Annotated in this window: 52 protein-coding genes; 23 read left to right on the top strand and 29 right to left on the bottom strand. The window is 70.3% G+C overall.

Annotation, left to right across the window (positions count from 1 at the left end; all coding sequences use genetic code 11):
* Positions 1-641: HNH endonuclease signature motif containing protein (locus tag CQ044_RS17270; RefSeq protein WP_146116822.1), on the top strand; the 641-nt coding region annotated here is incomplete at its 5' end.
* 105 nt (positions 642-746) lie between these two features.
* On the opposite strand, the gene CQ044_RS17265 is transcribed toward CQ044_RS17270, so the two are convergent.
* Together CQ044_RS17265 and recO are read right to left on the bottom strand one after the other, a co-directional pair.
* Positions 747-1,556 (bottom strand): isoprenyl transferase, encoded by an 810-nt coding sequence (locus CQ044_RS17265; RefSeq protein WP_105689613.1) that lies wholly within the window; start codon positions 1,554-1,556, stop codon positions 747-749.
* Positions 1,553-2,281: a DNA repair protein RecO gene (gene recO, locus CQ044_RS17260; RefSeq protein WP_105689612.1), complete on the bottom strand. Its 729-nt coding sequence runs from the start codon at positions 2,279-2,281 to the stop codon at positions 1,553-1,555. Before recO ends, CQ044_RS17265 begins: the two co-directional genes overlap by 4 nt.
* Before the next feature lie 35 nt (positions 2,282-2,316).
* On the opposite strand from recO, the gene CQ044_RS17255 reads away from it, so the two are divergent.
* Positions 2,317-3,003 (top strand): trimeric intracellular cation channel family protein, encoded by a 687-nt coding sequence (locus CQ044_RS17255; RefSeq protein ID WP_105689611.1) that lies wholly within the window; start codon positions 2,317-2,319, stop codon positions 3,001-3,003.
* 146 nt (positions 3,004-3,149) lie between these two features.
* Here CQ044_RS17255 and leuA read toward each other — a convergent pair whose 3' ends face one another.
* The gene (gene leuA / locus CQ044_RS17250) at positions 3,150-4,913 is read right to left on the bottom strand and encodes a 2-isopropylmalate synthase (RefSeq protein WP_105689610.1); all 1,764 of its coding nucleotides are present in this window, start codon (positions 4,911-4,913) and stop codon (positions 3,150-3,152) included.
* 245 nt (positions 4,914-5,158) lie between these two features.
* Here leuA and thrC point away from each other — a divergent pair, with 245 nt between their 5' ends.
* Together thrC and CQ044_RS17240 are read left to right on the top strand one after the other, a co-directional pair.
* Positions 5,159-6,580 (top strand): threonine synthase, encoded by a 1,422-nt coding sequence (gene thrC / locus CQ044_RS17245; protein WP_105689609.1) that lies wholly within the window; start codon positions 5,159-5,161, stop codon positions 6,578-6,580.
* 87 nt (positions 6,581-6,667) lie between these two features.
* Positions 6,668-8,458, top strand: a complete 1,791-nt coding sequence (locus CQ044_RS17240) for a DUF2207 family protein (protein ID WP_105689608.1) — start codon at positions 6,668-6,670, stop codon at positions 8,456-8,458.
* 28 nt (positions 8,459-8,486) lie between these two features.
* Here CQ044_RS17240 and CQ044_RS17235 read toward each other — a convergent pair whose 3' ends face one another.
* Genes CQ044_RS17235 through hrcA form a run of 9 tightly spaced genes read right to left on the bottom strand, consistent with a single transcriptional unit; the run spans position 8,487 to position 16,489 of the window.
* Positions 8,487-9,428 carry an NADP-dependent oxidoreductase gene (locus tag CQ044_RS17235; protein WP_105689607.1) on the bottom strand — a complete coding sequence of 314 codons (942 nt, stop codon included), beginning with the start codon at positions 9,426-9,428 and terminating at the stop codon, positions 8,487-8,489.
* A 1-nt stretch (position 9,429) separates the two neighbouring features.
* Positions 9,430-10,350 (bottom strand): GTPase Era, encoded by a 921-nt coding sequence (gene era / locus CQ044_RS17230; RefSeq protein WP_105689606.1) that lies wholly within the window; start codon positions 10,348-10,350, stop codon positions 9,430-9,432.
* Positions 10,340-11,641 (bottom strand): hemolysin family protein, encoded by a 1,302-nt coding sequence (locus CQ044_RS17225; RefSeq protein ID WP_105689605.1) that lies wholly within the window; start codon positions 11,639-11,641, stop codon positions 10,340-10,342. The genes era and CQ044_RS17225 overlap by 11 nt, the downstream gene beginning before the upstream one ends.
* Entirely contained in the window at positions 11,638-12,102 is a 465-nt protein-coding gene (ybeY, locus tag CQ044_RS17220) for an rRNA maturation RNase YbeY (RefSeq protein WP_045270489.1), read from the bottom strand. Before ybeY ends, CQ044_RS17225 begins: the two co-directional genes overlap by 4 nt.
* Positions 12,099-13,172, bottom strand: a complete 1,074-nt coding sequence (locus tag CQ044_RS17215; protein WP_105689604.1) for a PhoH family protein — start codon at positions 13,170-13,172, stop codon at positions 12,099-12,101. Before CQ044_RS17215 ends, ybeY begins: the two co-directional genes overlap by 4 nt.
* Positions 13,173-13,176: 4 nt before the next feature.
* Positions 13,177-13,524: an HIT domain-containing protein gene (locus tag CQ044_RS17210; RefSeq protein WP_045270491.1), complete on the bottom strand. Its 348-nt coding sequence runs from the start codon at positions 13,522-13,524 to the stop codon at positions 13,177-13,179.
* A 39-nt stretch (positions 13,525-13,563) separates the two neighbouring features.
* Positions 13,564-14,292, bottom strand: a complete 729-nt coding sequence (locus tag CQ044_RS17205; RefSeq protein ID WP_105689603.1) for a 16S rRNA (uracil(1498)-N(3))-methyltransferase — start codon at positions 14,290-14,292, stop codon at positions 13,564-13,566.
* A gap of 6 nt (positions 14,293-14,298) precedes the next feature.
* Complete coding sequence (gene dnaJ, locus CQ044_RS17200) at positions 14,299-15,405, bottom strand: molecular chaperone DnaJ (RefSeq protein WP_105689617.1); 1,107 nt, start codon at positions 15,403-15,405, stop codon at positions 14,299-14,301.
* 49 nt (positions 15,406-15,454) lie between these two features.
* The gene (gene hrcA, locus CQ044_RS17195; protein WP_045270493.1) at positions 15,455-16,489 is read right to left on the bottom strand and encodes a heat-inducible transcriptional repressor HrcA; all 1,035 of its coding nucleotides are present in this window, start codon (positions 16,487-16,489) and stop codon (positions 15,455-15,457) included.
* A 117-nt stretch (positions 16,490-16,606) separates the two neighbouring features.
* Here hrcA and CQ044_RS17190 point away from each other — a divergent pair, with 117 nt between their 5' ends.
* Entirely contained in the window at positions 16,607-18,046 is a 1,440-nt protein-coding gene (locus tag CQ044_RS17190) for a carboxylesterase/lipase family protein (RefSeq protein ID WP_105689602.1), read from the top strand.
* A 15-nt stretch (positions 18,047-18,061) separates the two neighbouring features.
* On the opposite strand, the gene hemW is transcribed toward CQ044_RS17190, so the two are convergent.
* The 3 genes from hemW to CQ044_RS17175 are packed head-to-tail and all read right to left on the bottom strand — an operon-like array spanning position 18,062 to position 20,943.
* On the bottom strand, positions 18,062-19,297 hold the full coding sequence (hemW, locus tag CQ044_RS17185; protein ID WP_105689601.1) for a radical SAM family heme chaperone HemW: 1,236 nt from the start codon (positions 19,295-19,297) through the stop codon (positions 18,062-18,064).
* A 13-nt stretch (positions 19,298-19,310) separates the two neighbouring features.
* Complete coding sequence (locus CQ044_RS17180; protein ID WP_045270496.1) at positions 19,311-19,961, bottom strand: DUF1990 family protein; 651 nt, start codon at positions 19,959-19,961, stop codon at positions 19,311-19,313.
* A 46-nt stretch (positions 19,962-20,007) separates the two neighbouring features.
* The gene (locus tag CQ044_RS17175) at positions 20,008-20,943 is read right to left on the bottom strand and encodes a DMT family transporter (RefSeq protein ID WP_105689600.1); all 936 of its coding nucleotides are present in this window, start codon (positions 20,941-20,943) and stop codon (positions 20,008-20,010) included.
* Between the two features lie 97 nt (positions 20,944-21,040).
* On the opposite strand from CQ044_RS17175, the gene CQ044_RS17170 reads away from it, so the two are divergent.
* Positions 21,041-21,862: a LysR family transcriptional regulator gene (locus CQ044_RS17170; protein WP_105689599.1), complete on the top strand. Its 822-nt coding sequence runs from the start codon at positions 21,041-21,043 to the stop codon at positions 21,860-21,862.
* Positions 21,863-21,871: 9 nt separating this feature from the next.
* On the opposite strand, the gene lepA is transcribed toward CQ044_RS17170, so the two are convergent.
* Positions 21,872-23,752, bottom strand: a complete 1,881-nt coding sequence (gene lepA / locus CQ044_RS17165) for a translation elongation factor 4 (protein ID WP_105689598.1) — start codon at positions 23,750-23,752, stop codon at positions 21,872-21,874.
* Between the two features lie 347 nt (positions 23,753-24,099).
* Here lepA and CQ044_RS17160 point away from each other — a divergent pair, with 347 nt between their 5' ends.
* The 5 genes from CQ044_RS17160 to CQ044_RS17140 all read left to right on the top strand — a co-directional run bounded on the left by CQ044_RS17160 (position 24,100) and on the right by CQ044_RS17140 (position 30,715).
* Positions 24,100-25,083, top strand: a complete 984-nt coding sequence (locus tag CQ044_RS17160; RefSeq protein WP_105689597.1) for an ABC transporter permease — start codon at positions 24,100-24,102, stop codon at positions 25,081-25,083.
* A 1-nt stretch (position 25,084) separates the two neighbouring features.
* On the top strand, positions 25,085-26,005 hold the full coding sequence (locus CQ044_RS17155) for an ABC transporter permease (RefSeq protein WP_105689596.1): 921 nt from the start codon (positions 25,085-25,087) through the stop codon (positions 26,003-26,005).
* The gene (locus CQ044_RS17150) at positions 26,002-28,056 is read left to right on the top strand and encodes an ABC transporter ATP-binding protein (RefSeq protein WP_105689595.1); all 2,055 of its coding nucleotides are present in this window, start codon (positions 26,002-26,004) and stop codon (positions 28,054-28,056) included. Before CQ044_RS17155 ends, CQ044_RS17150 begins: the two co-directional genes overlap by 4 nt.
* Positions 28,057-28,158: 102 nt before the next feature.
* Positions 28,159-29,865, top strand: coding sequence for an ABC transporter family substrate-binding protein (locus tag CQ044_RS17145; protein WP_105689594.1), 1,707 nt, complete (start codon positions 28,159-28,161; stop codon positions 29,863-29,865).
* Between the two features lie 109 nt (positions 29,866-29,974).
* Positions 29,975-30,715: an alpha/beta fold hydrolase gene (locus tag CQ044_RS17140; RefSeq protein WP_105689593.1), complete on the top strand. Its 741-nt coding sequence runs from the start codon at positions 29,975-29,977 to the stop codon at positions 30,713-30,715.
* On the opposite strand, the gene CQ044_RS17135 is transcribed toward CQ044_RS17140, so the two are convergent.
* Both CQ044_RS17135 and CQ044_RS17130 read right to left on the bottom strand, forming a co-directional pair.
* Complete coding sequence (locus CQ044_RS17135) at positions 30,666-31,958, bottom strand: MFS transporter (RefSeq protein WP_258133356.1); 1,293 nt, start codon at positions 31,956-31,958, stop codon at positions 30,666-30,668. The two genes, CQ044_RS17140 and CQ044_RS17135, sit on opposite strands and share 50 nt — an antisense overlap.
* Entirely contained in the window at positions 31,955-33,310 is a 1,356-nt protein-coding gene (locus CQ044_RS17130; protein WP_105689592.1) for a GH1 family beta-glucosidase, read from the bottom strand. Before CQ044_RS17130 ends, CQ044_RS17135 begins: the two co-directional genes overlap by 4 nt.
* A 268-nt stretch (positions 33,311-33,578) precedes the next feature.
* On the opposite strand from CQ044_RS17130, the gene rpsT reads away from it, so the two are divergent.
* The gene (gene rpsT, locus CQ044_RS17125; protein WP_045270507.1) at positions 33,579-33,839 is read left to right on the top strand and encodes a 30S ribosomal protein S20; all 261 of its coding nucleotides are present in this window, start codon (positions 33,579-33,581) and stop codon (positions 33,837-33,839) included.
* 524 nt (positions 33,840-34,363) lie between these two features.
* On the opposite strand, the gene holA is transcribed toward rpsT, so the two are convergent.
* Complete coding sequence (holA, locus tag CQ044_RS17120) at positions 34,364-35,416, bottom strand: DNA polymerase III subunit delta (RefSeq protein WP_105689615.1); 1,053 nt, start codon at positions 35,414-35,416, stop codon at positions 34,364-34,366.
* 172 nt (positions 35,417-35,588) lie between these two features.
* On the opposite strand from holA, the gene CQ044_RS17115 reads away from it, so the two are divergent.
* From CQ044_RS17115 to CQ044_RS17075, 9 genes are read left to right on the top strand one after another with little or no spacing between them, the layout of a single operon-like run.
* Entirely contained in the window at positions 35,589-36,050 is a 462-nt protein-coding gene (locus tag CQ044_RS17115; protein ID WP_105689591.1) for a MaoC family dehydratase, read from the top strand.
* Entirely contained in the window at positions 36,047-36,952 is a 906-nt protein-coding gene (locus CQ044_RS17110; RefSeq protein WP_105689590.1) for an SDR family NAD(P)-dependent oxidoreductase, read from the top strand. Before CQ044_RS17115 ends, CQ044_RS17110 begins: the two co-directional genes overlap by 4 nt.
* A gap of 3 nt (positions 36,953-36,955) precedes the next feature.
* On the top strand, positions 36,956-38,554 hold the full coding sequence (locus CQ044_RS17105; protein WP_105689589.1) for an AMP-binding protein: 1,599 nt from the start codon (positions 36,956-36,958) through the stop codon (positions 38,552-38,554).
* Complete coding sequence (locus tag CQ044_RS17100; protein ID WP_105689588.1) at positions 38,551-39,429, top strand: amidohydrolase family protein; 879 nt, start codon at positions 38,551-38,553, stop codon at positions 39,427-39,429. Before CQ044_RS17105 ends, CQ044_RS17100 begins: the two co-directional genes overlap by 4 nt.
* Positions 39,429-40,196, top strand: coding sequence for an ABC transporter ATP-binding protein (locus CQ044_RS17095; protein ID WP_105689587.1), 768 nt, complete (start codon positions 39,429-39,431; stop codon positions 40,194-40,196). The genes CQ044_RS17100 and CQ044_RS17095 overlap by 1 nt, the downstream gene beginning before the upstream one ends.
* The gene (locus CQ044_RS17090; protein WP_105689586.1) at positions 40,193-41,053 is read left to right on the top strand and encodes an ABC transporter ATP-binding protein; all 861 of its coding nucleotides are present in this window, start codon (positions 40,193-40,195) and stop codon (positions 41,051-41,053) included. The genes CQ044_RS17095 and CQ044_RS17090 overlap by 4 nt, the downstream gene beginning before the upstream one ends.
* The gene (locus CQ044_RS17085) at positions 41,050-41,934 is read left to right on the top strand and encodes a branched-chain amino acid ABC transporter permease (protein ID WP_105689585.1); all 885 of its coding nucleotides are present in this window, start codon (positions 41,050-41,052) and stop codon (positions 41,932-41,934) included. Before CQ044_RS17090 ends, CQ044_RS17085 begins: the two co-directional genes overlap by 4 nt.
* The gene (locus tag CQ044_RS17080) at positions 41,931-43,106 is read left to right on the top strand and encodes a branched-chain amino acid ABC transporter permease (RefSeq protein WP_105689584.1); all 1,176 of its coding nucleotides are present in this window, start codon (positions 41,931-41,933) and stop codon (positions 43,104-43,106) included. The genes CQ044_RS17085 and CQ044_RS17080 overlap by 4 nt, the downstream gene beginning before the upstream one ends.
* On the top strand, positions 43,103-44,368 hold the full coding sequence (locus tag CQ044_RS17075) for an ABC transporter substrate-binding protein (RefSeq protein WP_105689583.1): 1,266 nt from the start codon (positions 43,103-43,105) through the stop codon (positions 44,366-44,368). Before CQ044_RS17080 ends, CQ044_RS17075 begins: the two co-directional genes overlap by 4 nt.
* 70 nt (positions 44,369-44,438) lie before the next feature.
* Here the strand turns inward: CQ044_RS17075 and CQ044_RS17070 are convergent, their stop codons facing one another.
* The 10 genes from CQ044_RS17070 to pcaH all read right to left on the bottom strand — a co-directional run bounded on the left by CQ044_RS17070 (position 44,439) and on the right by pcaH (position 53,461).
* Entirely contained in the window at positions 44,439-45,086 is a 648-nt protein-coding gene (locus CQ044_RS17070) for a GntR family transcriptional regulator (RefSeq protein WP_105689582.1), read from the bottom strand.
* Positions 45,087-45,178: 92 nt separating this feature from the next.
* Positions 45,179-46,951 carry a bifunctional UDP-sugar hydrolase/5'-nucleotidase gene (locus CQ044_RS17065; RefSeq protein ID WP_181158362.1) on the bottom strand — a complete coding sequence of 591 codons (1,773 nt, stop codon included), beginning with the start codon at positions 46,949-46,951 and terminating at the stop codon, positions 45,179-45,181.
* 110 nt (positions 46,952-47,061) lie between these two features.
* Complete coding sequence (locus CQ044_RS17060) at positions 47,062-48,231, bottom strand: thiolase family protein (RefSeq protein ID WP_105689580.1); 1,170 nt, start codon at positions 48,229-48,231, stop codon at positions 47,062-47,064.
* Positions 48,228-48,857, bottom strand: coding sequence for a 3-oxoacid CoA-transferase subunit B (locus tag CQ044_RS17055; RefSeq protein WP_374954870.1), 630 nt, complete (start codon positions 48,855-48,857; stop codon positions 48,228-48,230). The genes CQ044_RS17060 and CQ044_RS17055 overlap by 4 nt, the downstream gene beginning before the upstream one ends.
* Positions 48,854-49,582, bottom strand: a complete 729-nt coding sequence (locus CQ044_RS17050) for a 3-oxoacid CoA-transferase subunit A (protein WP_105689578.1) — start codon at positions 49,580-49,582, stop codon at positions 48,854-48,856. The genes CQ044_RS17055 and CQ044_RS17050 overlap by 4 nt, the downstream gene beginning before the upstream one ends.
* Positions 49,579-49,968, bottom strand: coding sequence for a 4-carboxymuconolactone decarboxylase (pcaC, locus tag CQ044_RS17045; RefSeq protein WP_105689577.1), 390 nt, complete (start codon positions 49,966-49,968; stop codon positions 49,579-49,581). Before pcaC ends, CQ044_RS17050 begins: the two co-directional genes overlap by 4 nt.
* Complete coding sequence (locus tag CQ044_RS17040) at positions 49,965-50,747, bottom strand: alpha/beta fold hydrolase (protein WP_105689576.1); 783 nt, start codon at positions 50,745-50,747, stop codon at positions 49,965-49,967. Before CQ044_RS17040 ends, pcaC begins: the two co-directional genes overlap by 4 nt.
* Positions 50,744-52,120 (bottom strand): lyase family protein, encoded by a 1,377-nt coding sequence (locus tag CQ044_RS17035; protein WP_105689575.1) that lies wholly within the window; start codon positions 52,118-52,120, stop codon positions 50,744-50,746. Before CQ044_RS17035 ends, CQ044_RS17040 begins: the two co-directional genes overlap by 4 nt.
* The gene (gene pcaG, locus CQ044_RS17030) at positions 52,110-52,655 is read right to left on the bottom strand and encodes a protocatechuate 3,4-dioxygenase subunit alpha (RefSeq protein WP_105689574.1); all 546 of its coding nucleotides are present in this window, start codon (positions 52,653-52,655) and stop codon (positions 52,110-52,112) included. Before pcaG ends, CQ044_RS17035 begins: the two co-directional genes overlap by 11 nt.
* Entirely contained in the window at positions 52,652-53,461 is an 810-nt protein-coding gene (gene pcaH / locus CQ044_RS17025; RefSeq protein ID WP_105689573.1) for a protocatechuate 3,4-dioxygenase subunit beta, read from the bottom strand. The genes pcaG and pcaH overlap by 4 nt, the downstream gene beginning before the upstream one ends.
* Before the next feature lie 113 nt (positions 53,462-53,574).
* Here pcaH and CQ044_RS17020 point away from each other — a divergent pair, with 113 nt between their 5' ends.
* On the top strand, positions 53,575-54,327 hold the full coding sequence (locus CQ044_RS17020; RefSeq protein WP_105689572.1) for an IclR family transcriptional regulator: 753 nt from the start codon (positions 53,575-53,577) through the stop codon (positions 54,325-54,327).
* A gap of 80 nt (positions 54,328-54,407) precedes the next feature.
* Positions 54,408-55,589: a 4-hydroxybenzoate 3-monooxygenase gene (locus tag CQ044_RS17015; RefSeq protein ID WP_105689571.1), complete on the top strand. Its 1,182-nt coding sequence runs from the start codon at positions 54,408-54,410 to the stop codon at positions 55,587-55,589.
* The last annotated feature ends 13 nt before the right edge of the window (positions 55,590-55,602 follow it).

Genomic DNA, 55,602 nt, shown 5'->3' with positions numbered 1-55,602 from the left:
CGTCCGCCGCTGAGTTGTCCGTGGATCCACGCACGAATGATCAGCTGTCCTATGACCTGCTCCTCGACCTCATCCGCACCGGCACCCTCGCCGACCCGACCGCCGTGTTCGGCACCCGGCAGGCCGGAGTGCGGCTCGTCCAGCAGATCACGGTCGACGGTTCGCCGGCGCCCGTCGCGGTCACCGAAGACGGCCTCACCGCCCTCCCCGCGGCGGTCGCGGAGCGACGAATCTGCGAGACCGGGACCATCCCCGTGACGGTCGACGCGTGCGGGAACCCGCTCGACGTCGGGCGGGAATCACGCCTGTTCACCCCGAAACAACGCATCGCACTCGCCATCCGCGACGGCGGATGCCGATGGACCGGATGCGACAGACCCGCGTCCTACTGCGAAGCCCACCACATCGACGAATGGGCCCGCGACGACGGCCACACCAACATCGACCGCGGCATACTCCTCTGCCGGTTCCACCACATGCAACTCCACCACGGCCAATGGCAGATCACCCGCGATAGGAAACACGACTTCGTCCTGCACCACCCCGACGGACAACGATCCCTGCTACACCCGCGGCTCCCCCTCCGCTACGCCTGGGGCGACATCGACCCACCACCCAAACGATTCCACCCCGCCGCCTGAACCCACCCCAAGAAGGGCGAGGTCAGGCGGGACCCGCGTGTCCGCAGCGCGGCGCGCGTCAGTCCGGGCCCGCCGTCGCCGCCGCCGCCGCCGAAGCCCGCGAACTCAGACCCCAGAGACGGCGTCGGGCGTATCGACCGCCCCGCCGAAACGACGATCGCGGGAGAGATAGACCCCGATCGCCCGCCACAACTCTTCGCGGGAGAAGTCCGGCCACAGCGTGTCCAGGAACACCATCTCCGCATACGCCGACTGCCAGAGCAGGAAGTTCGACGTGCGCTGCTCCCCCGAGCTGCGCAGGAACAGATCCACATCCGGCATGTCCGGGATGTACAGGTGACGACGGATCGCCTTCTCCGTGATCGCACTCGGGCGCATCCGCCCGGCCTTCACGTCCTCGGCGATCGATCGCATCGCGTCGACGAGCTCGATGCGCCCGCCGTAGTTGATGCACATCGTGAGCGTGAGCGTGTCGTTGCCACGCGTCAGCTCCGATGCGTACTCCAGCTCCTTGATGACGGAACCCCACAGGCGCGGCCTGCGCCCCGCCCAGCGGATCCGCACACCCCACTCGTTGAGCTGGTCGCGACGACGGTGCAGCACGTCGCGGTTGTACCCCATGAGGAACCTGACCTCCTCCGGAGAGCGCGCCCAGTTCTCCGTGGAGAACGCGTACACGCTGAGGTGCTTGACACCGGCCTGGATCGCACCGGCTACGACGTCGAGCAGCACCTCCTCCCCCGCCTTGTGCCCCTCGATGCGGTTGAGACCGCGACGATTCGCCCAGCGGCCGTTGCCGTCCATGACGATCGCGACGTGGTTCGGCGCGGCGGGGAACGCCGGCGGCTGCACGCCGGTCCAGTCCAGCGGACGGTACGGGACGGCGTCCTTGTGCGTGTACGGCTTGGGGCTCAACGGGTTCCCTCCACGAGCGAGAGCGAGCGGATGCCCCGCTCGAGATGCCACTGGGCATAGGCGGCGATGACACCGGAAGCGGCCGCGGTATCGCGATCGGACGCGGAATCGACGCGCTCCCAGTCCCCCGCGATCAGGGCGCGGAGCACCTCGATCGCCGTCGCGGGAATACGCGGGCTGCCCACGGGCGCGCACTCGTCGCAGACGATGCCGCCCATCTGGGCGACGAACACCGAGTGCGGACCGGGCTTCGCACAGCGGGCGCAATCGTCGAACGACGGCGCCCAGCCCGAAAGCGCCATGACCCGCAGCAGATACGAATCCAGGATGCTGCGAGCGACATGCTCGCCGCGCGCGAGCGCGCGCAGCCCGCCCACGAGCAGCAGATACTGCTCGGGCGTCGCCTCGGAGTCGTTCAGCCGGTCGGCCGTCTCCACCATCGCGTTGGCGGCCGTGTAGCGGTCATAGTGCAGCGCGATCTCGGCACCGTACGAACCCAGCGACTCGGCCTGCTGCACGATGTCGAGCGAACGCCCCTGATACAGCTGCACGTCCGCCACCATGAACGGCTCGAGCCGCGAACCGAACTTCGACGAGGTGCGGCGCACACCCTTCGCCACGGCCCTGACCTTGCCGTGCGCGCGCGAGAGCATCGTGACGATCCGGTCGGCCTCACCGAGCTTGTGGGTGCGCAGGATCACCGCTTCGTCTCGGTAGGTGGGCATTCCTCGATCATCCCACTCCCGGGGACAATAGAGCTGTGACCGAACCGACCTTCACCATCCCGCTGTGGGCCGATCTGCTGGGCGTAGGCCTGGGCGGCGTGCAGGGGGCCATGTTCGCGAGCGGCTTCCGGGGCGAACGCCGCCTCGACCTGCTCGGCGTCGCCATCATCGGCATCATGATCGGCATGGGCGGCGGCCTCATCCGCGACATCCTCCTCGGCCAGCCGCCCGCCTCGCTGCACAGCAACTGGTACCTGCTCACCGCCGGCGGGGCTGCACTCGTGGGCATGCTGCTCGCAGGCCTCTTCCAGCGTCTGAACGCCGTGGTCGTCGGGCTCGACGCCGTCGTGATCGGCATGTTCGGCGCGTTCGGCACGAGCAAGGCGATCGCGCTCGGCCTGCCAGAGGTGCCCGCGGTGTTCATCGGCGTCTGCGCGGCCGCCGGCGGAGGCGTGCTCCGCGACATGCTCATGGGCCTGCCGGTGTCGATCATGCACGTCGGATCCCTGTACGCGGTCGCCGCCGGCGCCGGCTGCGCATTCATCGTGATCGCGCACGGACTCGGCATGGGCATCGTGCCGGCCGCGATCATCGGCATCGTCCTGACCGCGATCATCCGCGTGCTCGCGGTGGCGTTCGACCTGTCCCTGCCGGAGCAGCGAGCGCTCTACCGCCGCCGCGTCGCCGCGGAGACCGGGATGATCCCGATCATCCGCCCCTGAGACACGTCTGCATCCCTGAAACACGTCTGCGCCCCAAGTCCGGCAGGTTCTGCCGGACCCGAGGCGCAGGCGCAGTCACGCGGACGGTTGCGCCGCGGACGGATCCTCCGCACACGGGGTGACGATGCGGAGAAGCTGGGGAGAGCTCAGGCGGCGACGAGGTCCGCGTCGGCGGCGGCCCTGGCCCGGATGGAGCGGTTCACGCAGGAGACGATGGCCTTGAGCGACGCGGTGGAGATGTCGCCGTCGATCCCGACGCCCCACAGCCGCTGGTCGCCGACCTGCAGCTCGACGTACGCCGCGGCCTGGGCGTCTCCGCCGGTCGAGAGCGTGTGCTCGACGTAGTCGTACAGCGAGATCTCGAAGCCCCGCTCGCGCAGCACCTCGATGAACGCTGCGACCGGGCCGTTTCCACGCCCCTCGGCCTCGACGCGCTCCTCGTCGTCGCGCAGCACGACGTCGAGCGTGACATCTCCGGACATGTCGCTGTTCGTGCGCGTGCCGAGCAGCTCGAACCGACCCCACTTGGCGTCGTCGGCCGAGGCGGGCAGGTACTCGTCGTTGAAGATCGCCCAGATCTGCTCGCTGGTGACCTCGCCGCCCTCCGCATCGGTCTTGCCCTGCACGACCCCGGAGAACTCGATCTGGAGCTTCCGCGGCAGGTCGAGGGCGTGGTCCGTCTTCAGCAGGTACGCGACGCCGCCCTTGCCGGACTGCGAGTTGACGCGGATCACGGCCTCGTAGGAGCGACCCAGATCCTTGGGGTCGACCGGCAGGTAGGGCACGCCCCACTCGATGTCGTCGACGGTGACGCCCTGCTCCTCGGCCCGCGCGGCCATCGCCTCGAAGCCCTTCTTGATCGCATCCTGATGCGATCCGCTGAACGCCGTGAACACCAGATCGCCGGCCCACGGGCTGCGCTCCGGCACGGGCAGCTGGTTGCAGTACTCGGCCGTGCGCTTGACCTGGTCGATGTCGCTGAAGTCGATCTCGGGGTCGATGCCCTGCGTGAACATGTTGATGCCCAGCGCGACGAGGTCGACGTTGCCGGTGCGCTCTCCATTGCCGAACAGGCATCCCTCGATGCGGTCGGCGCCGGCCATGTAGCCCAGCTCCGCCGCCGCGATCGCGGTGCCCCGGTCGTTATGCGGGTGCAGCGACAGGATCACGTTCTCGCGGTGGTTCAGGTGACGGCTCATCCACTCGATCGAGTCGGCGTAGACGTTGGGAGTGGCCATCTCGACGGTCGCCGGCAGGTTGATGATCACCTTGCGGCCGGGACTCGGCTGCAGGATCTCCAGCACCTCGTTGCAGACCTCGACGGCGTACTCGAGCTCGGTGCCGGTGTAGCTCTCGGGCGAGTACTCGTAGTAGACCTCGGTGTCCGGGATCCGCTTCTCGAACTCGCGGCACAGCCGCGCGCCTTCGAGCGCGATCTGCTTGACGCCCTCGCGGTCGGAGCGGAACACGACCTCGCGCTGCAGCACGCTGGTGGAGTTGTAGAAGTGCACGATGGCCTGCTTGGCGCCCGCGATGGCCTCGTAGGTGCGCTCGATGAGGTGCTCGCGGCACTGCGTCAGGACCTGGATCGTGACGTCATCGGGGATCAGATCCTCTTCGATGAGCTGACGCACGAAGTCGAAGTCGGTCTGGCTCGCCGACGGGAAGCCGACCTCGATCTCCTTGTAGCCCATGCCGACGAGCAGCTCGAACATGACCCGCTTGCGCTCGGGCGACATCGGGTCGATGAGGGCCTGGTTGCCGTCGCGCAGGTCGACCGCGCACCAGCGCGGCGCCTTCGTGATGCGGGCGGAGGGCCAGGTGCGATCGGGCAGGTCGACACGGATCTGCTCGTGGAACGGCCGGTACTTGTGGACCGGCATCGCGGAGGGGCGCTGGTTGTTCATCATGAGGGGTTGCTCTTCTCGTCGCTTCAAGTGTGGGGCGGGCCAACACGAACACCGCGACGAGTGGGGCCCTCAGAAACGGGACTCGTCGCGGCAGCTAAGAAGAAGCAGACCGCCTGCGCGCATGCGGCCATGCTAGCACGGCGTCATCCGGACCTCGGGGCTGTGACGGACCTGCGAGAATCGATGCACGCGGATCCGCACGTCTACGAGCGGATCCGAGACGGCCGACTTTCGAGGAGCAGCTCGTGCAGTACATCTCCACCCGCGGTGGCGGGGAGCCGAAGACCTACAGCGAGGCCCTCCTGGAGGGACTGGCCGTCGACGGCGGCCTGCTCGTCCCCGAGCAGCTGCCGACGGTCGACGCCGCGACCCTCGAGTCCTGGCGCGCACTCGACTATGCGCAGCTGGCGACCGAGGTGCTCGGCCTGTTCGCCACCGACATCCCGCGCGAGGATCTCGCGGCGCTCTGTGCGGCCGCCTACTCCCCCGCCGTCTTCGCGATGCCCGTTCCCCTCACCCCGATCGGTGACGGGATCACGCTCGTCGGCCTCTCCGAGGGCCCCACGCTGGCGTTCAAGGACATGGCGATGCAGTTCCTCGGCCAGGCGCTCGAGTACGCGCTCGAGCGCACCGGCGGCGTGCTGAACATCGTCGGCGCCACCTCGGGCGACACCGGGTCGGCGGCCGAGCACGCGCTGCGCGGCAAGGACCGCATCAGCGTCTTCATGCTCTCGCCGCAGGGTCGGATGAGCCCGTTCCAGCGCGCGCAGATGTATTCGCTGCAGGACGCGAACGTGCACAACATCGCCGTCGACGGCGTCTTCGACGACTGCCAGAACCTGGTCAAGGACCTCGCCGGCGACCTCGACTTCAAGAACGCGCAGCACCTCGGAGCGGTCAACTCGATCAACCTCGCCCGCATCACGGCGCAGGTCGTGTACTACTTCTGGGCCTGGCTGCGCGCGACCGACGACCTCGGCGCGGCGGAGCGAGAGGGCTTCGAGGTGTCGTTCGCGGTGCCGTCCGGGAACTTCGGCAACATCCTCTCCGGCTTCTTCGCCCGGGGCATGGGCCTGCCGATCCGCCGGCTCGTGCTCGCCGCGAACGAGAACAACGTGCTGGACGACTTCTTCCGCACCGGCGTCTACCGCCCCCGCAGCGCCGCGCAGACGCTCGCCACGTCGAGCCCGTCGATGGACATCTCCAAGGCGTCCAACCTGGAGCGCTTCATCTACGACCTCGTGGGCCGCGACCCGCAGCGCGTCGTCGGGGCATGGGACGACCTCTCCCGCACCGGCGCCTTCGACTTCACCGCGGATCTGCCGCGCTTCGCCGAAGAGTTCGGCATCGTGAGCGGAACCAGCACGCACGCAGACCGGCTCGCCACCATCCGCGCCGTGCACGAGGCGAGCGGCACGATCATCGACCCGCACACGGCCGACGGCGTGAAGGTCGCGCGCTCGTTCGTGGAGGACGGCGTGCCGATGCTCGTGCTCGAGACGGCCAAGCCGGAGAAGTTCGGCGAGACGATCACCGAGGCGCTCGGCATCGAGCTGCCGCTGTCGGATGAGCTGCAGACGCTGCTCGCCGCCCCGCAGCGCGTCACCGAGATCCCGAACGACGAGGCCACGCTGCGCACGATCATCGAGACGAGCGCCCTGCACTGATCGACGCCTCGGCCCGCGGAGCACCAGGACGCCACGCACTGCGCGGAGGAGCTCGGCGCGAGGGCTGCGGCGGATAGTCTGGCTGGCATGACGGCTCGACTGCGCGCCCGGCTGCTCGCCCTGCTCGGCGCTCTCGCCCTCGTGCTGGCCCCGCTGCTCGCAGCCCCCGCCGCGCACGCCGACACGAACGACTTCTCCTACGCGTCCTGGGATGCGCAGTATCAGCTCAGCCGCGACGCCGATGGCCGCGCGATGCTGGCGGTGACCGAGACGCTCGTCGCGGATTTCCCCGAGTTCGACCAGAATCACGGCATCGTCCGCGGACTGCCGACCTGGTACGAGGGCGCGCCGCTGGGCCTGCACGTGGTCTCGATCACGGACGGCGCAGGCACGGCGCTGCCTTACGACGACAGCGAGACCGACGACGGCGAGCGTCAGCTGAGGATCGGCGATCCGGATGCCTACGCGCATGGACGCACCACCTACGTGATCCGGTACACGATGCGAGACGTCGTTCACCGCCCCACCGACCGCGCGATCGACGAGTGGTACTGGAATCTGCTCCCGTTGAATTCCACGCAGCCGATCGCCCGCTTCTCCGCCGAGCTCTCCTTCGCCCAGGACGTGGACGCCGCCATGATCGGCGCCCCCTCCTGCTACAGCGGTCCCGCCGGCTCCACCACCTCGTGCACGCTCTCCCCTGTCCCCGGGAACGGCGGGTACGCCGTGACGCAGGAGAACATCCCCGCCGGATCCGGCGTCACCGTCGCCTTCCCGATGAAGGAAGGCACCTTCGCACAGTCCCCGGCACGGCAACCGGATCCAATGACGGATGTCGCGCCGTACCCCGTCGCAGGCCTCGCCGCGCTGCTCGCGATCGGCGGCCCGATCCTCGGCATCGGGCTGCTGCGCCGGAGCGGACGCCGCAGCGGCCGGGGCATCGTGGTCGCCCAGTACGACGTGCCCGACACGCTTCCGCCCGTCCTCGCCGCCGAGATCGAGGGGCGAAAGCCCGTCGCGGCCTCCGCGGAGATGGTGCACCTCGCCGTCCACAAGGCGATCCGCATCTCGGACGGCGAGAGCAAGCCGGTGCTCGAACTGCTCGACCCTTCCTTCGCCCCCGATGCGCTCGACGGGGAGGCGCTGCATGCGCTGTTCCCGGGAGATCCGGTCGGCACGACCCTGCATCTCGAGGTGCCGAACGACACCCTGGTCGCCCGGCTCAAGGCGCTCTCCGGATCCGCGCACGTCGCAGCGTTCGAGCGCGGTCTGCTCACGCGGCAGCGCTCCGTGCTCGCGGTGGCCCTGAGCGTCATCGCCCTCGCCGCGGGCCTCGGCGCGGTCGCGCTCGCGGTCCCCGGCATGGCGGTGGGCCGACCCGCCGCCATCGCGACCTTCGTGGTCGGGATCGTCGCGTCGGCGGTCGCGCTCGTCGCCCTCCTCGTCTCACTGCCGCGCCGTGCGGTGCTCACACCGCAGGGCGCCGAGACGCGCGAGTACCTGCTCGGGGTGCGCGAATACATCCGGCTGGCCGAGGCCGATCGGATCCGCATGCTGCAGTCCTACCGCGGCGCGGAACGCCGCTCGGACGGCACGGCGGACATCATCGTGCTGTACGAGCGGCTGCTGCCCTACGCGATGCTGTTCGGCATGGAGCGCGAGTGGGGTCAGGTGCTCGCCGTGCAGTACGAGCACGACGGCATCACGCCCGGCTGGTACTACGGCTACACGGGCGCGAGCTTCGCGGGATCGCTCAGCGGCATGAACAGCTCGCTCAGTCCGACGCCCACGCCGAGCACGTCATCCAGTTCCAGCGGCTCCTTCGGCGGCGGGTTCTCCGGCGGCGGCGGAGGCGGCGGGTCTTCCGGTGGGTGGTGAGCCCGGAGTCGCGACGCCGGGCCGCTCGTCAGGGGATCAGCGCGACTTTGCCACCGGGGTGGCCCTCGGCGAGGAAGCGAGTGGCCTCGACAGCCTCGGAGAGCGGATAGGTGCGGGCGAGGGGCACCACGAGACGTCCCTCGTCGGCGAGGCGGACGAGCTCGCCGCGGATGCCATCCCGGAATGCGGTACTGGCGGGTTGCGTCCCTGCGATGGCCCCGAAGCCGTGCTCAGCGGCACGACCGGGCGCCGCGATCGTCACGATCCGTGCGCGATCCTCGACCAGGGCGAGGGACACGTCGACCGCCTCGTCCGTGCCGATCGCGTCGAGCGCCGCAGCAACAGGGATGCCCGTACCGCGCACCCGGTCCAGGAGACCGTCGCCGTACGCGATCGGGATCCCGCCGAACCCGCGCACGCGCTCGGCACCGGCCGCGCTCGCCGTCCCGATCACTCGGACGCCGCGCAGGGCGGCCAGTTGCAGCACCATGACGCCGACCGCACCCGAGGCGCCGTGCAGCAGGATCGTCTCCCCCGCGGCGGCGTGCACACGATCGAGCATCTCCGCCGCTGTGGTTCCGGCGAGCAGCAGGTTCGCCGCTTCGGCGTGCGACAGCGGCCCTGGTTTGCGGAACGCCTTCTCTGCGGGAATGGTCAGCGCGGTCGCATAGCCGCCCCGTACGCGGAAAGCGACGACCTCGTCGCCGACCTGAACCTCGCCGGAGCCGATCCGGGTGCCGGGTCCGATCGCGAGGATCTCGCCGGAGATCTCGTAGCCGATCGGCACCGGCAGCGCGACACCGGGCCTCGGCGCGGCGACGTGCTTGCGGTCGGCCGGATTCATCCCGGCGGCGCGCACACGGATCGTGACCTCGCCCTGCTGCGGATCCGGCGCGGTCGTGTCGGCCAGCCGCCACCGCTGTGGACCGCCCCATTCCGGGGCGATCCACTGCTGCGCGGCGACGCCCACGTCAGAACCCCAGCCGGCCGAGCTGCTTCGGGTCGCGCTGCCACTCCTTGGCGACCTTCACGTGCAGGCCGAGGAACACCCGGGTGCCGAGCAGCTCCTCGATCCCCGCACGGGCGGTCGCGCCGACCTCGCGGAGCCTGGCGCCCTTGCGTCCGATGATGATCGCCTTCTGGCTGTCCCGCTCCACGACGATCGAGGCGTGCACGTCGGTCAGGTCGGAGTCCTCGCGGGGCGAGATGTCGTCCACGACGACCGCGATCGAGTGCGGCAGCTCGTCGCGGACGCCCTCGAGCGCCGCCTCGCGGATCATCTCGGCGATGCGGTCCTCGGTGGACTCGTCGGTGACGATGTCGTCCTCGTACAGCGATGGCCCCTCCGGCATGAGGGAGAGCACCTCGTCCGCGAGCACGTCCAGCTGCACCCGCGTGAGCGCGGAGAGCGGGATCACCGCCGCCCAGTCCTCGCGCAGGGAGTCGACCTCCATGAGCCGCTCGGTGATCTCGTCGCGCTCTGCGATGTCGACCTTGGTCACGATCGCGATCTTCTTCGCCCGAGGGTACCCGTCCAGCGATGCGGCGATGCGCTTGTCGCCCGGGCCGACCTTCTCGGTCGCCGGCACGCAGAAGCCGATCACGTCGACGTCGCCGAGCACCTGCCCGACGAGATCGTTCAGGCGCTCGCCCAGCAGGGTGCGCGGACGGTGGATCCCCGGGGTGTCCACGATCACGAGCTGCCCGTCGGGGCGGTTCACGATGCCGCGGATGGCGCGCCGCGTGGTCTGCGGCTTCTCGCTGGTGATCGCGATCTTCTCGCCGACCAGCGCGTTCGTGAGTGTGGACTTGCCGACGTTCGGCCGACCGACGAAAGTCACGAACCCGCTGCGGTGCGGGGTCGGGGTCTCGGTGTCGCGCTCATCGCTCATCGTGGTTCTCCTTGTTCTGATCCCCCGCGAGCGGCTCCTCGGCCCGCTCGACGAAGACGTATTCGATGCCGCGCCCGCGGCCCCGCGAGGCGCCGCCGGTGAGGAGCAGCCCGCGCACGACGGCCGTCGCACCGGGAGTCGGGATGCGGCCGAGTTCCTTGCCCAGGAGCCCGCCGATGGAGTCGACGTCGTCGTCCTCGAGCTCGACGCCGAACAGCTCGCCCACATCCTCGAGGCTGAGCCGCCCGCTCACCCGGTAGTGCCCCGGCTCGAGCTCGACGACTTCGGCGCCGGGCCGGTCGTACTCGTCGGAGATCTCGCCGACGAGCTCCTCGATGAGGTCCTCCATCGTGACGAGGCCGGCGATCCCGCCGTGCTCGTCGATCACGATGCACACGTGCACGGCCTCGCGCTTCATCTGCTGCAGGAGGGTCTCCGCGCGCATGGACTCCGGCACGAACACCGCGGGGCGGGCGAGGCGGCGCGCCGATGCGGCCCGCCAGCTGCGGTCGTCGCGGTAGGCGAACTGCACCAGATCCTTGAGGTAGAGCACTCCGACGACGTCGTCGTCGGCCTCGTCATCGACGACCGGAATGCGCGAGACGCCCCGGTCGAGGAAGAGGTCCATCGCCTGGGACGTGGTCGCTGTGGCGTCGACCGTGACCATGTCGGTGCGCGGCACCATGACGGCGCGCACGAACTGGTCGGTGAAGTCGAAGACCGAGTGGATCAGCTCGCGATCGTCCGCCTCGATGAGATCGTGCGAGGCCGCCTCGTCCACCATGCTGAGCAGCTGCGTCTCGGTCGCGAACGTGCTCCGCCCCGCCCCCGGCGTGACCCGGCTGCCGAAGACGGCGAGCCCCTGCGCGATCGGCCCGAGGATGACGCGTACCGCGCGGATCGTGGGGGCGCACGCGCGCAGCATCGCGTCCGCATGCTGACGGCCGAAGGAACGAGGGCTCGCCCCGACGAGCACGAAGGTGATGCCTGTCATGATCACCGCGGCGGCGAGCATCGCCCACCAGATCTGATCGTCGAAGAGCAGGACAAGGGCGACGGTGACGAGCACCGCCGCCGCCGTCTCCACGAACACGCGCATGAAGGCGACCGCGTTCGCGTGCGGTTCCGGATCCGCCGCGATCCTGGCGAGGGCCGGCGCGTTGCGCCCCTCCGATCCCATCTCCTCGAGGTCAGCCCGAGAGGTCACCGAGAGGGCCGCATCGATCGCGGCCATGAGCCCGCCGAAGGCGACGAGGAGGATCGCGCCGGCGAGCAGCAGGAATGGAGTCATCGACCGTGGGAGCGCTCGTCCGCGGCGAAGCCGGCGATGAGTTCGCGCTGCAGACCGAACATCTCCTTCTCGTCCTCGGGCTCTGCGTGGTCGAAGCCGAGCAGGTGCAGCAGTCCGTGCGTCGTGAGCAGGATCAGCTCGTCCATGAGCGTGTGCTTGGCAGCGGCGGCCTGGGTCTCCGCGACCTGGGGGCACAGCACGATGTCGCCGAGCAGCCCCGGCGGGGTGGGACGGTCGATCGTGCCCGGACGGAGCTCGTCCATCGGGAAGCTCAGCACGTCGGTGGGACCCGGCTCGTCCATCCACTGCACGTGCAGCGCCTCCATGGCGCCCTCGTCGACGAGGACGATGGCGACGTCCGCATCGGCGCTGACGTTCAGCTGGCCGAGGTTGCGCTCGGTGAGGCGCAGAAGCACCGTCTCGTCGATCGCGATCGCCGACTCGTTGTTGATCTCGATCATTTCAGGCCTCGTTTCGGCATGCGGTCTCGTGGTCCGGGGCGCTGCTGCCCCGCGCGGCGCTCGGCGCGGTTGGCGAACTCCGCCGCCTGCTCGCGCTCGGTGCGGGACGCGGTGCGCTGCTCGTCGTATTCGGTGTACGCATCCACGATGCGGCCGACCAGCGAGTGGCGCACGACATCGTCGCTCGTGAGCCGGGAGAAGTGGATGTCGTCGATGTCCTTCAGGACCCAGGTCACGACGCGCAGGCCCGAGGCGCCCTGCGGGAGATCGACCTGGGTGATGTCGCCCGTGACGACCATGCGCGTGCCGAATCCGAGCCGGGTGAGGAACATCTTCATCTGCTCCGGCGTGGTGTTCTGCGCCTCGTCGAGCACGACGAACGAGTCGTTCAGCGTGCGGCCGCGCATGTACGCGAGGGGGGCGACCTCGATCGTGCCGCTCGCCATCAGGCGAGGCACGATCTCCGGATCCATCATCTCGTTCAGGGCGTCGTAGAGCGGGCGCAGATACGGGTCGATCTTGTCGGTGAGCGTCCCCGGCAGGAATCCGAGCCGCTCCCCCGCCTCGACGGCCGGGCGGGTCAGGATGATCCGCTCGACCTCCTTGCGCTGCAGGGCCTGCACGGCCTTCGCCATCGCGAGATACGTCTTGCCGGTGCCCGCAGGGCCGATGCCGAACACGATCGTGTTCTCGTCGATCGCGTCGACGTACTCCTTCTGGCCCAGCGTCTTCGGCCTGATCACCCGTCCGCGCGTGGAGAGGATCGCCTCGCCGAGGACCTCGCTCGGGCGCACGCCCTCGCGCTCCAGCATGCGCGCGGACTGGGCGACGTCGCTGGGGGCGAGCGCGTGCCCGGAGCGCGTCAGCTCGATGAGCTCGTCCACCAGCTTCTGCGCCGAGCGCACGGCGGCCGGCTCCCCTGTCAGGGTGACCTCGTTGCCGCGCACCATCACGTCGACCGCGGGATGCTCCTTCTCGAGCATGCGCAGCAGCCGGTCCTGCGGGCCGAGCAGCTGCACCATCGCGACCCCGTCCACCTCGATGCGGGCCGAGGTCATCGGCTCCGCCATGTCGTCAGAAGCCAACGAGCTTGTTCTCCTCGAGATTGCCGAGCACGTGAGCGTGCACGTGGAAGACGGACTGCGCGACGCTCGCGCCGTTGTTGAAGATCAGGCGGTACTCGCCGTTCGCATGCTCGTCCGCGATCTCCTTGGCCGCGGCGACCATCTTCGCCATGAGACCAGGGTCGCCGGCGGCGAGCTCTGTGACATCGCGGAACTGCTCGGACTTGGGGATCACGAGCACATGAAGCGGCGCCTGCGGGTTGATGTCGCGGATCGCGAAGACGTCGTCGGTCTCGAGCAGGATCTCGCCGGGGATGTCCCCGTTCAGGATGCGCGTGAAGATCGAGGGTTCGCTCATGCGGCCCAGTCTATCGGCGCGGTGCTGCGCGACGGCGGACTACCAGCGCCCGCGCGCCACGTTCAGGACCGCGATCGCGGCAGGGCCTGCGGTCGACGTGCGCAGCACGGTGTCGCCCAGCAGCACGCGCTCGGCGCCGGCGGCGACGAGCCGATCGATCTCCTCCGGTGCGATCCCGCCCTCCGGCCCCACGACGAGCACGAGGTCGCGCTCGTCCTGGACCAGGGCGGACAGCGCCGCGGGGGCTGTGGGATCCAGGATCAGCACGCGCTGCGCGGCCGCGCGGCGCACCAGATCCGCGGTCGTCTCGACGTCGGCGACCTCTGGGATCCAGGACCGGTGCGCCTGCTTGGCGGCCTCGCGCACGATCGTCGACCAGCGCTCCCGGCCCTTCGCCGCCTTGGCGCCCTCCCATCGGGAGACGCTGCGCGCCGCCTGCCAGGGCACGATCTCGTCGACGCCGAGCTCGCACGCCGCCTGCACCGCGAGCTCGTCGCGGTCGCCCTTCGCGAGCGCCTGCACGAGCAGGATCCGAGGGTCGGGACGGGGATCCTGCCGTCTCGAGAAGATGCGCACTTCGACGAGACCCGGTGCCGCCGAGGCGACCTCGCCCTCGAGCCAGGTGCCGGCCCCGTCACCGAGCGTGATCGGCTCGCCGATCCGCACCCGGCGCACGACGGCCGCGTGCTTGGCCTCGGCGCCGGTGAGTGCCACGACGGATCCGGCCGTCGCCGCGGTCGCGTCGGGCGTCACGAAGTGCAGGGCCATCGCGGATCAGCCCCGGAAGCGGTCGCGCAGCTTGGAGAACAGCCCCTGGTGGAACTCGGCCAGCTTCGGCGCCGGCGCCTTGGTGCGCTTGGCGAAGTCCTCGATGAGCTGGCGCTCCTTGTTGTCGAGCTTCGTCGGGGTGAGCACCTGCACGCCCACGCGCAGATCGCCGCGCTGGCTTCCGCGCAGCGGCGTGACGCCCCGGCCCTTGATCGTCAGCACGTCGCCCGACTGCAGGCCCTGGCGGATCTCGAGATCCACGGATCCGTCCAGGGACTCGATCGTGGTCGTGGCGCCGAGGATCGCATCGCTCATCGCGACCTCGAGGGTTGCGAGCAAGTCGTCGCCGTCGCGGCTGAACCGGGCGTGCGGGGCGACGGTGACCTCGACGTACAGGTCGCCGTTCGGGCCGCCGGCGCGGCCGACCTCACCGGATCCGGGCAGCTGCAGGCGCAGGCCGGTCTCGACGCCGGCCGGGATGTCGAGCCCCACCGTGCGACGCGAGCGCACTCTGCCCTGGCCGTTGCAGGTCTGGCACGGGAACGGGATCGTCGTGCCGAAGCCCTCGCAGGAGCCGCACGGCGCGGTCGTGATGACGTTGCCGAGCAGACTGCGCACCTGCTGCTGGACGTGACCCGAACCTCCGCAGATGTCGCAGGTGACGGGTGAGGTGCCCTCCTGGCAGCAGGATCCCTGGCACGTCTCGCAGAGCACGGCCGTGTCCACCTCGATGTCCCGGTGCACGCCGAAGACGACGTCGCCGAGTTCGAGCGTGACGCGGACGAGGGCGTCCTGACCGCGCTCCCGGCGCGAACGAGGACGCGCGGCGCGCGCCCCTCCGCCGCCGAAGAAGGTCTCGAAGATGTCGCCGAAGCCGCCGAACCCTCCGAAGCCGCCGTTGCCGTTCTGGTCGCCGCCCATGTCGTAGCGGCGTCGCGAGTCGGCGTCGCTCAGCACGTCGTAGGCGTGCGTGACGAGCTTGAACCGCTCCGCCGCATCCTCACTGGGGTTCACATCGGGGTGCAGCTGACGTGCGAGCCGCCGATAGGCCTTCTTGATCTCGTCCTCGCTCGCATCGCGCGAGACGCCGAGGACCTCGTAGTGATCCGTCACCATCGCCTTTCCGGGCCGCCAGGCGGCGGCGCGTGTGTTCTGCGGCCGCTCAGCGGCCGGACTCGTCCTCTTCGAGCAGCCTCGACAGGTAGCGGGCCACGGCCCGCGCCGCCGCGAGGTTGCTCGGGTAGTCCATCCGGGTCGGCCCCATCACGCCCACGCGTGCGGTGCCGCCGTGCGTCACGTAGTCGCTCGCCACGATCGATGCCTCGCCGAGGCCGAACGCGGCGTTCTCCGTGCCGATGCTCGCGGCGAGACCGTGCTCGTCGACGCGCATCTCGCTCATCAGCCGCAGCAGCGTCACCTGCTCCTCGATCGCCTCGAGGAGAGGGTGGATGCTGCCGCGGAAGTCGTGCTCGCGCCGGGCGAGGGTCGCCGCCCCCGCCATCACCAGGCGCTCCTGGCGGAACTCCGCGAGCTCCTCAGCGACGGCACGCAGCACAGCGGCACGAGCGGCGTCGATCCGAGGGCCGTACGAGGTCTCCGCCGCCGCCTCCACGCGCTCCGCGCCGCGGCGCACCGAGCGGCCGGTCAGCAGCTCGGTGATGACCGCGCGGAGCAGCCCCAGCTCGGCGTCGTCCAGCTCGACCGGCAGCGGCACGATCCGCTGCGAGACGCCGCCTGCATCGGTGACGAGCACGATCAGCAGCCGGTTCGGGGCGAGGGCCACGAGCTCGACGTGCGTGATGTGGGCTCGGGCGAACGACGGGTACTGCGCGAGCGCGACCTGCCCCGTGAGCCGCGTGAGCACGCGCACGGTGCGCACCATGAGGTCATCGAGGTCGGCGGGATCCGCGAGGAAAGCCGTGATCGCGCTGCGCTGGGCCGCCGTGAGCGGCCGCACCTGCGCGAGATGATCGACGAACACGCGATAGCCCTTGTCGGTCGGCACCCGCCCCGAGGAGGTGTGCGGCGCCGCGATGAGGTCCTCGTCCTCGAGCTGGGCCATGTCGTTGCGGATCGTCGCGGCGGACACGCCGAACGCGTGCCGCTCCACGATCGACTTGCTGCCGACCGGCTCATTCGTCTCGACGTAGTCCTCGACGATGGCGCGGAGCACCTGGAGTCCGCGTTCTGAGACCATCGCTCCTCCTCACCGTTGGCACTCGTGCATCCTGAGTGCCAATCCTATCCTGCCGGGCCCTTCGACAGGCTCAGGGACCGGGGATGTCGAGGATGCGGCACTCCCTAGGATGTGGCCATGGACCAGGACCTCGTGCGCACAAGGATCTCCTCCGGCGAGCTGATCGGCCGACGCAGAGACGGCATCGACCGGTATCTCGGCGTGCCGTATGCCGCCCCGCCCTTCGGCGAGGGCCGCCTCCGGTCGCCGCGGCCCGTCGAGCAGTGGTCCGCGCCGCGCGACGCCGCCGCGTTCGGGCCGACGGCTCCGCAGCTGCCCTACGCGGGGGCGACCGCGGAGATCCTCGGCAGCCTCCGTATCGACGGAGACGACATCCTCACGGCCAACGTGTGGACGCCGGCGGGCGCGGACGCCGCTCCGGTGGTGCTGTGGATCCACGGCGGCGCCCTCGAGCGTGGCACGGCGGCGCTGTCGATGTACGAGGGCACGGAGTTCGCGCGGGACGGCCTCGTCTTCGTCAGTGTCAACTACCGGCTGGGGTCCGAGGGCTTCTCCGTGCTCGCGGACGCGCCGCGCAATCTGGGACTCCAGGATGTCGCGGCGGCCCTGCGCTGGGTGCGCGACGAGATCGCGGCGTTCGGCGGCGACCCCGGCCGGATCACGCTCATGGGCGAGTCCGCAGGAGGAGCGCTCGTCGCCGCGCTCCTCTCCCGACCCGACACCAGGGCGCTGGTGCGCGGCGGGATCGTGCAGTCCGGCCCGCTCGAGGCGCAGACTCCAGAGCGCGGCGGGCGCGTGACCCGCCAGCTCGCGAAGCGGCTGGGCGTCCCGGCGACGCGCGAGGCGTTCGCGGCGCTCGCCCCGGACGCCCTGCTCGAGGCGCGACGCGCCCAGGCCGCCGGATCCTCCCCGCTCGGCGGTGCGCCGGGCTTCCAGCTCGTGCGGGATCCCGAGTCGCTGCCGCAGTCGCCGCACGAGGCGCTCGTCGACGTCGATGTGCCGCTGCTGATCGGCACCAACACGGACGAGTACCGGCTCTGGTTCCCGCCGGAGGCCGTGAGGGGGATCCGGCCGTCGAAGCTGCTGCTCGCGCGCCTCGCCCTGCGCATCCCCGCCGCGGCGGCCAGGGCGGTGCGCGCCGATCATCCCGGCGCGAGCACCGGGGAGGTGTTCGGCCAGCTCGCCACGGACCTGCTGCTGCGCGCGCCCGCCACCCGGGCCGCGCGCGCCCGCACCGCCCCCACGTTCCTGTACGAGTTCTGCTGGCCCAGCCCCGTGCGCGATCTGCGCGCGGCGCACGCCCTCGAGCTGCCGTTCGTCTTCGACCGCCTCCACGATCCGGAGAGCGCGAAGATCGCGGGCTCCGCGCCGCCGCAGGCCCTGGCCACGGCGATGCACGACGCCTGGGTGCGCTTCATCCGCGACGGCGATCCCGGTTGGCCGACGTTCGGCGCGCAGCGCACGGCGGCGCTGTTCGACGGCGCGGGTGCAGATCCCGTGGTAGGACCGCAGAGGCGGACGGCCGTGGTGGACCTGCTCCGGGCGGAGAAGGGCTGATCGCGGACGGTGCGCTCAGTCAGTCAGAGCGCGCACCACGGCGTCGGCGAGCAGCCGTCCGCGGAGCGTCAGGACGAGGGTGCCGCGCAGGGCGGCGCCGGCGTCGACCAGGCCGTCCGCGATGAGGCCCGCGACCCTGGTGCGGGCGTCGGACGCGATCGCGTCGAGCGGCATCCCCTCCGACATCCGGGAGCGCAGCAGGATCCGCTCCAGCTGGGTGGCCTCGGCATCGGGGCGCTCCGTGGCCGCGGCCGGAGACTCCCCCGCCGCGAGCCGCTGCGCGTAGGCGGCCGGGTGCTTCACGTTCCACCACCGCAGGCCGGCGACGTGACTGTGGGCTCCTGGGCCGAAGCCCCACCAGTCCGTGCCGCGCCAGTACGCCATGTTGTGGCGGGAGCGCTGATCCCCGCCACCGTGATCCGCCGGGCGGCGGGCCCAGTTGCTCACCTCGTACCAGTCGAAGCCGGCCTCGCCCAGCAGGCCGTCGGCGAGCTCGTACATGTCCGCCTGCAGATCGTCATCGGGGGCGGGCACCTCGCCGCGACGGATCTGGCGGGCGAGCTTGGTGCCGTCCTCGATGATCAGCGCGTAGGCCGAGATGTGATCCGGTTCCAGGCCGATCGCAGTCGTCAGTGAGGAGCGCCAATCCTCCAGCGACTCCCCCGGCACGCCGTAGATGAGATCCACGCTGACCGCCAGCCCGGCGGCACGAGCCGCCTCGACGGCGGTGCGCACGTTCTCCGGCCGGTGCGTGCGGTCGAGTGCCGCCAGCACGTGCGGCACGGCCGACTGCATGCCGATCGACATGCGGGTCACGCCGGCCGCTGCGAGCTCCTGGGCGACCGCGGGCGTCACCGTGTCGGGATTGGCCTCGACGGTCACCTCGGCGCCGTCGGCGATGCCGAACGCCCCGATCACCGCGCCGAGCATGCGACCGAGATCGCCCGCCGGCAGCAGCGTCGGCGTGCCGCCGCCGAAGAACACCGTGCTCAGCGGGCGCAGCGGACCGCGCTCGGCGAGCACGTCGCGCGCCAGGGCGATCTCCTGGATCAGCGTGTCGGCGTACGTGTCCTGACGCGCCCCGCGCAGTTCGGACGCGGTGTACGTGTTGAAGTCGCAGTAGCCGCAGCGCACACGGCAGAACGGCACATGCAGATAGGCGGAGAACGGGCCATCCGGGTCGATCCGCAGATCGGCGGGCAGACGGCCGTCTGCGGGAGCCGGATCCCCGAGCGGCAGGGGGCCGGCCATCAGGAGGAGACCATCAGACGGGCGTCGCGTACAGCGGGGAGATCGCGCGCAGATACCGTGCGAACAGCTCGCGCCGGCGGCGCTTCACCAGGTACGGGAAGCTGCGATACAGGAAGCTGTTCGGGCGGTCGAAGGCGCGCACGGTGAACCACACCTCGTCGGCGTCGTTCCACTCGATGTCGAACGACTCCTCGCCGCTCACGACGGATCCGGCGACCGTACCCAGCACGAAGCCGATCCGGTGCGTCTGCTCGGTCACCGAGATCACCCGCAGTTCGGCGTCCGCGCGCATGCCCGAGACCCGTCCATGCAGCTTGAGGGTCATCCCCGGCCCCGCCCAGGGCGTGCCGTCCTCGTCGTAGCGCGGCTCGACCTCGGTATGGCTCGGGGCGATCGGAGCGCCCTCGGCGTCGAAGCTGACCCCGGCGTATCCGGGGGTCGAGGCCGGGCGCACGTCGGTGAGCTGAAGCCCTGCCGCACGCTGCGCCGTCCAGGAGAGCAGCGCGTCGCCGGCGGTGCGGAACCGCTCCTCGCCGCTGCCGAGCCGCCAGGACTCCTCCGCGGGGACGCTGCGCTCCGGCGGATACTGCATCAGGTCGGGCGCGTGGGTCGCCCCCACGGCGGCATAGTCCACCGTTCCTTCTCGGAATGTCCCGCGACGCATGACAACCAGACTACTGGCCGAGCCCGAAGGACTCATCCAGGTTCTCCTAAGGCTGGGATGCTGCTCGCGCGGGCGCGCGCGAGTCGGGCGCCGGGTCCTCGGCGATCGGATCCGCCGCCGGAGGGCGATCATCGCCGAGTCGCAGCACCGAGGCCGCCGCCCCGAGCACGAGCCCGATCACGCCGGCCACGGAGAGCGGCTCCCCCAGCACGATCAGCGCCGCGACGGCCGTGGCCGCGGGGATCACGCTGAACAGGATCGACGCCGCGTCGGCGCCGACGGCGCGCACGAGAGCCGAGTACAGGACGGTGCCGCCCAGGCCGATCGCGACGATCCCGCCGAGGAGCGCCCAGGATGCGAAGCCGGAAGGAGGACGCGCGGGCTCCGTCAGCGCGAGCGCGCCTGCGACGGGCGTGGAGACCACGACGCCGATCAGGGTGAACATCGCGGGGTGGACCTCGCGCAGCGACCGCCCCTGCCAGAGCGCCCCCAGTGAGACCGCCACGAGCGATCCGCCCACAGCCAGGATCACCGGCCCGATCCGCGGATCTGCGAGCACGATCGGCAGGCACGCGACGATCACCGCCGCCGCTCCCAGCGCGGTCGACAGCAGAGCACGGCGCGAGGCGCGCCGACGCAGGATCAGCCGGGACAGCAGCGCGGTGACGACCGGGTTCATCGCGATCACGAGAGCCGTGAACCCCGCGCCGACGCCGTGCCCGAGCGCCCAGTAGGTGCCGACGAACTGCCCCGCCTGCGACAGCAGCCCCGCGCCGGCCGCGACCGCAAGGAGACGACCCCGCGGGATGGGCGTGCGGAGCAGCGCGCACACCGCGAGCAGCACGAGCACGGAGAGCCCGAAGCGCAGCAGGAGCAGCAGGAAAGGGCTCATCGTGCGCAGGGCGAGCGAGGTCAGCGCGTAGTTCACCGCGTAGAGCGTCACCATGGTGCACGCGGAGGCGGCGATGGTCGTTCTGGTCATGTCGCCAGATTCGCCGCTCGCCGCGTCATTCGACGCGTCTCATCGCGAATCCTGATGGATAGCAGGTGAGCTCGCCCCGGTGGCGCAGGATGGATCCATGAGCAGCATGGAGATCGCGGAGCTGCGCAGCCTCATCGCCGTCGCCGCGTTCGCGGGCGTCGGCCGGGCGGCCTCCGCGCTGCACCTCTCGCAGCCCACGGTCTCGGCGCACCTGCGGCGCCTCGAGGGGACGCTGGGGCTGCCCCTCGTCGAGCGACGCGGTCGCAGCATCGCATTCACCGTCGCCGGTGAGTCGCTCGTCAGGGACGCGCACCGCATCGTCGCTCTGCACGACGAGGCCCTCGACCGGATCGTCGGGACACCAGGGGACGACATCGTGGTCGCATCGACCGACATGGCCAACGCCTCGGTCCTGCAGACGGTGACCAGGGTGCTCTCCGTCCGCCACCCCGAGCGGCGAGTCCGGTTCCGGTTCCACCGCACCGACAGCCTGCGCCGGTTCGTCCGCGCGCACACCGCCGACATCGTCCTGGGCTACGGCGACCTCGGGCCAGGGCGCATCGACATCGGCCCGGTCCCGCTCGCCTGGTTCGGTGCGGCCGGAGTCGCCTCCGACGCCGGACTCGTCGTCTTCTCACCGCCGTGCACCCTGCGCGATGCGATCCTCGCTGCCCCTGCGGGCGAGCGGCGCACGGTCGTGCGCGAATGCCTCGACCTGTCCAGCGTGCTCGCGACCGTGCGCTCCGGTGCGGGGATCACGGCGCTGCCGGCGTTCCACCGGACCGAGTCGCAGCTCCGCGAGCTCGACCTGCCTGCTCCCCCGCCGCTGCCGCTGACGATGGTCGCCTCGGAGCGCATCCCCGCGGACACGCGCAACGCCCTCGTCGAGGAACTGCGCCGAGCCGTCGCGGGCGTCTGAGGCTGCCGCCTACTTCTTGTCCTTGCTCTCGACGTCTCCCGAGAGCGCGGCGATGAACGCCTCCTGGGGGACCTCGACGCGACCGACCATCTTCATGCGCTTCTTGCCCTCCTTCTGCTTCTCGAGGAGCTTGCGCTTGCGCGTGATGTCGCCGCCGTAGCACTTCGCGAGCACGTCCTTGCGGATGGCGCGGATCGTCTCGCGGGCGATGATGCGGGCGCCGATCGCAGCCTGGATCGGCACCTCGAACTGCTGCCGCGGGATGAGCTTGCGCAGCCGCTCGGCCATCATCGTGCCGTAGGCGTAGGCCTTGTCGCGGTGCACGATCGAGCTGAACGCGTCGACCTTGTCGCCCTGCAGCAGGATGTCGACCTTGACCAGGTCCGCCTCCTGGGAACCCGCGGGCTCGTAGTCCAGCGAGGCGTAGCCCTGCGTCTTCGACTTCAGCTGGTCGAAGAAGTCGAACACGATCTCGCCGAGCGGGATCATGTAGCGCAGCTCGACGCGCTCCTCGGAGAAGTACTCCATGCCCAGCAGCGATCCGCGACGGGACTGGCACAGCTCCATCACGGTGCCGACGTAGTCCTTGGGCAGCAGGATCGCCGCCTTCACCATCGGCTCGGAGACGGATCCGATCCGCCCGTCCGGGTACTCGCTGGGGTTCGTGACGGTGACCGTCTCCCCCGTGTCGGAGGTGAGGACCTCGTAGATCACGCTCGGAGCGGTCGTGATCAGGTCCAGCCCGAACTCGCGCGACAGCCGCTCGGTGATGATCTCCAGGTGCAGCAGGCCCAGGAATCCGCAGCGGAACCCGAAGCCGAGCGCGACCGAGGTCTCCGGCTCGTACTGCAGGGACGCATCGGAGAGCTTGAGCTTGTCGAGCGCCTCGCGCAGCTCCGCATAGTCGCTGCCGTCGATCGGGTAGATGCCGCTGAACACCATCGGCTTCGGGTCGGTGTAGCCCGCCAGCGCATCGGTCGCGGGCTTGCGTGCGGTCGTGATCGTGTCGCCGACCTTGGACTGACGGACGTCCTTCACGCCGGTGATGAGGTAGCCCACCTCGCCGACGCCCAGGCCCTTGCCCGGCACGGGCTCCGGGCTGGAGACGCCGATCTCGAGCAACTCGTGGTTGGCGCCCGTGGACATCATCTGGATCCGCTCGCGCGGCGAGAGCTTGCCGTCCACCATGCGCACATAGGTGACGACGCCGCGATAGGCGTCGTACACGGAGTCGAAGATCATGGCGCGGGCGGGGGCGTCCGCGTCGCCGACCGGGGCCGGGATCTCCTGCACGAGGCGGTCGAGCAGGTCCTCGACGCCGACGCCGGTCTTGCCGGAGACGCGCAGCACGTCGTCGGGGCTGCCGCCGATGAGATCGGCCAGCTCCTTCGCGTACTTCTCGGGCTCGGCCGCGGGAAGGTCGATCTTGTTCAGCACCGGGATGATCGTGAGGTCGTTCTCGAGCGCCAGGTACAGGTTCGCGAGCGTCTGCGCCTCGATGCCCTGCGCGGCGTCGACGAGGAGGATCGCGCCCTCGCAGGCCGCGAGCGAGCGGGACACCTCATACGTGAAGTCGACGTGCCCTGGCGTGTCGATCATGTTCAGCGCGAATACTTCGTCTCGCTCCGCTCGCTCAGCAACCGGCGATTTGACGGCCCACGGCATGCGCACGGCCTGGCTCTTGATCGTGATGCCGCGCTCGCGCTCGATGTCCATGCGGTCGAGATACTGGGCGCGCATGTCGCGATCCGACACCACGCCGGTGATCTGGAGCATCCGGTCTGCAAGGGTCGACTTGCCGTGATCGATGTGGGCGATGATGCAGAAGTTGCGGATCTGCTGCGGGGGCGTGACGGACGGCTGCAGCGGAGTGAGGGCGCGAGGTGACATGGGGTCCTGAACGATGCGGGGTCCGGCGAACGGATCGGGCTGGCCCGGAGTGAACCGGGTATCCCGACGATTCTACGGGAGCGCCCGGCACGGCCACCCCGCGCCGCCTTCACCGCCCTCGCGGCACGCGGAGTGAGGCTTGCCTCATCCCCCATCGCGCCCGGCCGGTGATAGTCTCGCGAAGTTGCCGCGCCCCGGAACCGGGTGTCAGCGGCGACAGCACTCCGTCCCGCGTTGCGTGGGAGGGAGCACCGTGTCACCGGTTTCGGGTCGTGTTGATATGGCAACGGCCCAGCGCTGCGTCGGAGATCCCGCGCGGTGTCTGTGACAAGAGAGAGAACACCATCTTGATCAAGTACCTGCTGCGCCGAGCTCTCGGCTGGCTCCTCATGATCGTGGTGGCGACCAATGTCACGTACTTCCTCGCGTGGGCCTTCCTCGATCCCCGCAGCAACTACGTCGGACGTCGCCCTCCGCTGAGCGAGGACCAGATCAATCGCCTCCTCGAACCCCGCCACCTCAGCGACACCGTGCCGCTGATCCAGCGCTGGTGGGGCTGGTTCACGGACATCGTCCTGCACTGGAACTGGGGGGTGAGCCCGACCGGCCAGTCGGTGAACGGCCAGATCGCCTACCGCATGTGGGTCTCGGGCGAACTCGTGCTCGGCGCGACGATCATCGCGGCCGTGCTCGGCATCGCGGTCGGCGTCTACACCGCATCGCGGCAGTACAAGGTCGCGGACCGCGTCTGGCAGGGCATCTCGATCGTCACGATGAACATCCCGATCATCGTCGCGGCCCTCGGCATCGTCCTCGGCGCGATCGCGATCAACGACCTGCTCGGCTTCCGTCTCTTCTACGTCACCGGCGCCTCGAGCGACGGTGTGACGGGCTTCTTCCCGGTGCTGATCGATTCGCTGCAGCACCTCATCCTGCCGACGATCGCGCTCGTGTTCATCGGCTACTCGAGCTATCACTTCCTGCAGCGCTCGCTGCTGCTGGACAACATCAAGGCCGACTACGTGCGCACCGCACGGGCGAAGGGCCTCACCAAGCAGCAGGCGATCCGCAAGCACGCGCTGCGCACATCCCTGATCCCGGTCGCGACGCAGCTGGCGTTCAGCATCCCGACCGTCTTCACCGGTGCCGTGCTGACCGAGACGATCTTCGCGTGGAACGGCATGGGCCGGTACTTCGTGCAGACCATCGGCACGAACGACGTGCACGGAGTGGTGGCCATCGCCGCCTTCACCGCCGTGCTCACGGCGATCGGCGCGATCCTCGCCGACGTCGCCGTGGTGGTCCTCGATCCGCGAGTGAGGGTGAGCTGACATGACTTCCGCAACCATCCAGCCCCCTGTCGGGCCCGACACCACCGCCGCGCGCATCCCGCGCAAGCGCATCGGCACGTTCCGGCTCTACTACCGCCGCTTCGTGCGCAACCGCCCCGCGGTCTGGGGCGTGTTCGTCTTCGCCTTCCTCGTGCTCTTCGCCGTCGTGGGGCCGCTCATCGCGCAGTTCAGCTTCAGCGAGCTCGACTTCCTGGCGCTCGGCACCCCGCCCGACGGCACCCACTGGTTCGGCACCGCTGCCGACGGCGGCGACCTGTTCGCACAGACCGCGGTGGGCCTGCAGCGCTCGCTGATGATCGCACTCACGGTCTCGATCGGCACCACGGTGATCTCCGCGATCGTCGGCACCGCTGCCGCCTACTTCGGCGGCACGACCGAGCGCATCATCCTCCTGATCATCCACTTCCTCATGGTCGTGCCGACGTTCCTGATCCTCGCCCTGGTGTCCTCCAACGCGGGCGGCGACTGGCGCGTGATCTCGGCGGCGATGATCTTCATCAGCTGGTTCTTCCCCGCGCGGGTCATCTGGACGATGGCGCTCTCGCTGCGCGAGCGCGAGTACGTGCACGCCGCGCGCTACATGGGCGTACCGGGCATGAAGATCGTGCTCCGCCACCTGCTGCCCAACATCGGCTCGCTGCTGGTGATCAACTTCACGCTCGGCGTCGTCGGCGCCGTCATCACCGAGACGGGCCTGTCCTTCATCGGGTTCGGCGTGAAGATCCCCGACGTCTCGCTCGGATCCCTCATCGGCATCGGCGCGAACTCGCTCTCCAGCGCTCCGTGGACCTTCTACTTCCCTGCGCTCGCGCTGACCCTGCTCACCGTCTCGATGGCGCTCATCGCCGACGGTCTGCGCGATGCGCTCGATCCCACCTCGGCGGCAGGAGGCCGCGCATGACCGCTCCTCTTCTCTCCGTCCGCGACCTGCATGTCAGCTTCGCCTCCGAGGCCGGCCGCGTCGACGCCGTCCGCGGCGTCTCCTTCGACCTCGAACCCGGTCGCACGCTCAGCATCGTGGGCGAGTCCGGATCCGGCAAGTCCGTCACGTCGCTCGCGATCATGGGGCTGCTCGACGACAACGCCAAGGTCTCCGGCTCGATCATGTTCGACGGCACCGAGCTCGTCGGAAAGGGCGACAAGGAGCTGTCCGCGCTGCGCGGCAACGGGATCGCGATGATCTTCCAGGATCCGCTGACCTCGCTCACGCCCGTCTACACGATCGGCGATCAGCTCGTCGAGGCGCTCACGGTGCACCGCAGCATGTCGCATGCGGATGCCACCGCGCGCGCCATCGAGCTGCTCCGCATGGTCGGCATCCCGACCCCGGAGCGACGACTGAAGTCGTTCCCGCACGAGTTCTCGGGCGGGATGCGCCAGCGCGTCGTCATCGCGATCGCGATGGCGAACAATCCGAAGCTGATCATCGCGGATGAGCCCACCACAGCGCTCGACGTCACGATCCAGGCGCAGATCCTCGATCTCATCGCCACGGCGCAGCGCGAGACCGGTGCCGCGGTCATCATGATCACGCACGACATGGGCGTGGTGGCGAAGACCGCCGACGACGTGCTGGTGATGTACGCCGGCAAGCCCGTCGAGCAGGCGCCTGTGCGCGAGCTGTTCCACGAGACGCGGATGCCGTACTCGATCGGGCTCCTGGGGGCGATCCCCCGCGTGGACAAGGCGGAGAAGACCCCGCTGGTGCCGATCAAGGGCAATCCCCCGCTCCTGGTGAACCTGCCGGACGAGTGCCCGTTCGTGGCACGGTGCCCGATCGCGACCGAGGCGTGCCGGGTCCGCGAACCAGAGCTGCGTCCGATCGCGACGGCCGAGGGCGGCGCGCACCTGGTCGCCTGCGTCCGCGCGGACGAGATCGAGGACGGGATGATCGGCGGAGCGCCAGTGTACCCCGTGCCCGAGCTCCCGACGAGCGCGCTGGACCGCGTGCCCCGAGAGGACCGGCCCGTCACGCTCGACGTCCGGAACATGCAGAAGACGTTCCCGCTGACCAAGGGCGCCTTCCTCAAGCGCAAGGTCGGCGAGGTGCACGCGGTCAAGGGCCTCACCTTCGACATCCGCGAGGGCGAGACCATGGCCATCGTCGGCGAGTCCGGCTGCGGCAAGACCACGACCCTGCTGCAGATCATGGATCTCGTCGCGCAGGCCGACGGCGAGATCACGATCGCGGGCACGCCCGTGTCGTCGCTGCACGGCGGCAAGGCTGAGCGCGCCGTGCGTCGCGATCTGCAGATCGTGTTCCAGGACCCGATGGGCGCCCTCGACCCGCGTCTCACCGTGGCGGACGTCATCGCCGAGCCGCTGCGCGCGATCGGCGTGCCGCGGGCGGAGGCCGATGCGCGGGTGGACGAGCTCATGGACCTCGTGGGCCTCGATCCGGCGCATGCGAGCCGGTTCCCCGGCGCCTTTTCCGGTGGTCAGCGTCAGCGCATCGGCATCGCCAGGGCGCTCGCGACCAATCCGAAGATCGTGGTCCTGGACGAGCCGGTGTCCGCCCTCGACGTGTCGATCCAGGCCGGCGTGATCAACCTGCTCGACGAGCTCAAGGTCAAGCTCGGCCTGTCGTATCTCTTCGTCGCGCACGATCTCTCGGTCGTGCGGCACATCGCCGACCGCGTCGGCGTCATGTACCTCGGCGAGTTCGTCGAGCACGGCGACGTGGACGCGATCTTCGACAACCCCCAGCACCCGTACACGCAGGCGCTGCTCTCGGCCATCCCGGTGCCGGATCCCGACATCGAGCGCACGCGTGAGCGGATCGTGCTGCAGGGAGACCTGCCGAGCCCGACGGACCGTCGTGACGGCTGCTCGTTCACCTCGCGCTGCCCGCTGTACAAGATGCTTCCGCCGGAGCAGCAGTCTCGCTGCGAGACCGAGGCGCCGGCCCTCAAGGGATCCGATGCGCACGCCAACGCGTGCCATTTCCGTTGACATCGAATCAATAACGGTATCGGGCCGCCTCCGGCGAATCTGGTTCGTGCCGGTTAACTGTGTCTGTCCCCAAAAGAGCCGAAAGGCAATAGAAGGAGAACCATGAAGAAGCTGCACAAGCTGTGGGGCGTTGTCGCCCTCGGCGGCGCGCTGGCGATCGCCATCAGCGGTTGCTCGGCGACCGGAGGCTCGAACAACGGCGGCGACAAGCCGGCCGAGACCAAGACCGCGGACTACAACCCGCAGCCGCGTGAGAACCTCAAGCAGGGTGGAGAGGCTCACTTCTGGACCGCCGAGGTCCCGCCGCAGATGAACTCGTTCAGCGGCGACGCGTCCGCGGACACCTCGCGCCTGGCCGCGTGGTACATGCCGCAGGTCTTCCTCATGGATCCGGACGGCACCGTCAAGGCGAACCCCGCCTACATCGACAAGTGGGACACCTCGGTCAAGGACGGCAAGACCGTCGTCACGATCAAGGTGAACGACAAGGCGGTCTGGAACGACGGCACCCCGATCGACTGGACTGCGTTCGAGACCACCTGGAAGGACAACAACGGATCCAACCCGGACTTCAAGGCGAACGCGACCGACGGTTACAAGGACATCGAATCCGTCACCAAGGGCGCGACCGACAAGGACGTCATCGTGACGTTCAACCGTGAGTTCGCCTGGCCCGCCATGCCGTTCCTCACCGGCATCCTGCACCCCAAGGTGAACACGCCTGAGCTCTTCAACGACGCGTTCAACGGCAACGCGCACCCCGAGTGGGGCGCCGGCCCGTACAAGCTCACCAACTACGACGTGAACGGCCAGAAGGTCACCTTCGAGCCGAACGAGAAGTGGTGGGGCGACAAGCCCATGCTCGACAAGGTCACCTTCGCCGGCATGGATCGGGCGGCTTCGCTGAACGCCTACAAGAACGGCGAGCTCGACCAGGTCGAGACCGGCTCCGCCGACGCCGTCAAGCAGGTCCAGGGCGTCAAGGACACTGTGATCCGTCGCGCGCAGCAGACCGCGAAGACGATCGTCATGCTCGACGGTGACAAGCCGCAGCTGAAGGACCCGAAGGTGCGCCAGGCCTTCTTCTCGGCGATCGACATCGACCAGCAGAAGAAGATCGCCTGGAACGGCCTGAACTACAGCGAGCCGACCGCCGGCTCGCTGACCCTCTACTCCTTCCAGAAGGGCTATGAGGACACCTTCAAGGCCGCCGGCCTGAAGTTCGACGTCGATGCGGCCAAGAAGATGCTCGACGACGCCGGCTGGAAGGCCGGTTCGGACGGCATCCGCGAGAAGGACGGCGTCAAGCTGTCCGTCACGTACCCGGTCTTCAGCGACAGCCCTGTCCAGGCCGCCCTCGCCAAGGCGCTGCAGCAGCAGGAGAAGGCGGTCGGCATCGACCTGAAGATCGAGACGCGCCCGTCCGCGAACTTCTCGACCGACCTGACCACGAAGAACTGGGACGCCGTGAGCCTGCGCTTCACGGATTCGGACCCGTTCGGTCCGGCCTGGTTCTGCCAGATGTACTGCTCGGACAGCCAGCTGAACCTTTCGGGCACCAGCACCAAGGCGATCGACGACAAGATCAAGAGCGACGTCGAGTCGCAGACCACGGCTGACGCGTGGACCGCTGCGGCGATGAAGCTCGAGCCGGAGATCATCAAGGAGACCTGGGGCGTCATCCCGCTCTACAACGGTCCCGAGATCATGGCCGTCAAGAAGGGCCTCGCCAACCTGACCCCGGAGACCTACGTGGGTCTCGACCTCTACGGCGTGCAGCCGGTGGAGAACGTGGGCTGGGAGAAGTAAGCACCCGTTGTTCCGGAGCGGGGTCGGTGGTTCGCCACCGGCCCCGCTTCGTCGTCGGCGGACTCCCTTCCCGGCCAGGCGGATACCGTCCGCGCCTAGACTGACGCGCATGCGCCGCTCCCCCGATTCGGTTCCGCCGGTCTCGGTCGTGCTCGTGCACGGGATCCGCACCTCTGCGACGATGTGGCGCGCGCAGGAGGATTTCCTCACCGCGCGCGGCAACCCCGCGATCGCCGTCGATCTGCCCGGCCACGGCACGCGCAGGGACGAGCCGTTCTCGCTCGACGAGGCGATGCGCACGATCGACGCCGCGGTGCGGGCCGCCGACGGACCGGTGCTGCTGGTCGGGCACTCGATGGGCGGGCTGCTGTCGACCGCGTACGCCGGAGCAGTTCCCGCGCCGCCGATCGCCGGCTTCATCGGCGCCTCGTGCACCGCGCTCCCCCGCGGCGCGGGGCTCGCCGCCTATCGCATGCTGGCGGGCGCGCTGAACGCGATGCCGGATCGCGGGATGTGGCTGAGCCGGCAGGTGCTGGACGCGACGCTCCCCGCCTCGACGCGCGAGGACTTCGGCGCCGGCGGCTACGCCGTGTCGGCGCAGGACGAGGCGCTGCGCTCGCTCGCCGAGCTGGATCTGGTCTCCGCGGTTCCTCGGATCCGGGTTCCGACGTGGTTCGTGAACGGACAGTTCGACCAGCTCCGCACGCACGAGACGCTGTACCGCCGGCTCGCACCGGAGGCCGAGTTCATCATCGTGCCCCGCACGACGCACCTCGTGACCGCGATGCGGCCCCGGGTGTTCAACGCGGTACTGCAGCTGGCGCTGGCGACGCTGGAGACGACGCCCTGACCGCATAGGTCATCGCCGCGCCCACGACCGAGAGCACGGCCGCGGCGCCGAAGAGCAGCCAGAACCCGCCCACCAGGGCGACGAGTCCCGCCCCGAGCAGCGGCCCCAGCAGCTGCCCGAGCTGCGCGGAGACGTTGACGAGCCCGAGGTCGCGGGCGTGGTCGTCCGGATCCTTCAGCAGGTCCGTCGCGAACGCCAGGCTCACGGCCATGTACGCGCCGTAGCCCGCACCCATGATCGCGGCCGCGACGGCGGTCATCTCGAACGAGGGGCTGATCAGGATCACCACGCCGGAGATCGCCTGCACGACCACGGAGACCGCGGTGATGGTGCGGCGACGGCGCAGCGGACTCGTCGAAGGGCGGTCGGAGAGGATGCCGGCGATGATCGAGGCGATCACGACGAAGACCGTGTAGATCACGATCAGGACGAGCAGGTCGTCCTGCGCCGCGGCCGATGGGACCCGGACGCCGTAGAGCAGGAAGAACAGCAGCAGCGAAGTGCCGAAGGCGTTGCCGATGTTCACCACGAAGCGGCTGATGAGCAGCCACAGGAAGTCGCGATCCCGCCACGATGCCGTGCGGGCGGCGGTGCGCGGAGCCGGAAGGGCGAGCTCGTGCGCCGCAGAGTCCGGCAGCAGCAGCGCGGTGCCGGACCCGATCACCGCGATGATCGCGGCGAGCAGGAAGTACGACTGCTCCACGTTGAGCCCGATCAGCACGACGGCGCCCACGCCGACCACGATGCCGACCGCCTGCGCCGAGCTCGCGGCGGCGGACGCCGCACCGCGCTGGGTGGTGAGCTGATCCGCGATCATCGCCGTGAGCGCCGCGGAGGCGACCGAGACCCCGACCGAGACCACGATCCAGGCGCCGCCGACGGCGACGGGGCCCGCCACCAGGCCCGTGAGCACCAGTCCGACGGCCGCGACCAGAGATCCGCCGATCGCCCAGGGCCTCCGGCGGCCCCATCTCGAGCGGGTGCGATCGGACCAGCGACCCGACACGGGAGCGGCGATGATACCGACGAGGCCACCCACCAACAGCACGACGCCCGCCCAGACGACGCCGGCGATCCAGTTCTCGCCCGGGGCGCCGGTGTCGAGCTGCAGCGGCAGCAGGAGCTGGATCGGCGTGAGCTGGACGGTCCAGATCGCGAGCCACGCGAGGGTGAACAGTGTCATCCAGAGCGGGCCGACCCGCTTCCCCGCGATCGCGGTGGGGGTACCGGAGTGTTCGGTCACGAGCGGGCCTCCTCGATGAGCGCGCGATACCAGGCGTAGGAGGCCTTCGGGGTGCGCTGCCCCGTGACCATGTCGACGTGGACGAGCCCGAAGCGCTGCGTGTACCCGTCAGCCCACTCGAAGTTGTCCAGGAGCGACCACACCGTGTACGCGTCGATCCGCACCCCGGCGCGCATCGCCGCGAGCACCGCGGCGATATGGCCGTGCAGATAGGAGATGCGCGCCGTGTCATCGATCGGAGCGTCCACGTGGTCGGGCTCAGGGAAGGACGCGCCGTTCTCCGCGATCACCACCGGCGGCAGTGCCGCGCCGTAGCGCTCCCTCGCGTCGACGAGGAACGCGGTCAGCGCCTCCGGCACGATCGGCCACAGGGGGCCGAATCCGGTGACGGGAGCGCCGGGCGTCGGGACGACCTCGAAGGGAACCGGTCCCGCGCTCGCCGCCACCGTGGTCGGGTTGTAGTAGTTCACCCCGTACAGCTCGCAGGGTGCGCTGATGAGCGCGAGATCGCCGTCCCGCACCGGCAGCGCGACGCCGAGCGGCTCCAGATCGGGATAGCGGCCGAGCAGCACGGGATCCGCGTACATCCTGTTGTGGATGAGGTCGTAGAGGTACGCGGCCTGCTGGTCGGCCTCGGTGTCGGATGCGGGCAGCACCTGGGTGTGGTTGTTCACGATGCCGACGCTGGTCGCCCCGCGCGCATGCAGGATCCGCGCCGCGTACCCGTGCGCGAGCAGCTGATGGTGCACGGTCGGCAGCGCGTCGAAGAGCAGCGCGCGCCCCGGCGCGAGCTCGCCGATCGCGTAGCCCTGGAGCGTCGTGGAGACCGGTTCGTTGATCGTGTACCACTGCCGGACCCGGTCGCCGAGCGCGTCGGCGACCACCTCGGTGTACTGCGCGAACCGCTCCGCGGTCGAGCGGTTCAGCCAGCCGCCGGCCTCCTCCAGACGGGAGGGCAGATCCCAGTGGTACAGCGTCGGCGTCGGCGTGATCCCGGCGTCGAGGAGGCGATCGACGAGGCGGTCGTAGTAGGCGAGGCCCTGGGGACTCGGACGTCCGTCGGGGAGCACGCGCACCCATGACATCGAGAACCGGTACTCGTCGACGCCGAGCCGCGCCAGTAGCGCGACATCCTCGTCGGCGCGGTGGTAGCTGTCAGGGCCGGGATCCGCGGTGCTGCCGTCGCGCACGCGGCCGGGGGTCTCGACGAAGTCGTCCCAGATCGACCTGCCACGTCCGTCCTCATCCCTCGCCCCCTCGATCTGGAACGCCGCCGTCGCGGCCGAGAAGCGCAGTCGGCGCAGCAGCGCGCGATCGAGCGGGGGCACGTCAGCGGTGACGGATTCGGGCATGGACGACTCCTTCGGGTCCTTCGCCAGCGTGCACACCCTACACCGATGCCTCGCCCCGGACGCGACGCCGTGTCATGAGGAACGAGACCGCGTCTCACGATCATGCCGAACCCGCCGGGCCCGGATCCGCCGGTTCGGCATCAGGTCGGATCCCTGATAAGATCGGTGATTGGCTTGCGTGCCAGGTCCCACCCCTGCACGCTGCCGGAGGCGCCCCTCTACCGCCAGGCCGGCATGACCATCCATCACTCGAACGAAGGTTCCATCCGTGGCGAACATCAAGTCGCAGATCAAGCGCAACAAGACCAACGAGAAGGCGCACGAGCGCAACAAGGCCGTCAAGAGCGAGCTGAAGACCGCCGTCCGCAACACCCGCAAGGCCATCGCCGGTGGCGACAAGGCCGCCGCCGAGGCCGCGCTGAAGACGGCGTCGAAGAAGCTCGACAAGGCCGTCAGCAAGGGTGTCATCCACTCGAACCAGGCCGCGAACCGCAAGTCGTCGATCGCGAAGCAGGTCTCCGCTCTCTGAGCCGGATCCGACTCTGACGAAGGCCCGTTCCCTCCGGGGAGCGGGCCTTCATCGTTCCCGGCGGCCTCGTCCTGGTCGCAGCCATCCGCGTCTCCCTCGTGCGCGTCGCCGTCGTGGGCGTCGCCGTCGTGGGCGTCGCCGTCGTCCGGATTGAGCTCGTTCGGGGCGCACTTCTCCGTTTTGGGGCGCGTGCCGCCGCGGATTCGTGGTCAGGCGCGCCCCAAAACGCGAGAACGCGCCCCGAACCGTTCGAGGCGCTCTCCGGCGCTGCACGCCCCCGGGCTAGAGCACTCCCCCCGGGCTAGAGCACCCCTGGGCCAGGACACTCCCCTGGGCCAGGGTGCTCCCCGCGTGCGGATCCGGCTCGGGGCTCTGGCTCCGGAACCCCGGTTCGGGGCGCACTTCTCCGGTTTGGGGCGCGTGCCGCCACGGATTCGTGGCCGGGCGCGCCCCAAAACGTGAGAACACGCCCCGAACGTGAGCGAGAGCGCACCCGAACCGGCGAGAGCGCACCCGCACAGGCGTCAGCGGACGGACTCTCCGTAGGGCGCGCGGGTCGCGATCACGGTGATCATGCGCTCGAGCGCGAAGATCGGGTCGCGGGCCGCACCCTTGACGTCGGCGTCCGCACGCGCGGTGGCCTGGATCGCGAGACCCAGACTGCGCTCGTTCCATCCGCTCAGGTCGCGTCGGGCGCGGTCCACCTGCCAGTCCTTCATCCCGAGCCGGGACGCGAGAGCCGCATTGGACTCCCTGGATCCGGCCACCCGCGCCATCGACCGCAGCTTCATCGCGAACGCCGCGACCATCGGCACCGGATCCGCGCCGGAGGCCAGCGCGTGCCGGAGCGCGATGAGCGCATCGCCCAGGCGTCCGGCGATGGCCGTGTCGGCTACGACGAAGGCGGAGACCTCGACGCGCCCCCCGTAGTAGCGCTCGACGACGTCGGGCGTGACATCGCCCTGCACGTCGTTGATGAGCTGCTGGCATGCGGCCGCGAGCTCGGTGATGTCGTCGGAGAAGGCGGAGACCAGCGCCCGCAGCGCCTGTGGCTGGATCCGGCGGCCGGCGGCGCGGAACTCCCCCGCGGCGAAGTCGGCCTTCTCGTCATCGCGCTTGATGGCGGGGCAGGCGATCTCGATCCCGCCGCCGGCGCCCGCACGGATCGCGTCGAGCAGCTTCTTGCCGCGCACGGTCGCCCCGGTGTGCCGCAGCACGACCGTCGCCCCCTCCTGCGGGTGCTCGAGGTACGCGACGGCCTCGGCGAGGAAGGCATCGGTGCAGCGTTCGACCCCGGAGATACGCAGCAGGCGCGGTTCGCCGAACAGCGACGGCGAGGCGAGCGCGAGCAGGCTGCCGCCCTCGTAGTCGTCGGCGCGCAGGTCGCTGACCTCGAGCGCCGGGTCCTCGGTGCGCAGGTAGGTGCGTACCCCCGCGATCGCGCGCTCCGCGCAGATCTCCTCCGGCCCCGACACCAGGACGATCGGCGCCGGCCGAGGCTCACGCCACGACACCTGCGGAATGTTCGTCGCCTTGCCTCCCCGTCGTGCGGCGGAGGACGAGCGCGGTGCGGGCATGGATCCAGCGTACCGGCGGTCGCGGACGTTCACCGTGCCTCCTGGTCGGAGACGTACCTTTCCGGTCAGCGTCCGAAATTCCCCTTCCCTCGATTCCGTCTTTCAGGTAGCCTGAAACTGAGGCGAGGTCGCCTCATGCCCCGCACGAAGCGAAGAAGCGAGAAGGAGTGCCATGACTGCTGCGGACGTCTCCGTCACCGTCGAGGATCTGCCCGGCCTGGAGGGTGCCGAGTTCGGCCCGTCCTCGTGGCGCGAGATCACCCAGGAGGAGGTGGATCTCTACGCCGCGGTGTCGGGCGACGACAACCCGATCCACATCGACGAGGACTTCGCCGCAACCACGCCGTTCGGCACGCGCATCGCCCACGGCCTGCTCACCCTGAGCCTCGTGGTCCCGCTCATGCGGCAGGTCTTCGAGGTCTCCGGCGCGAGCATGGGCATCAACTACGGCATGAACAGGGTGAGGTTCCCCGCCCCGGTGCCCGTCGGTTCCCGAATCCGTCTGCGCGGACGCGTGGCCTCCGTGACGGACATCGGCGGAGGATGGCAGCTGGAGGTGCCCGTGACGTTCGAGATCGAGGGCGGCGACAAGCCCGCGTGCGTGGCCGAGCTGGTGCTGAGGTACTACCGATGAGCGGCGGGATCCGCTTGGACGGCAAGGTCGCGATCGTCACCGGCGCCGGTCGCAGCCTCGGGCGGGCCTATGCGCTCGCCCTGGCGGAGGCGGGGGCCGCCGTGGTCGTCAATGATGTCGATGCCGGAACGGCGGCTCAGACCGCTGCCGACATCGAGGGCGCTGGGGGACGCGCCGCGGTCGTGGTGGGGCCGGTCGGTCCCACCACGACCGCCGAAGAGCTCGTCGCCACCGCGATCTCTTCGTTCGGGCGGCTCGACATCCTCATCGCCAACGCGGGCGTGCTGCGCGACCGGGTGCTGTGGAAGATGGATGACGACGACTTCGACGCCGTGATCGGAACGCACCTGCGCGGGTCCTTCACCTGCGGACGCGCTGCCGCGGTGGCCATGCGCGAGCAGGGTTCGGGCGGGCGCATCGTGCTCATCGGCTCCCCCGCCGGGCAGTTCGGCAGCTTCGGCCAGACCAACTACGCCGCGGCGAAGGCCGGGCTGGTCGCGATGGCGCGCACGTGGTCCCTCGAACTCGCCCGCGCGGGGATCACGGTGAACGCGGTGGTCCCGACGGCCCTCTCCCCCATGACCGCGACGATCCCGGCCTACACGCAGGTGTACGAGGACTACGTCGCAGGCGGGGCGATCCCTGTCGAGTACCGGCGCGATCACGCGCTCGGCACCCCGGAGGACGTCGCCTCGCTGATCGTGTGGCTGGCCTCCGATGCGTCTGCGGAGGTCACCGGTCAGGCGATCGGGATCGGCGGCGACCGTGTGACGCTCTACGCCCACCCCGCGGCGTTGCGGACGCTCGACCACGACGGCGGCTGGACCGCCGCGCAGCTCGATGATGCCTGGCGCGAGGAGCTCTCCGCCGACGCCCAGCATTCCGGGCCGCCACAGGGCTGATCGATGCGCGCCCACTACGCAGACCTCTGGCAGGCCGTCGCGCGGTCCCTGCCCGATCGCATCGCGATCCGCACCCCCAACGACGCCTGGACCTACGAGCGCCTCGCCCGCGAGGCCGGGGCGCTCGCCGGCACTTTCGCGCGGCGGGGCCTGCGCTCCGGCGACGTGGTCGCGATCCTCCTGCACAACCGGCCGGAGTTCCTCATCACGCTCTTCGCGTGCGTCGCGGCGGGGCTCATCCCGGTGCCGCTGAACTTCCGCTTCCGCGCCGGGGAGATCGCGGCGCTCCTGGACGACTCCGGCGCCGCGGCAATGGTGCACCCGACCTCGCTCGCCTCCACCGCGCGGGATGCCGCCGCCCAGGCGTCCGGCGATGTGCTGCTGGTGAGCGTGCAGGACGACGACGACGACACGCCTGGACTGCCGTGGGCCGAGGCGATCGCCGACGAGGTCCCGCTGCCGCCCGCAGCGCCCGAAGGCACCGAACTCTGGATCTACACCGGAGGCACGACGGGGCGGCCGAAGGCGGTGCGCTGGGCCGAGCTGGATCTCTTCGAGGGCCAGATGTTCCCGACCTACTCGATGTGCGCGCTGCCCTGGCCGAGCACGAGCGAGGAGGCCCTCGAGATCGCGGTCGACCCGACCGCTCCGCACCCGGTCACGCTCCCCCTGGCGCCGCTCATGCACGGCACCGCGCTCACCATGTCGATGAACACCTTCACCCTGGGCGGGACGGTGCTGCTCACCTCCTCCGCGCACCTGGACGCGGAGAGCGCCCTCCGCTTCGCGGGTGAGCACGGCGCGACGCGGATCATCGTCGCAGGGGACGCCGTCGCCCTCCCTCTCGCGGAGGCCGCGGAACGCGCCGGCGGTTCCCTCGGCGCTGTGACGTCGATCATGAGCTCCGGAATGCGGTTCAGCCCCGACACCAAGCACCGGTTGCACGCCCTCGGCGAGCTCACGATCTTCGATCTGCTCGCCTCCTCGGAGGGCGGCGGCCTCGCGGTCACCGTCACGGCGGGCGTCACTGACCTGCCGGGCCGGCCGAGACTGCTCCCCACCGCCGTCGTGCTCGACAAGGAGCACGCAGAGATCCAGGATCTTCCCGGCGCACTCGGCGTCCTCGCGCAGCGCGGGGCGCTGCCGCTCGGATACCACGGCGACGAGGAGAAGACCCGCGCGGCGTTCCCCGTCATCCGCGGAGTCCGCCATGTGATCCCCGGCGACTGGGTGCGCGTCGAGGACGACCGCCACGTCGAGTTCCTCGGGCGCGGCAGCGCGGTCGTCAACACCGGCGGCGAGAAGGTCTATCCGCTCGAGGTCGAGGAGGCGCTCCTGACGCATCCCGCCGTCGCCGACGCCGTGGTGCTCGGCGCCCCCGACCCGCGATTCGGGGAGATCGTCACCGCCGTGGTCGAGCGCTCGGGCGACGTCACGGCCGAGGAACTGCTCGCACACGTCGACGGCCTGCTCGCGGGATACAAGCGCCCCCGGCACATCCTGTTCCGGACGTCCATGGATCGCACCCCGACGGGGAAGGTCGATCTGGTCCGCCTGCGCGAGGACATGATCCGCGATCGCGGAGAGGGGGCGTCCTCATGACGGCGCTCGAGAGCATCCGGGCGATCGACACGCACGTCCACATCCAGATCGACGACGCCGGCCGTTTCGGCGCCTCCGCGGAACAGCGCGAGGCGATGGATCGCTATTTCGGCACCACGGATCCGGCGAAGACCGTCGACGAGACCGCCGCGTACTTCCGCGAGCGCGACATGATGGCGGTCGTGTTCACGGTCGACGCGACGACGAACACCGGTCATGCGCCGAACAGCATCGACGACATCGCCTCGGGCGCCGCGCGCAGCCCTGACGCGCTGATCGCGTTCGGGTCCGTGGATCCGCTGCAAGGTCCGGCGGCGCTGCGCGAACTCGAGCGGCAGGCCTCGCAGCTGGGCGTCCGCGGCTTCAAGTTCCACCCGACCCTTCAGGGCTTCGACCCCTCGGCGGAGGAGTTCGATCCGCTCTTCGGCGCGATCGAGGATCTCGGGCTCCCCGTCGTCGTGCACACCGGGCAGACCGGCGTGGGCGCGGGAGTCCCCGGCGGACTCGGGCTGCGGCTGGGGCTGTCCAATCCGATCCTGCTGGACGACGTGGCGGCGCGGCACCCGCGGCTGCAGATCGTCATGGCCCATCCCAGCGTGCCCTGGCAGGACGAGGCGCTCTCGGTCGCGACGCACAAGGCCAACGTCTGGATCGACCTGTCGGGGTGGTCTCCGAAGTACTTCAGCGCCGGACTCGTGCGCGCGACCCGCACCTACCTGCGCCACAAGATGCTGTTCGGCTCGGACTTCCCGGCCCTGACCCCCGACCGGTGGCTGAGCGACTTCGCGGCGCTGGGGCTGCCGGAGGAGGTCGAGCGCCTCGTGCTGCGGGAGAACGCGATCCGCCTGCTCGGGCTCGACGGCGGAGCGGCCTGATGCGCGTTCCGGGGGGCGACAGCGCTCCCGCCCTGCAGATCGAGGGTCTCAGCGTCCGGTACGGACGATCCGTCACGGCTCTGCGCGATGTCTCGCTCACCGTCGCGGACGGCGAGGTGGTGACGCTGATGGGTCTGAACGGCGCAGGCAAGTCCACCCTTGCGCGCGCGATCACCGGACTCCTGCCGGCACAGGGCGGGTCGATCTCCGCGGGCGCCATCATGAGCTTCGGCACGCCCCTGACGCGCCGCTCCCCCCGTGCGATCGTCCGCCACGGCGTCGCGCAGGCTCTCGAGGGGCGGCGGATCTTCGGCGCGATGACCGTCACGGAGAATCTCGACATGGGCGGGACGACCGTGAGCGCGAGCGAGCTCAAGGCCAATCGCAGCCGCATGATGGAGCTGTTCCCGCGGCTCGCCGAACGGCACGATCAGGCGGCGGGACTGCTCTCCGGCGGAGAGCAGCAGATGCTCGCGGTCGCCCGCGCCCTCATGTCGTCGCCGCGTCTGCTCATCCTCGACGAGCCGACGCTCGGCCTCTCCCCCAAGCTGGTCACCCACGTCAGGGACACCATCCGCGCCATCCGGGCCGCCGGCACGAGCGTGCTGCTCATCGAGCAGAACGCCACGATGGCCCTCGCCGTCGCCGACCGCGGCTCGGTGATCGAGCACGGCCGCATCGTGCACGAGGCCACGGCCGCGGAGCTGCGCGCGGACACCGGTCTGCAACGGCTGCTTCTCGGACTGGGATCGGAGGACGCCGCATGAGCCCCCCCGTCGCACCGCTGCTCGAGGTGCGCGACGTCGAGCTCCGGATCGGCGGCCTGCATATCCTCCGCGGCGTCACCTTCGACGTGCGCGAGAACGAGTTCTTCACCGTCATCGGCCCCAACGGCGCGGGGAAGACCTCGCTGCTGAACGTCCTCAGCCGCATCTACCACCCGACCGCCGGATCCGTCGCCTTCGACGGGCGATCCCTGCTCGACGTGCGCCGCACAGGGCTGGCCGATCTGGGCATCGCCCGCACCTTCCAGAATCTCGCGCTCTTCGAGCACATGGACGTGATGGACAACGTCGTCCTGGGCCGCCAGCGCCTCATGCGCTCCGGGGTGCTGACCGGCGCGGTCTGGTGGGGCCGCGCCCGCCGCGAGGAGGCGGAGGCTCGGCAGGCGTGCGAGCCGCTCATCGACCTGCTCGGGCTCGGCGACTTCCTGAACCGCCCGATCCGCGATCTTCCCTACGGCATCAAGAAGCGGATCGAGCTCGCCCGCGCGCTCGCCGTCGAGCCGCGCCTGCTGCTGCTCGACGAGCCCGCCGCCGGGATGAACGACGAGGAGACGGACGAGCTCGCGGACTGGATCCTCACCGCCAAACAGGAACTGGATCTCACGGTCGTCATGATCGAGCACGACATGGGCATGGTCACCCGTCTCGGCGACCGCGCCCTGGTGCTCGACTTCGGAACCGTGGTCACGATCGAGTCCCCCCGCGCGGCGATCGCGGACCCGCGCGTCATCAGCGCCTACCTGGGCGACGAGACCGAGGATGCGGACGACCCGACGGCGACGGGGACCCTCGCCGTCGGCATCCCTCGCGACCAGGACCGGAAGGCGAAGCACGCATGACCGACGTCCTCCAGACGCTGACCTCCGGCATCGCGCTCGGATCCCTGTACGCCGTGCTCGCGCTCGGTTTCGTGATCGTGGCACGGGCGTCCGGCATCCTGAACCTCGCACAGGGCAGCTTCGTCGTGCTCGGCGCCTACCTCGCCTATGCGCTCATCCATCAGGCCGGCCTCCCGTTCTGGGCGGGTGTGATCGTCGCGATGGCGGCCGTCGCGCTGTTCGCCGTGCTCCTGGAGGCGTTCGTCCTGCACCGGGTCACCGATCACTTCGCCGCCCTTCTGGTCACGTTCGGAGTGACGATCGCCATCGCACCCGTGATCACGGGCATCTGGCCGGGCGATTCCCTGAACCTCGGCGATCCCTGGGCGCTGAACGTGCTGCGCATCGGAGGCATCGGCATCACGGCGCGCGATGCCACCCTCATCCCGATCACCGCGGTGCTCCTGCTCGGGTTCTTCCTGTTCTTCCGCTACACCCGCATCGGGCTCAGCCTGCGTGCGACGGCGATCGACAGCGAGGCCGCTATGGCGCAGGGCGTCAGCACGCGGTTCGTCTACGGCATCTCCTGGGGCATCGCCGGCGCCCTGGGCGCCTTCGGGGGCGTCGTGCTCTCGACGACCGTCGGCGGCGGCGTGCGCCCCGGCCTCGAGGTGTACGCCTTCCTCGCCCTTCCCGTCATCATCCTCGGCGGTCTGGAGTCGCCGCTCGGAGCGGTCGTGGGAGGCCTCATCATCGGCGTCGTCCAGCAGTTCGCCGTCACCCTGGTCCCGGAGAGCTGGGGATCGGGGTTCTCCGAGGTCGTGCCGTATCTCGTGATGCTCGCGATCCTGCTCATCCGCCCCGCCGGACTGTTCGGCCGACGAGAGGTGCGCCGCGCATGACAATCACCGCTCCCGGATCCTCCCTCGCACCCCGCGCACGCGCACGGGCGCCGCGGCTCTTCGACACCCCGCCGAAGAAGATCCTCGCGATCGCGTTCCTCGTCGCGATCGTCGCGATCCCCCTCAACGTCGCCGACAGCTACCTGCTCACGGTGCTGACGACCGCGGCCATCGCCGCGATCGCCGCGACCGGCCTGAACCTGCTGACCGGATACGCCGGGCAGATCTCCCTGGGGCACGCGTTCTTCGTCGGCGCCGGAGCGTTCTGCGGGCAGGTCCTCGGCGGCCAGCTCGGTCTGCCATTCCTGCTCTGGCTCCCTCTGTCCGCATTGTTCGCCGGCGCACTCGGAGCGGTCGTCGCCCCCTTCGCCCTCCGGCTCAAGGGTCCGTATCTGGCGATCGTGTCGCTCGGACTCGTCTTCATCGGCATCTACGCGGCGCGGAACCTGCCCGCCCTCACCGGGGGCCTCAACGGAACGGTCGTCACCGCGCCGGTCTCGATCGGCCCGCTCGACTTCGCGGCGCTCAGAGTCGGACCGTTCCTGCTCTCCCGCGAGCAGGGCATGTTCATCCTCTGCTGGTTGATCCTCGCGGTGATCCTCCTCGCGATCGCCAACATCGTGCGCTCCCGGTCGGGACGCGCCATGCAGGCGTTCCGCGACCACGACCTCGCCGCCGAGGTGCTCGGGGCGCGCCGGCTGCCGACGATGATGAACGCCTTCATCGTGTCCTCGGCGCTGGGCGGCCTGTCGGGAGGACTGCTCGGCGTCGAGCTGCAGTACATCCGGCCCGAGAACTTCGGCCTGGACCTCTCGATCCAGTACGTCGCGATCGTGGTCATCGGCGGGCTCGCGAGCATCTGGGGCCCTGTGCTGGGCGCGCTCTTCATCGGCCTGGTGCCCGTGATCGCGATCCGGCTCGCCGACGTGCTGCCCTTCATCTCGAAGCCCGGCGAACAGGGCGGCGTGAGCGTGTCCGGTTTCGGGCTCATCGTCTACGGCGTCCTCATCGTCGTCTTCCTCCTCTTCCGGCGCGGCGGACTGATCTCGTTCTTCCGCCGCCCCGGTCGCCGACGCCCTGTGGCGTCGACCCAGACGCAGGCCGCGCCCGCGGCCTCGCCACCCGACCCCGCACCGGGGATCACGACACACGAGGAAGGACACAGCCTGTGAGATATCGCACTCCTGGCGCCATCGGCATCGTCGCCGCTGCGGCGCTGCTCCTCACGTCCTGCGCCGTTCAGACCGCTCCGACCGCGCCCGGCGGAGGTTCCAGCACCGCTTCGAAGACACTGGCATCGGTGCCGGGCTTCAGCCTGTCCGACGGCGTCATCCACGTCGGCGAGATGACCGCTCTCAGTGGGCCGATCGCGCCCTCGGCGAACGAGCAGGTCGCCGGGCAGCAGGCGTACTACGACATCGTCAACGCGAAGGGCGGCATCGCCGGAAAGTATCCGGTGAAGGTCACCACGGCGGACAACCAGTACAACCCGCAGCTCGCCGTGCAGGAGTACCAGCGGATCAAGGATCAGGTGGTCATGCTGTCCGGCATCCTCGGCGATGCCTCGACCGAGGCGCTGCTGCCGATCCTGAAGCAGAACAAGTCCGTCGCCCTTCCGTCGACCCAGAGCTCGCGCTTCACCGCGCAGGAGAACCTGGGGATGACCTTCACGTCCTACCAGTCGAACGTGTGGAACGCGCTGTCCTACCTGTTCGAGAAGGGCAGGATCAGCAAGAGCTCCACCGTCTGCTCCATGGTGCAGGCAGACCAGTCCGGGCAGGCCCGCCAGGACGCCCTGGAGCATGCAGGGAAGGAGCTCGGCTTCGCCGTGGGCCCGAAGACGGAGTTCGCGCCGACGGACACCGCCTTCACCGCGCAGATCCAGACGCTCAAGACCGCGAAGTGCGACCTCGTGGTCTTCGGCGGCGCCAACGGCAATGTGCCCAACGTCGTGGCGGCGGCGACCCAGCTCGACTACGCGCCGATCTGGGAGACCGAGTTCTTCTCGATCGCCCAGTCCTTCAAGGACACGGACATCGCGACCTACCTCAAGGACAACTTCGTGATCACGGGCCTCGCCGGCGACCTCGACGACACGTCGATCGAGGGCATCAAGCTGCTGACCGAGAAGCTCGGCAAGACGCCGACGATGCAGAACGTCTACGGCTTCATGCAGGCGATCACCGCGACGAGGATCCTCGAGAAGGCCGTCGAGCTCGGCGATCTTTCGGGTGCCGGCCTCATGAAGGCGATGGACGGGATCGAGAAGATCGAATACCTCGGACTGAACGGCGACATGACCTACGGCCCGGTCGCGAAGCGCTTGCAGCCCGACACCTCGTCGATCTTCTCGTACGATCCGACCGCGCCCGGCAGCCTCAAGGCGCTCACCGCCCAGTACGTGGCGCCGAAGGGCCGCGGCCCGGGGTTCTGAGCCTCGCGCGGATCTCGCACGAAGGGCCCGTCCGCGTTCGCCGCGGCGGGCCCTTCTCGCGCGCCGGATGTCAGTCCATCGTGCGCAGCAGGGCGATGACGCCTTCGAGGTGGGTGCGGGTGGCCGCCTCAGCGGCACCCGGATCCTGCGCGAGGACGGCATCGATGATCGCGGTGTGCTCCGGCGCCGAGGTCGCAGCACGGCCCGGCAGGAAGCCGAGGCGGAACTGGTGCCGCGCCGACTGCGCCTGCAGCCGCTCCAGCAGCAGCGTCGCCACCTCGTGGCCGCTCAGCGCACGCAGGAGCCGGTCCAGATCCTGGTTCAGGCGAGAGTATCCGAGCAGGTCCCCGGTCGACACGGCGGTCACGAGCGCGGCGCGAAGGGCGCGCAGCTCCTCCGAACCGTCCTCCGTGAGGTTCTCCGCGGCCTTGCGCGCGCACAGCGACTCCAGGCCGACGCGCACCTCGACGATCTCGATCGCCTCGCCGATGCTGATCGCGCGCACCCGCGCACCCCGATTGGGGAGCCGCTCGATCAGTCCCTCGCCCGCGAGGGTGAGCAGCGTCGTGCGCACCGACGCCCGGGTCGCACCGTACTGCGCGCTGATGTCCGCCTCGACGAGGCGCTGATGGGGCGCGAACTCCGCGTTCAGGATCGCGTCCCGCAGCTGCGCGGTCAGGTCGGGGCGCGCGCGGGCGTTCTGCTCGGCTACCGTCATGACTCCACGCTCCTGCCCGCGCCGCCCCCGCACAGGGCGACCCGCTTCGCCCCGAAGACTATCGTCCGGGGCGAAGCGGGTACGGGCAGGGGTCAGCGTGTTCCGATGTCCTTCCGCCGACGCCGGGCCGCCACCAGGAGGAGCAGGCCTGCGAGAATTCCGCCGCCGGCGAGGAGCGATACGAGCCACGGGTCCTCGGATCCCGTCGCCGCCAGCCGGCCGGACGCGACGGGGTCGCCGCCGGATCCGATCGAGCCGCCGGACGCGGGTGCGGGCGTCGGGCTCGTCGTCGGCGAGCCGCTCGGAGCGGGGCTCGGCGACGGGCTCGGGGTTCCTGGGCCGCCGGGCTCGGTCGGTTCGCCGGCTGCCTTGCGCGTGATCCGCCCCTCGATCACCGGAGCCACCGGGCTGCGCGCGACGATGTAGTCGCTGAGCATCTCGGTCACGCCGGGGTATTCCGCGAGAACCGTCCCCTCGAAGCCGCTCGCGACGCCGGTCGTCGTCACGACCGTGTAGTTCGTGTTCGGGTCCAACGGCTTCCCGGCCACCTGCACCCGATGCACCCTGGACGTCGTCCCGTCCGGATCCAGGACGACCGACAGCCCGCTCACCTGCGCGAAGGATCCGGAGGGCGTCGGGAAGCTCGCGTAGAGCGAATTCAGGAGCCGGAGCAGTTCCGCGCCGGTGAAGACCTTCTTCGTGACCGCGGTCGGAGCTCTGGACAGCGTGAGGACGTCTCCGCGAGTGATCGGCCCCGGCTGCATGCGTCCTCCGACGTATCCCGCGGGAAGGAGGGTGATCTCGGTGCCGGTGGCTGCGGTGATCGCGTCCGCGAACATGTTCCCCAGGGCGGTCTCCTGCGTGCGGACGATGTCGCGGGTGCCTTCGAGCAGCACGGAGGTGCTGCCGATCGGCGCGGCGAAGTACGCATCCGACACCGTACGGAAGGCCTCCACCGCAGCCTTGGTCTCGGGCTTCTCTGGAGCGTTCGCCATCTCGGCGCGCGATACGAGCCGTGCGGCCGCGCTCGTCACCTTCCCGTCCACGATGCCCAGGTCGACCACGCCCAGGTTGCGCCCGAACTCGCCCGTCTGCACGATCAGGGTGCCGTTCTGCAGGCGCCCCTGGGGCAGCGCGGTGTGACTGTGCCCGTCGATGAGCAGGTTCATGCCGGTGACCGCGTCGGCCACCTTCAGGCTCGTCATCGTGGGGTCCTGATCGCCCAGGTGCATGAGGCCGATCACGAGATCCACGCCCTGACCGGTGACCTCGTCGACGAGGGCCTGGGTCGTGGCGATCGCATCCCGGTAGCCGACGTCCTGGGAGCCCATCGTCGCCGAGGCGGGCGCGGAGATCCCGATCACCCCCGCCTTCATTCCGTTCGGCAGCGTGACGATCGCGTACCCGGGCAGCACCGGCTGTCCCGTCGCCGAGTAGACGATGTTGCCGGCCAGCATCGGATGGTCGAGGCGCGACGCGAGCTCCTGGAGATACGACGAGCCGTACGAGAACTCGTGGTTGCCCGCGGCCATCGCGTCGATCCCCAGCGTGTTCACGATCGGCACGATGCTCGCGCCGCGGTCGATCGCCGTGTACTTCGATCCGGAGAACGTGTCACCGGCGTCCAGGAACAGGGTGTTCGGATTGTCCGCCCTCAGCTGGTCGACGTAGCCGCCGATCCTGGCGTACCCGATCTCGGTCGCGGTCTCGAAGACGTTGCCGTGCACGTCGTTCAGATGCGCGATCGACACGGTGCCGGTGAATCCGGACGCCGCGTACGCGGGTGGTGCGAGCGCGCCGCCGGCCCCCAGACCGAGCAGGACGGTGAGTCCGATGACCAGGACTCCGTGGATTGTTCTTCTCATACGCTTCATCGCGTTCTCTTCCCCAAGGAACGGATCCTCCGCACTGAGGATCCGGGATGGTACGGACCGGGCCGCGGGATGCGGTCGGTCGCGGGTTCGCTCGAACGCCGTCAGCGCTCGAGCACGACGGCGAGTCCCTGCCCGACGCCGATGCAGATCGCCGCGACGGCGACGCCGCCGCCGCGGCGGGCGAGTTCATGCGCGGCGTGACCGATGATCCGCCCGCCCGACGCGCCCAGCGGGTGCCCGATCGCGAGCGCGCCGCCGTGCCTGTTGACCTTCTCCGGATCCAGCTCCGGCCACCCCTGCACGCAGGCCAGCGCCTGCGAGGCGAAGGCCTCGTTGAGCTCGACCACGTCGACGTCGGCCCAGGTGCGGCCCGCCCTGGCGAGCGCTTTGTTCGCGGCCTCGATGGGCGCGATCGGGAAGTCGTCTGGGTCGACCCCGTGCGCGGCCCGCGCGGCGATCCGGGCCAGGGGCTCGGCATCCAGGGCGCCTTCCGCGCCGATGAGCACGGCGGAGGCGCCGTCGTTGATGGGTGAGGAATTGCCCGCCGTCACCGAGCCGTCCGCGGCGAAGAGCGCCTTCAGCGCCGCGAGGCGCGGCATCGAGGCGTCGTCGCGGATGCCCTCGTCCCGGCTCAGCTCCGCGCCGGGGACCTGGACGACCTCGTCCGCGTAGACGCCTTCGGCCCATGCCTGTGCCGCGAGCCGATGCGAGCGCACGGCGAAGCCGTCCTGATCCTCGCGCGAGATGCCCCGCTCGCGGGCGATCTTCTCGGCGGAGGCGCCATTGGAGATCGTCCAGTGCGCGGGCAGCCCGGGGTTGACCATGCGCCAGCCGATCGCCGTGTTCCACAGCGTCTGGTTGCCGACGGCCGGCCACGCCTTCGCCGACTTCTCCATCACGAACGGCGCACGGCTCATCGACTCGACGCCGCCGGTGAGCACGATCTCGGCATCGCCGGCCTCGATGGCCCTCGAGCCCTGCACGACGGCCTCCACCGACGATGCGCAGAGACGGTTGACCGTCGTCCCGGTGACGGACGTCGGAAACCCCGCGAGCAGAGCCGACATGCGTGCCACGTTCCGGTTGTCCTCACCCGCCTGGTTCGCATCGCCGAGGATCACGTCGTCGATGCGGGCGGGGTCGAGCCCGGCACGCTCCACGATCGCCCGCAGCACGACGGCGGCCAGATCGTCCGGGCGCACGCCCGACAGCGCCCCGCCGGCGCGGCCGAACGGCGTGCGGACGGCGTCGTAGACGAAGGAGGCCGTCATCGCAGCACCAACCCGGTGATGTCGCTGAGCTCCGCGATCGTGGCGCCGAACGTCTCGCGGACGACGAGACCCTCCGCTGTCACGTCGAACACCGCGTGGTCGGTGTAGATCCGGGTCACGCAGCCGACACCTGTCAGCGGGTACGTGCACCGCGCGACGAGCTTCGACTCTCCGGAGCGCGTCAGCAGATCCGTCATCACGTACACCTGCTTGGCTCCGATCGCGAGATCCATCGCGCCGCCGACGGCGGGGATGGCGTCCTCCGCGCCGGTCGCCCAGTTCGCCAGGTCGCCGGTCTCGGAGACCTGGAAGGCGCCGAGCACGCACACGTCCAGATGGCCGCCTCGCATCATGCCGAACGAGTCCGCATGATGGAAGTACGCGGCGCCCGCCAGCGCCGTGACGGGCTGCTTGCCCGCGTTGATGAGGTCAGGGTCGATGTCTCCGTCGACCGGGGCCGGCCCCATGCCCAGCATCCCGTTCTCGGTGTGCAGCACGACCTCCCGCCCCTCGGGGAGGAAGTCGGCGACCAGGGTCGGCGCGCCGATCCCGAGGTTCACGTACGAGCCCTCAGGGATGTCGGACGCGATCCGCGCGGCCAGCTCCTCTCGGCTGATCCGGATCACGAGGCGGCCCGCCCTTCCCGATCGACCCCGCCGACGAAGACGCCGTCGTCCAGCCATGCCCGCTCACCCACGGACACCACCCGATCGACGAAGATCCCCGGCGTCACGACGCCCTCGGGATCGAGAGCCCCGAGTGGCACGATCTCGTCCACCTGGGCGATGGTCGTCGTCGCCGCCGCGGCCATCACCGGGCCGAAGTTGCGCGCGGTCCCTCGGTAGACGAGGTTGCCCCAGCGGTCGCCTTTCCGCGCCGAGACGAGGGCGTAGTCGGCCCGGATCGGGAACTCGAGCACGTATTCGCGGCCGTCGATCACCCGGTGCTCCCGCCCTTCGGCGAGCTGCGTCCCCACGCCCGTCGGCGAGTAGAACGCCCCGACTCCGGCGCCTGCCGCGCGTATGCGCTCCGCCAGATTGCCCTGCGGCACGAGTTCGAGCTCGATGCGCCCTGACCGGTACAGGTCGTCGAACACCCAGGAGTCGGACTGCCGCGGGAACGAGCACACGATCCGCCGCACCCGTCCGGCGGATAGCAGCGCCGCGAGCCCGGTGTCCCCGTTGCCCGCGTTGTTGTTCACGATCGTGAGGTCGCCCGCACCCTGCGCGATGAGGGCGTCGATCAGCTCGACCGGCTGCCCCGCGCGCCCGAAGCCGCCGATCATCACCGTCGCGCCGTCCGGGATGCCGCCGACGGCCGCGGCCGCGTCCGGAACCGTCTTGTCGATCACGGCGCCTCCTCCGCGAGAACCCCTGCCGCGATGCGGAAGGCGGTGTTGGCGGCCGGCACGCCCGCGTACACGGCCGACTGCAGGATGACCTCGCGGATCTCGGCGACGGTGAGGCCGTTGCGCCGTGCCGCGCGCACGTGCATCGCGAACTCCTCATCGTGCCCGAGGGCGATGAGGCTCGACAGCACGGCGATCGAACGCGACCGGTGATCGAGACCTGGGCGGGACCACACATCTCCCCACGCCACCCGCGTGATGAAGTCCTGGAAGTCGGAGGTGAATTCGGTCGTGCCCGCGATCGCCCGGTCGACATGCGCGTCCGAGAGCACTTCCCGTCGCACGGCCATGCCCTGCGCGCGGCGCTCCGCGTCGGTCGTTCCGGTCATCTCGGGGTCCTCTCGGGGGTCAGGAATCCGCTCAGCAGCCGGATCACCGCAGTCGGATCATCGACGGGCGCGAGGTGCGAGGCGGCAGGGATCCCGATCGCCTGGCCGTGGCGCACCCCGTCCGCGATCTCGCGTGCCGAAGCCTCGGGCGTCACGGCATCGTGCGCGCCCCAGACCGCCAGCACCGGAGCGTCGATCTCGCCGAGGCGGTCTCGCACGTCAAAGGCGGCGAGGGCCTCGCACGCCAGGGCGTAGCTCTCGTCGTCGGCGTTCTGCAGCGCGTGCAGGAGCAGGCCGGCGGGCTCGGGATGCTCCGCGATCGAGTCGGGCGCGAACCAGCGCTGTGCGGATCCGACGATGAGCGAGGAGGTCGACTGTGCGCGGACCTGGGCCGCCCGGTCGTGCCACCCCTGCGGCGTGCCGATCACGGCGCCGGAGCAGAGGATGGCGGCACGACCGACGCGCTGCGGGTGCCGCAGCAGGAGTTCGAGGCCGACGGCCCCGCCGAGCGAGACCCCCGCGTAGTCGAACCGCTCCCCGCCGATGGTGTCGGCGAGGGTGCGCACGAGGGCGTCGGCGAGGTCCGCTACCGCAAACGGCTCCCGCGCCGGCGCCGAGGCGCCATGGCCGGGCAGATCCCAGGTGATGACCCGATGGTCGAGAGCAAGGGCGGGCAGCACCGCCTCCCAGAGGATGCTCGTCGTTCCGAGTGACGGACCGAGGACGAGCAGCGGCGCCTGCTCCGGCCCGACAGCGGCGGACACCGCGACGTCGATCATCGGATGCCCTCATCCCGGGCGGCGCGGACGGCCTCATCGACGAGGGCGCCGGAGCGACCTGTGTACCGGGCTGGGTCGAGCAGGTCGTCGACATCCCACTCCGCGGCCTCCGGCAGCGCACGCAGCAGTTCGGCGAGCGGGGTGCCGGCGGCAGCCCGATCGATCACCTCCGCGAACCGGGCGGCGCCGATGCGGGGCTTCAACACGAGCGCGAGCCGTTCCGACACGATCATTCCGTCGCTCAGAGCGAGGTTCGCCCTCGCGCGCTCCGCGTCGAAGGTCAGGGCCGCGCAGAGGGCCCGCGTGCGGGCGGCCGCGCCGACCAGCAGCCGCAGCAGCTCCTGCAGCGCCGGCCATTCGGCGTGCCAGGCGCCGTCCGGGCGCTCGTCCCCGGCGAGACCCGCCGCATTGTGGAGCTGCCCGATCAGGGCCGGGACGCGCATCGCGGCCGACCGCACGAGCACGGCGTCGACCGGGTTTCGCTTCTGCGGCATCGTGCTGGACCCGCCGCCGTGCTGAACAGACGCCTCCGCGATCTCGGGGCGGGTGAGCGTCACGACATCGGTCGCGAGTGCGCCCATCGCGGCGATCGCCAGCCCGGCCGCATGAGCCAGGTCCAGGATCGGGTACCGGTCGGTGTGCCAGGGCGCGGGCGGCGCCGCGAGCGCGGTGGCCGCCGCGAAGGCGGACGGCAACTGCGCCGCGAGTTCGGATCCGAAGAGCTCGACGAACGACGCCTGGGTTCCCGCGGCCCCTCCGAGCTGCGCCGGCAGGGCCGCCGCAACATCCAGGAGCGTGCGGCGCGCCCGTACGAGCGCGCGCAATCGGCCGGCGATCCGCGCCCCGACCGTGATCGGGACGGCGTGCTGTCCGAGGGTGCGCGCGGCGGCCGGGTCGTCGCGGTGTGCGAGCGCGAGGGCGACGAGATCCGACGCCGCGACGGAGAGATCCTCGACCGCGGCGGCGATGCCGTCCTTGGCGACGAGCATGAGCGCGGTATCGAGGATGTCCTGACTCGTCGCGCCGCGATGGATCCAGCTCGCCGCCTCTGGATCGTCGGTACGGCGCCGCAGCGCCTCGACGACGGGCACGACCGGGTTGCCGGTCTCGAGGGCGGACGACGCGAGTGCGCGCACATCGGGGCGGAAGCCCGGCGCGACTTCTGCCGCAAGGGCGCGGGGCATGACGCCGAGCTCGGCGTACGCCGCCAGCAGCCCCCGTTCGGCCCGCACGAGTGCGGCGGCGACGTGCGCGTCGCCGCCGATCCCCGTCCCACCGTCCGGGCGAGCGCCGGCGCCGGAACCCGCGAGGACCGGATCCAGCAGGCCGAACACGTCCGCCCCGAGCGCACTGTCGATCTCGTCAGTAGGCAAGGAACACCGTCTCCTGATCACCCTGCAGCCGGATGTCGTGGCGCAGACTCCCGTCCGCCTCCCGGGTCGCGACGAGGGTCGCACGCTCGTCCGAGGACAGGGACGCCAGGAACGGATCGCCCTCGGCACCGGGCAGGTAGATGCGGGTGTGCAGTTTGTCGGGGAGACCCCGCGCGTACACGATCGCCGCGAAGAAGGGCGCGCCGGGGCCCGAGGGACCCGGCTCCCGGGTCCAGAACTCGTAGTGGCCGTCATCCGTCGTGAACGAGCGGCCGAAGCCGGTGAAGGTGTGGTCGTCGCGCCGGAACGCACCACGGGAGCGCGAGACCGTGCCGTCGGCATCGGCCCCCCAGATCTCCACCATCGCGTCGGGGATGGGGGCGCCGACCCCGTCGTAGACCGTGCCGGAGAGCACGATCGATCCGGGGCTGTGCGGGAAGGCGACCTCGTGCATCCGGTCGTACTCGGTGCCGTAGGCGAAGAACGGCCCGACGGTCTGTCCCGCCGTGGGCTCGAGAACGGGTTCGAGAGTCACTGGTCCTCCTCCTGCTCCGACCACGTCGCATCGGGTCCGTCCACGACGATGTCCCAGCGGTAGCCCATCGAGAACTCCGGCACCGTGGCGTCGTGGTCGTACGCCGCGATCATCCGCTCGCGGTCCGACGCGCGCCGGATCGAGTTGTAGATCGGGTCGAGCGCGAACAGCGGATCCCCCGGGAAGTACATCTGGGTGACGATGCGCTGGGTGAAGGCGCGGCCGAACACCGAGAAGTGGATGTGCGCCGGGCGCCAGGCGTTCACGTGGTTCTTCCACGGATACGGTCCGGGCTTGATGGTCGTGAAGAGGTATTCGCCCGCGTCGTTCGTGATCGCGCGGCCCGCCCCCGTGAAGTTCGGGTCGAGGGGCGCCGGATGCTGGTCGCGCTGGTGGATGTAGCGCCCCGCGGAGTTCGCCTGCCAGACCTCGATCAGTTGGTTCGCGAGCGGCCGTCCCCACGAGTCCAGGAGCCGCCCCCGGACGGTGATGCGCTCGCCGAGCGGCTCTCCGATGTGCTGCAGGGTCAGATCGGACTCGATCGCGGCGACGTCGCGCTGGCCGAATGCGGGCGAGAGCAGTTCGATCGTCTCCGGATCGACGAGCTTCGGGTTCTTCGTCGGGTGCCGGAGGACGCTCGATCGGTACGGCGGGAAGTCGTGCATCGTGCGCGGCAGGATCTCCCCCTCCGCCTCGCGCCGCGCGTACTCGGCGTGCGCGGCCTCGATCTCGGCGGTGATCTCCCCCTGCGTGACCTGGTCGGGCGCGGCGAGCAGCGACTCCGGTGCCGCGGCGGTGTCGTACATCGTCGTCTCCTTCGACCGTTCGGGAACAGCAGAATCGTGCGTCGTGACCGCGCCGCGTGGCCATGGAATCCCACCCAATGGGAATCCTCTCGGGACAGTGGCATCCTGGGTCCATGGCGAACTCCCCCTCCGGCGACTCGGTGACCGACCGCCTCCTGCGCGTGCTCGAGGCCTTCACCCCGACCCGCACCGTGCAGACGGCCGCCGAGATCGGGCGCAGGGCCGGTCTCCCGCCCTCCACGGCTCACCGTGTGGTGGGCGAGCTCGTCGCGGCGGGCCTCCTGGAGCGCGACGAGGACCGGCGGATCCGCATCGGCATGCGGCTGTGGGAGCTCGCGACCCGCTCCTCGCACGCCCTGCGGCTGCGCCAGGCGGCGATGCCGTCGATGGAGCGCGTGCAGAGCCGCCTCCGCGAGCACACGCAGCTCGCGATCCTGGAGCAGGACGAGGCGCTCTTCCTGGAGCGCCTGTCCGGCCCGGAATCCGGCGCGAACGTCACGCGGATCGCGGGGCGGCTGCCACTGCACGCCTCGTCCTCCGGCCTCGTACTCCTGGCCTTCGGCACGCGCGATCTGCAGGAGCGGATCCTCGCGGGGCCCCTCGCCCCCGTCACGAGGGAGACCATCACGGAGGCGGGGGCGCTGCGCCGTGCACTCGCCGACATCCGGCGCCTCGGGCACGTCGTCGCCCCCGGGTACATCGAGGACGTCTCGACCGGCGTCGCCGTGCCGATCCGCGACGAGACCGGCGCCGTGATCGCCGCGCTCTCCGCCGTGCTCCCCCGCGACGCGCAGACCGACATCGCGCTCTATGAGCTGCACGCCGCGGCGCGCGACATCGAGCGGTCGCTCGGCTTCCGTCGCTGAAGCCAGAATCCCGTTCAACGGGAACTATCGAGCGCACGTCGTGGTGCATCCGGGAGGCTATCGCCGTCGAAGGAGACCCCATGACCACCACAGTCCGCACCCGAGTCGCCATCGTCGGCGCGGGCCCTGCCGGCCTGCTGCTCTCGCATCTGCTCGCCGCCGCCGGGATCGGATCCATCGTGATCGACCGCCGTGAACGCGACGAGATCGAGCGCACCGTCCGCGCCGGCATCCTCGAGCAGGGCACGGTGGATCTCCTCGTCTCCTCCGGTGCGTCGACCAGGGTGCTGACGGACGGCCACCGCCACGACGGGATCGAGCTGCACTATGACGGCGCCGGCCACCGCTTCGACTTCCCCGCCCTCACCGGCCGCAGCGTCTGGCTGTACCCGCAGCACGAGGTGCTGCGGGATCTCATCGCGGCGCGCCTCGCGGACGGACAGGACCTCCGTTTCGGCGTCACCGCGACGGCGGTGCGCGGCGCGGCGTCGTCGCGACCCACCGTCGTCGCGGTGGACGCGGACGGCGCCGAACTCGAGATCGAGGCGGAGGTGGTCGTGGGTGCCGACGGATCGCATGGCGTCGTCCGGAAGACGGTGAGCCCGACCGGCGGGCACTTCCGCGAGTATCCGTTCGCGTGGTTCGGGATCCTGTGCGAGGCGCCGCCCAGCAACGATGTCCTCGTCTACAGCAGCGCGGACGCCGGGTTCGCCCTCATCAGCCAGCGCAGCGAGAGCGTCCAGCGGATGTACTTCCAGTGCGAGCCCGGCACCGACCCTGGCGCGATGAGCGACGCGCAGATCTGGGCAGAGCTGCGCAGGCGCACCCCTGGCATGCGGCTGAACGAGGGGCCGATCATCCGACGCGACGTGCTGCGGTTCCGGAGCTTCGTCGCGCATGAGCTGCGGCACGGGCGGGCGGTCCTCGTCGGCGACGCCGCGCACACCGTGCCTCCGACCGGCGCGAAGGGCATGAACCTCGCAGTCGCGGACGTCGTGCTGCTGGACCGGGCGATCCGCGCGCTCCTGCTCGACGGCGATGAGGGCCCGCTCGACCGATTCCCCGAGGTTGCGGCCCGCCGCATCTGGAAGGCCCAGCACTTCTCCTCGTGGATGACGAACCTGCTGCACACGGCGCCCGACGCCAACGACTTCGACCGGCGGCGCCGCCAGGGCGAGCTGCACATGCTCACCGGCTCCGAGTCCGGTCGCCGCTATCTGGCCGAGGCCTACACCGGCTGGCCCTTCGACACCGCCCTCTGATCCCCCTTCCCTC

Origin of the sequence: Microbacterium sp. MYb64, assembly GCF_002979495.1 — a bacterium.
GTDB classification, from domain to species: Bacteria; Actinomycetota; Actinomycetes; order Actinomycetales; family Microbacteriaceae; genus Microbacterium; species Microbacterium azadirachtae_A.
Note: the sequence above shows the minus strand (reverse complement) of the source record. Positions and strands in the feature narration are given on the sequence as shown.

Coding starts and splice junctions, on each gene's coding strand:
- lepA (WP_105689598.1), bottom strand. CDS start 23,752: ATGTCACCTCGCGCCCTCACTCCGCTGCAGCCGTCCGTCACGCCCCCG.
- CQ044_RS17150 (WP_105689595.1), top strand. CDS start 26,002: ATGACCGCTCCTCTTCTCTCCGTCCGCGACCTGCATGTCAGCTTCGCC.
- CQ044_RS17095 (WP_105689587.1), top strand. CDS start 39,429: ATGCGCGTTCCGGGGGGCGACAGCGCTCCCGCCCTGCAGATCGAGGGT.
- CQ044_RS17015 (WP_105689571.1), top strand. CDS start 54,408: ATGACCACCACAGTCCGCACCCGAGTCGCCATCGTCGGCGCGGGCCCT.
- CQ044_RS17040 (WP_105689576.1), bottom strand. CDS start 50,747: ATGATCGACGTCGCGGTGTCCGCCGCTGTCGGGCCGGAGCAGGCGCCG.
- holA (WP_105689615.1), bottom strand. CDS start 35,416: ATGCCCGCACCGCGCTCGTCCTCCGCCGCACGACGGGGAGGCAAGGCG.
- CQ044_RS17130 (WP_105689592.1), bottom strand. CDS start 33,310: ATGCCCGAATCCGTCACCGCTGACGTGCCCCCGCTCGATCGCGCGCTG.
- CQ044_RS17090 (WP_105689586.1), top strand. CDS start 40,193: ATGAGCCCCCCCGTCGCACCGCTGCTCGAGGTGCGCGACGTCGAGCTC.
- CQ044_RS17155 (WP_105689596.1), top strand. CDS start 25,085: ATGACTTCCGCAACCATCCAGCCCCCTGTCGGGCCCGACACCACCGCC.
- CQ044_RS17115 (WP_105689591.1), top strand. CDS start 35,589: ATGACTGCTGCGGACGTCTCCGTCACCGTCGAGGATCTGCCCGGCCTG.
- CQ044_RS17145 (WP_105689594.1), top strand. CDS start 28,159: ATGAAGAAGCTGCACAAGCTGTGGGGCGTTGTCGCCCTCGGCGGCGCG.
- CQ044_RS17110 (WP_105689590.1), top strand. CDS start 36,047: ATGAGCGGCGGGATCCGCTTGGACGGCAAGGTCGCGATCGTCACCGGC.
- pcaC (WP_105689577.1), bottom strand. CDS start 49,968: ATGACCGGAACGACCGACGCGGAGCGCCGCGCGCAGGGCATGGCCGTG.
- CQ044_RS17215 (WP_105689604.1), bottom strand. CDS start 13,172: ATGGCGGAGCCGATGACCTCGGCCCGCATCGAGGTGGACGGGGTCGCG.
- CQ044_RS17205 (WP_105689603.1), bottom strand. CDS start 14,292: ATGGCCCTGCACTTCGTGACGCCCGACGCGACCGCGGCGACGGCCGGA.
- CQ044_RS17140 (WP_105689593.1), top strand. CDS start 29,975: ATGCGCCGCTCCCCCGATTCGGTTCCGCCGGTCTCGGTCGTGCTCGTG.
- recO (WP_105689612.1), bottom strand. CDS start 2,281: ATGCCCACCTACCGAGACGAAGCGGTGATCCTGCGCACCCACAAGCTC.
- ybeY (WP_045270489.1), bottom strand. CDS start 12,102: ATGATCGAGATCAACAACGAGTCGGCGATCGCGATCGACGAGACGGTG.
- hemW (WP_105689601.1), bottom strand. CDS start 19,297: ATGGCCGGCCCCCTGCCGCTCGGGGATCCGGCTCCCGCAGACGGCCGT.
- CQ044_RS17070 (WP_105689582.1), bottom strand. CDS start 45,086: ATGACGGTAGCCGAGCAGAACGCCCGCGCGCGCCCCGACCTGACCGCG.
- CQ044_RS17105 (WP_105689589.1), top strand. CDS start 36,956: ATGCGCGCCCACTACGCAGACCTCTGGCAGGCCGTCGCGCGGTCCCTG.
- CQ044_RS17240 (WP_105689608.1), top strand. CDS start 6,668: ATGACGGCTCGACTGCGCGCCCGGCTGCTCGCCCTGCTCGGCGCTCTC.
- hrcA (WP_045270493.1), bottom strand. CDS start 16,489: ATGGTCTCAGAACGCGGACTCCAGGTGCTCCGCGCCATCGTCGAGGAC.
- pcaH (WP_105689573.1), bottom strand. CDS start 53,461: ATGTACGACACCGCCGCGGCACCGGAGTCGCTGCTCGCCGCGCCCGAC.
- CQ044_RS17175 (WP_105689600.1), bottom strand. CDS start 20,943: ATGACCAGAACGACCATCGCCGCCTCCGCGTGCACCATGGTGACGCTC.
- CQ044_RS17225 (WP_105689605.1), bottom strand. CDS start 11,641: ATGACTCCATTCCTGCTGCTCGCCGGCGCGATCCTCCTCGTCGCCTTC.
- CQ044_RS17210 (WP_045270491.1), bottom strand. CDS start 13,524: ATGAGCGAACCCTCGATCTTCACGCGCATCCTGAACGGGGACATCCCC.
- CQ044_RS17085 (WP_105689585.1), top strand. CDS start 41,050: ATGACCGACGTCCTCCAGACGCTGACCTCCGGCATCGCGCTCGGATCC.
- CQ044_RS17180 (WP_045270496.1), bottom strand. CDS start 19,961: ATGCGTCGCGGGACATTCCGAGAAGGAACGGTGGACTATGCCGCCGTG.
- CQ044_RS17020 (WP_105689572.1), top strand. CDS start 53,575: ATGGCGAACTCCCCCTCCGGCGACTCGGTGACCGACCGCCTCCTGCGC.
- CQ044_RS17100 (WP_105689588.1), top strand. CDS start 38,551: ATGACGGCGCTCGAGAGCATCCGGGCGATCGACACGCACGTCCACATC.
- CQ044_RS17060 (WP_105689580.1), bottom strand. CDS start 48,231: ATGACGGCCTCCTTCGTCTACGACGCCGTCCGCACGCCGTTCGGCCGC.
- CQ044_RS17080 (WP_105689584.1), top strand. CDS start 41,931: ATGACAATCACCGCTCCCGGATCCTCCCTCGCACCCCGCGCACGCGCA.
- leuA (WP_105689610.1), bottom strand. CDS start 4,913: ATGATGAACAACCAGCGCCCCTCCGCGATGCCGGTCCACAAGTACCGG.
- era (WP_105689606.1), bottom strand. CDS start 10,350: ATGAGCGATGAGCGCGACACCGAGACCCCGACCCCGCACCGCAGCGGG.
- CQ044_RS17065 (WP_181158362.1), bottom strand. CDS start 46,951: ATGAGAAGAACAATCCACGGAGTCCTGGTCATCGGACTCACCGTCCTG.
- CQ044_RS17190 (WP_105689602.1), top strand. CDS start 16,607: ATGGACCAGGACCTCGTGCGCACAAGGATCTCCTCCGGCGAGCTGATC.
- CQ044_RS17170 (WP_105689599.1), top strand. CDS start 21,041: ATGAGCAGCATGGAGATCGCGGAGCTGCGCAGCCTCATCGCCGTCGCC.